A 57,671-nucleotide genomic window follows, 5' to 3' on the forward strand; every position below is an offset into this window, starting at 1 on the left:
GTTACATTCCGAACCCGGAAGCTAAGCCTTTCAGCGCCGATGGTACTGCAGGGGGGACCCTGTGGGAGAGTAGGACACCGCCGAACAATCTTTATCAATGCCTTGGCCCCCGAGCTTCGACTCGGGGGCCAAGGCATTTTTGTTTTCCGTTACCCTCTGTTCACGTCGCTCCGAGACTCTGGGCCTCCCGATAGGCGGAGGTGTGGAGACGTGCAGCAGATGACGACTGCCGGACGACGGCACAGGATCGCTTCGGACGCGACGGCCGCCGCGCTGCGCACGTCGCTCGAGGAGCTGGGTATCGGGACAGGGGACGAGGTCATCGTCCCGTCGTTCGGTCCGGGCGCGCCGGCCGACGCCGTCCGACTCGCGGGCGCCACACCGGTGTTCGCGGACATCGACCCCCGGACGTTCTGCCTGGCCCCCGAGGCCGTCGCCGCGGGCGTCACGGCGCGGACGGCCGCGATCGTACCCGTCCACGTATTCGGGCACCCCGCGCCGATGGCGCGGCTCGACGACCTGGCGTCGCGCCGTGGTCTGGCGCTCGTGGAGCAGGGCACCGAGGGCGGTGTCGAGGAGGACGCGGGAGTGGTCGCCCGGCGGCGGGCGCACGCGCGGTTCCTGGACTCGGCGCTCAAGGGCGTGGTCGTGCCGTACACCGAGCCGGGGGCGCACCACCTCTACCGGCAGTACGCGGTACGGATTCCCGGCAACGGCCGGCCGGACCGGGACGCCTTCGCCGCGGCCCTGGCGGCACGGGGCGTGCGGGCGACCGTGAGCGTGCCCGTACCGGTGCACCGGATGCCCGCGCACCGGTCGGGGGCCGTGTTGCCGCAGACCGAACTGGTGGCCGCGGACAGCCTGTCGCTGCCGGTCCACCCCGGCATCACCCAGCGGGAGTTGACGCACATCGCGGACGCCTGCAACGCGCTCGGCGGACTGCTGTGAACCGCCGCTGAACGTCCCTTGAGCGTGCTCCGAGCACCCGCGTTCATGGGATAGGATCTTCCCATCGACGCGCCCCAATAGCTCAGTCGGTAGAGCGTCTCCATGGTAAGGAGAAGGTCTACGGTTCGATTCCGTATTGGGGCTCGGCACAGAAGGCCCTCACCGTCAGGTGGGGGCCTTCTTCATGCCGTCGCGCACCAGGACCCGCGCCAAGAACCTCGCGCCGAGGACCGCGCGAAGAATCCCCGCGCGAAGAATCCCCGTGCGAAGAACCCGCGCTACTCGGACTTCTTCGGGACCCGCATCGACAGGATCGCCATGTCGTCGGACGGCGCGTCAGAGGCGAAGCGCTCAACGGCCCGTTGGATACGGGCGGCCACGGCACCCGCGGTCAGGCCCGTACAGGTGGACAGGACGTCGGCGAGGCCGTCGTCGCCGAGCATGCGGGTGCCCTCGCGGCGCTCGGTGACGCCGTCGGTGACGCAGAGCAGGACATCGCCGGGGTCGAGGGAGACGGTCTGCTCGTACAGTTCGAGGTCGTCCATCACGCCGAGCAGCGGCTGCGGTTCGGCGGCGGGTTCGACGGTGCCGTCGGGGCGCAGGCGCAGCGGGAGCGGGTGGCCGGCGCAGACCATGCGCAGGACGGCGCTGCCGTCGTGCTGGGGCCACAACTCGCCGTACAGGAGCGTGAGGAAGCGGCTGCGGGCGCCCTCGTCGAGGATGGCGGCGTTGAGGCGTTCGAGGACGGCGGGGCCGCCGAAGCCCTCGCGGGCCAGCAGGCGCAGCGCGTGCCGGGCGAGGCCGGTGACGGCGGCGGCCTCCGGTCCCGTACCGCAGACGTCGCCGATGGCGAAGCCCCAGCAGCCGTCGCGGATCGGGAAGAGGTCGTAGAAGTCGCCGCCGACCTCGTTGCCCTCGCCCGCGGCGCGGTAGACGACCTCGACCTCGACGCCGGGGATGTGCGGCAGCTCCGGCGGCAGGAGGCTGCGCTGGAGGGCCTGGCTGATCGCGGTGCGCTCGCTGTAGAGGCGGGCGTTGTCCAGAGCGAGGGCCGCTCGGCGGGAGAGGTCTTCGGCGAGTTCGAGGATCTCCTGGCGGAAGCGTTCGTCGGCGGGCTTGCCGAGGGTGAGCATGCCGATGACCCGGTTGCGGGCGACCAGCGGCAGGACGACCGTTTCGCCGCCGACGGCCGCCGCGGTGGCGAGCGCGACACCGGGGGCGCTCGGCGCGCGCCCGCCCTTGCCCGAGGTGGGCGTGGCGGCGTTCGGCGCGGACGAGGAGGGCGCGGAGCGCGCGCCGACCCCGAGGCTGCGCAGAGAGGCCCGCAGGGCGCTGGAGTGGGCCGCGTCGGAGGGCGCGGTCCACATGCGGGCGCCGGGTGTCGGGTCGGGCTCCGGAGGCCGTACCTGGGACAGCAGCGCCTTGATGCCGTCGATGCGGTCCTCGTCCTCGTGCAGGACGAAGGCCAGCTCCGGTTCCGACTGCTCGGCGATCGTGTAGACCGCGCACCAGCTCGCCAGCGTCGGAACCGTCATCTGGGCCATGAGGGCCAGCGTCTGGTCGCGTTCCAGCGTGCCCGCGAGCAGGTCGGACGCCTCGACGAGGAAGGACAGCGAGCCGCGGCGCAGCCGTTCCAGCTCGGTGAGCCGGGCGCTCTCCACGGCGAGCGCGATCCGGTCGGCGGCGAATTGGAGCCGCAGCGCTTCCTGGTTGTTGTAGCGGCCGGGGGCCTCGGCGGCGACGCCCAGCGAGCCGGTCAGGCGGCCCTCGACCTTGAGCGGCACGGTGACCACCGAGCGCATGCCGGTGCCCGACAGCAGCGGTACGGCGCCGGGGACCGCGGTGAGGTCCTCGTGGACGGCCGGCATACGGGCGCTGCCGTAGCGTCCGGTGCCCGCTTCGACGGGGACGCGGGCGAAGCGCTGGCGGGCGGACGGCAGGCCGGTGGAGGCGCGTACTTCCAGCTCGGTCTCGTCGTCGGTGGCGAGCAGCAGGTAGGCGGCGTCGCCGTCGAGCATGTCGCGGGCGCGTTCGACGGTGCGCTGGAGGAGGCTGTCGAGGTCGTCGGGGGCGGGGGAGCCGATGAAGACCTCGAAGGCGTCCGTGGTCTTGCCGCGCTGGCCGAGGCCGGATTCCGCGCTGCCGGAGCCGCGGGACGGCGTCTGGAGCACGGCCCGCTCCTCGGCGCGCACCAGCAGGATGACGGTGGAGGGCTCGCCCTCGCTGTCGCGGACGCGCAGGTGGGAGCCGTACACGGGCAGGACGCGGCCGTCGGCGTCGCGCAGGCCGTAGGTGCCTTCCCAGCGGGAGTGCAGCAGCGCCTCGGCGAGGCCGATGCCGGTGCCGGGGGTCTGCGGCCAGGCGGTGAGGTCGGCGAGCGGTTTGCCGACGACGTCGGCGGCGGGGTGGCCGAAGAGCTCGGCCGCGTCGTCGTTCCAGCGCGTGATCGAGCCCATGCGGTCGACCTGGACGACGGCGACGCGCACGCTCTCGTCGGTGAGCGGGAGGTCGGCGGCGGGCAGGACGGGTCCCGCGGAGCGGGTGCCCGCGGGGCGCTCGGGCAGGTCGAGCTGGAACCAGACGTGCTTGCCCGCGCCGGTGTACTCCACGCCCCAGCGGCTGGCCAGGGCGGCGCACAGCAGCAGGCCGCGCCCGCCCTCGTTGTCGGGGTCACGGAACTGGCGGCCTCTGCCCTGGATGGGGATCTCGCGGTCGGGGTAGTGGTCGGCGACCTCGACGCGTACGGCCGTCTCGTACCGCAGACACTGCACGTCGGCGGCGGTGCCCGCGTGCACGACGGCGTTGGTCACCAGTTCGCTGGTGAGCACCACCGCGTCGTCCACGACGTCGGCGAAGCCCCAGCCGTGCAGGGTGTCGCGTACGAAGGCACGCGCGACGGCGACCGACCGCCCCACCGGTTCGAAGCTGGCCGCAGCGCGCGCCGTGATCACCGGTCTCCTCGTTGCTCGTCCGTGGGCGGGTCCGCTGACCGGTCCCGCCGCCCGTGCCGCCGCCGTCCTGCCCGGTCCTCGTCGGCGGCCCCCTGAGGTGTACGCCTGGCAAGGTGCGGCGCCGCCGACACAAGAGCCAGGTTACTTACCCACGCGGACACCGCGTGCGCCGGTTGCGGGTGTTTCCACCCCGAACGTGCCACGGGTTATAAGCGTTGCCGCCGAACTGTTATGGCCGGGTGGGGCCATGGTGAAACACTGGGCATGCTCTCAAGGCAGCAATCTTGCACTTTTGCAGGTCGGTCGACCCTCCAGGAGGGACACGGTGGAGTCTGGCGCATCGGCGCGGGGCACGAGCACGCGCACGAAGAACGGGCGATCCCGCGCCAGTGGGACCGTAGAGGTCGATTCGGCCGCGCTGGTCAAGCTCCTCGGAGCGCTGGCCGCGATGCGGGACGGGAACTTCCGCAAGCGGCTGACGGTGTCGGGTGACGGCGTGATGGCGGAGATCTCCGCCGTCTTCAACGAGGTCGCGGACCGTAACCAGCACCTTACCGGTGAGCTGGCCCGGGTCCGGCGGGTCGTCGGCCGGGAGGGAAAACTCACAGAGCGGCTGGAGACCGGTGCCTGCGAGGGCGCCTGGGCCGCCGCGATCGAGGCGTCCAACGCGCTGGTGGACGATCTCGTACGGCCGGTGTCGGAGGTCGGGCGGGTGCTGTCGGCGGTGGCCGAGGGCGACCTGGAACAGCGGATGGACCTGCGGTCGCAGAACGCGGACGGGTCGGCGCACCCGCTGCGCGGCGAATTCCTCAAGGTCGGCCGGACGGTCAACGGGCTGGTGGACCAGCTCTCCGCGTTCACCGACGAGGTGACGCGGGTGGCCAGCGAGGTCGGTACCGAGGGCAAGCTGGGCGGCCAGGCGAAGGTCCGGGGCATGGCGGGGTCCTGGAAGGACCTCACGGACTCGGTCAACACCATGGCGTACCGGCTGACCGCCCAGGTGCGGGACATCGCGCTGGTGACGCAGGCGGTCCTGAAGGGCGATCTGTCCCGCAAGGTCACCGTGCACGTGGCCGGCGAGATGCTGGAGCTGAAGAACACCGTCAACACGATGGTGGACCAGCTCTCCTCGTTCTCCTCCGAGGTGACCCGGGTGGCCCGCGAGGTGGGCACCGAGGGCGAGCTGGGCGGCCAGGCCCAGGTGCCGGGCATGGCCGGTGTGTGGAAGGACCTCACGGACTCCGTGAACCTGATGGCCGGGAATCTGACGGCCCAGGTGCGGGACATCGCGCAGGTGACGACGGCGGTCGCCAACGGCGACCTGTCGCAGAAGATCACCATCGGCGCGCGCGGCGAGGTCGCGCAGCTCGCCGAGACGATCAACGCGATGACCGAGACGCTGCGGACGTTCGCCGACGAGGTGACGCGGGTCGCCGGTGAGGTCGGCGCCGAGGGTCTGCTGGGTGGTCAGGCGCAGGTGCCGGGCGCGGCGGGTACGTGGAAGGACCTCACTGACTCGGTGAACACCGCCTTCCGCAACCTGACCGGCCAGGTGCGCGACATCGCCCAGGTGACCACGGCGGTCGCCAACGGCGACCTGTCCCAGAAGGTCACGGTGGACGTCTCCGGCGAGATGCTGGAGCTGAAGAACACCGTCAATACGATGGTCGACCAGCTCTCCGCGTTCGGCGCGGAGGTGACGCGGGTGGCCCGCGAGGTCGGCGTCGAAGGTGTGCTGGGTGGTCAGGCGCAGGTGCCGGGCGCGGCGGGTACGTGGAAGGACCTCACGGACTCCGTGAACACGGCCTTCCGCAACCTGACGGGCCAGGTCCGTAACATCGCGCAGGTCACGACGGCGGTCGCCAATGGCGATCTGACGCAGAAGGTCACGGTGGACGTCTCCGGCGAGATGCTGGAGCTGAAGAACACCGTGAACCGGATGGTCGACCAGCTCGGTTCCTTCGCCGCCCAGGTGACGCGGATGGCGCGTGACGTGGGTACGGAGGGGCGGCTGGGCGGTCAGGCGCGGGTGGACGGTGTGGCCGGCACCTGGAAGGACCTGACGGACTCCGTCAACTTCATGGCCGGCAATCTGACGTCCCAGGTGCGGCAGATCGCGCAGGTCACGACGGCTGTGGCGCGTGGTGACCTGTCGCAGAAGATCGACGTGGACGCGCGCGGGGAGATCCTGGAGCTGAAGAACACCATCAACACGATGGTCGACCAGCTCTCGTCGTTCGCCGAGCAGGTGACCCGCGTGGCCCGTGACGTGGGCACGGAGGGGCGGCTCGGCGGCCAGGCGCAGGTGCCAGGCGTCGCCGGTGTGTGGCGTGACCTGACCGACTCCGTGAACGGCATGGCGGGGAATCTGACGGCCCAGGTCCGCAACATCGCCGAGGTCGCCACCGCTGTGGCGCGCGGTGACCTGTCGCAGAAGATCGACGTGGACGCCCGGGGCGAGATCCTGGAGCTGAAGAACACCCTGAACACGATGGTCGACCAGCTCTCCGCGTTCGGCGCGGAGGTGACCCGGGTGGCCCGCGAGGTGGGCACCGAGGGCATCCTGGGCGGGCAGGCCGAGGTGCAGGGCGTCAGCGGCACCTGGAAGGACCTGACGCAGTCCGTCAACTTCATGGCGAACAACCTGACCAGTCAGGTCCGCAACATCGCCGATGTCACCAACGCGGTGGCGCAGGGCGACCTGTCCCGGAAGATCACCGTCGACGCCAAGGGCGAGATCCTGGCGCTGGTGACGACGGTGAACCAGATGGTGGACACGCTGTCCGCGTTCGGTGACGAGGTCACGCGCGTGGCCCGCGAGGTCGGTACGGAGGGCCAGCTCGGCGGCCAGGCGCGGGTCCGTGACGCGTCGGGCATCTGGAAGGACCTCACCGACAACGTCAACCTGATGGCCAACAACCTGACCAGCCAGGTGCGTTCGATCTCGTCGGTCGCCACGGCCGTGGCCAACGGCGACCTGACGAAGAAGATCACCGTCGAGGCGCGCGGCGAGGTCGCGCAGCTCGCCGAGACCATCAACACGATGGTGGACACGCTGTCGGCCTTCGGTGACGAGGTCACGCGCGTGGCCCGCGAGGTGGGCACCGAGGGCATCCTCGGCGGCCAGGCGCGGGTGCCGGGCGTGGCGGGCACCTGGAAGGACCTCACCGAGTCGGTGAACGGCATGGCGTCCAACCTGACCGGTCAGGTGCGGCAGATCGCGCAGGTGACCACGGCGGTCGCCCGCGGTGATCTGTCCAAGAAGATCGACGTGGACGCGCGCGGCGAGATCCTGGAGCTGAAGACGACCATCAACACGATGGTCGGGCAGCTCTCCGCCTTCGGTGACGAGGTGACCCGCGTCGCTCGCGAGGTGGGCACGGAAGGACGTCTGGGCGGTCAGGCGCGGGTGCCCGACGTCTCGGGCATCTGGAAGGACCTCACCGAGTCCGTGAACCTGATGGCGAACAACCTGACCAGCCAGGTCCGCAACATCGCGCAGGTCGCGACCGCGGTGACCCGCGGCGATCTCAATCTGCGGATCGACGTGGACGCGGCGGGCGAGATCCTGGAACTCCAGGACTACATCAACACGATGATCGTCCGTCTGCGCGAGACCACGCTCGCCAACAAGGAGCAGGACTGGCTCAAGGGCAACCTGGCGCGGATCTCCGGCCTGATGCAGGGCCGCCGCGACCTCGGCGACGTGGCCGCGCTGATCATGAGCGAGCTGACCCCGGTCGTCTCCGCGCAGCACGGCGCCTTCTTCCTCGCCGAGGACACCCAGGAGGTCGGCGAGGAGTACGAGCTGCGGCTGATCGGCGCGTACGGCTTCTCCAAGCGGACGATGTCGTCGGTCTTCCTGCCGGGGGAGGGGCTGATCGGCCAGGCCGCGGTGGAGAAGCGCTCGATCCTGATCGAGAACGTGCCGCCGGGTTATCTGAAGATCACCTCGGGGCTCGGCGAGGCACCTCCGTCGCACGTCATCGTGTTGCCGGTGCTCTTCGAGGGCCGGGTGCTCGGCGTGATCGAACTGGCCGCCTTCCAGCCGTTCACCCAGATCCAGAAGGACTTCCTCAACCAGATCACCGACATCATCGCGATCAGCGTCAACACCATCTCGGTCAACACCAAGACCGAGGGACTGCTCAAGCAGTCCCAGGAGCTGACCGAACAGCTCCAGGAGCGCTCGGCGGAGCTGGAGAACCGGCAGGCCGCCCTGGAGATGTCCAACGGCGAGCTGGAGGAGAAGGCCGAACTGCTGGCCCGGCAGAACCGCGACATCGAGGTGAAGAACACCGAGATCGAAGAGGCCCGCCAGGTGCTGGAGGAGCGCGCGGAACAGCTCGCGGTCTCGATGCGCTACAAGTCGGAATTCCTCGCCAACATGTCGCACGAGCTGCGCACCCCGCTCAACTCGCTGCTCATCCTGGCGAAGCTGCTCGCCGACAACGCGGACGGCAACCTCTCGCCCAAGCAGGTCGAATTCGCCGAGACCATCCACGGCGCCGGTTCCGACCTGCTCCAGCTCATCAACGACATCCTGGACCTGTCCAAGGTCGAGGCCGGCAAGATGGACGTCTCGCCGACCCGTATCGCCCTGGTGCAGCTCGTGGACTACGTGGAGGCCACCTTCCGGCCGCTGACCGCGGAGAAGGGCCTGGACTTCTCCGTCCGGGTCTCGCCCGAACTGCCGGTCACCCTGCACACCGACGAGCAGCGGCTGCTCCAGGTGCTGCGCAATCTGCTGTCGAACGCGGTGAAGTTCACCGACAGCGGCTCGGTGGAGCTGGTGATCAGGCCCGCGGGCACCGAGGTGCCGCAGTCGATCAAGGAGCAGTTGCTGGAAGCGGGCACGATGCGCGAGCCCGACCAGCCGCTGATCGCCTTCTCCGTGACCGATACGGGCATCGGCATCGCGGCCAGCAAGATGCGGGTGATCTTCGAGGCGTTCAAGCAGGCCGACGGCACCACCAGCCGGAAGTACGGCGGTACGGGCCTCGGTCTGTCGATCAGCCGCGAGATCGCCCGGCTGCTCGGCGGCGAGATCCACGCCGACAGCCAGCCGGGACGCGGCTCGACCTTCACGCTGTATCTGCCGCTGTCCCTGGGCGACTTCCCGCAGGCGCTGCCGCAACTGCCCGCGGGCGGCCACGGCGGCGACTTCGAGCAGGGCTCGGCCGGCGACCGGGCGCGCCCGGGCAGCAGCCTGGCCCGGCTGCGCCGCCGTTCCGCGCAGCCCCCGCAACTGCCCGAGGGCGGCGGCCAGTCCAACGGCTCTGCGCCCTCGAACGGGTCGGGTCCGCGCGGCGGGTCCGCGAACGGCTCGGCCAACGGCTCCGCGCAGTCGCGGGGTCCGGGCGGAGCGGGCACCGAGGACACCTGGTCCGACGAGGGGCACCCCGACGCGTACACCGGCTTCTCCGGCGGCTTCAGCGGCGAGAAGGTGCTGATCGTGGACGACGACATCCGCAATGTCTTCGCCCTCACCAGCGTCCTCGAACAGCACGGCCTGACCGTGCTGTACGCCGAGAACGGCCGCGAGGGCATCGAGGTCCTGGAGCAGCACGACGACATCGCCGTGGTGCTGATGGACATCATGATGCCGGAGATGGACGGCTACGCGACGACCACGGCGATCCGCAAGATGCCGCAGTTCGCCGGGCTGCCGATCATCGCGCTCACCGCGAAGGCGATGAAGGGCGACCGGGAGAAGAGCATCGAGTCCGGGGCGTCGGACTACGTGACCAAGCCGGTCGACACCGACCATCTGCTCACCTTGATGGAGGAGTGGATGCACGCCCGGTGACGGCCGGGCGCGGGCCCGGCGACGCCATGGGCCCGCGCCCGGGATCGTGCGCCCGATGAGGTGTGAGGGCGCCGATTAAGGGGAACCTTCTGGTCTCCGCCTACGTTTGCGGTACGTGTTGAGTGACCTGGCGGTGACAGGGTGTGGCGAACGGCGGGGTGCGGCTACCATGACCGGCACAAGGACGGGCGGCACGACGGAGTCGTCCCCGGGGGCGGCGACCGGTGTAGTGCCGGGGCGAGGAGGGCGGGCCATGGTGCAGAAGGCCAAGATCCTCCTGGTCGATGACCGGCCGGAGAATCTGCTGGCGCTTGAGGCGATCCTCTCTGCGCTCGATCAGACGCTGGTACGGGCATCGTCCGGGGAGGAAGCGCTGAAAGCGCTGCTCACCGATGATTTCGCGGTGATCCTGCTCGATGTCCAGATGCCGGGCATGGACGGGTTCGAGACCGCGGCGCACATCAAACGGCGGGAGCGGACCCGGGACATCCCGATCATCTTCCTCACCGCCATCAACCACGGCCCGCACCACACCTTCCGGGGGTACGCGGCGGGCGCGGTCGACTACATCTCCAAGCCGTTCGACCCGTGGGTGCTGCGCGCCAAGGTGTCAGTCTTCGTCGACCTCTACACCAAGAACTGCCAGCTCCGGGAGCAGGCGGCACTGCTGCGGCTCCAGTTGGAACAGGGCGTGCCGTCCGCCGCGGGCACCAACGGCAGGGGACGCGGCGCGGGCGAACCCGCGGGGCTGCTCGCCGAACTGTCCGCGCGGCTGGCCGCCGTCGAGGAGCAGGCCGAGGCGCTCACCAAGCAGCTCGACGAGTCCGCGGACGCCGCGGCCGTCGCCACCGCCGCCCACCTGGAGCGCAAGCTGACCGGCCTGCGCCGCGCCCTGGACGCGCTCGAACCGGGCACCGGCAACGGCGTCGTCAAGCTGCCGAATCAGGAGTGAGCCGTACGGGGAAGGCCGCGCGCCGCTTTTGACGTCGCGTCAGTCCCCGGCCCCGGCCGGACGACACGAACGGGCGTACTCTCAGGCACGCGTGTCACCCGATCACAAGGGCGGTAACCTCGGCACCATGGCCTCACGTACGTCCGGCACCGCCAAAAAAGCCCCGGCGAAGCCTGCGGCCAAGAAGACCGCGGCGAAGAAGCCCGCCGCCGCGAAGAGCGCCGCGGGGAGACCGCCCGCCAAGAAGGCTGCGGCGGCCAGACCCGCGCCCCGGCCCGCACCGTCGCCGACCAGCGGGCTCTTCCGCATGGCGCGCGCCGTGTGGCTCGGCCTGGCGCACACCGTGGGCGCCGTCTTCCGCGGCATAGGGCGCGGCGCGCGCGGCCTGGACCCCGCGCACCGCAAGGACGGCCTGGCGCTGCTCCTGCTCGGCCTGACCCTGGTGGTCGCCGCGGGCACCTGGTCCAACCTCCAGGGCCCGGTCGGCAACCTCGTCGAGATCCTGATCACCGGCGCCTTCGGCCGCCTCGACCTGCTCGTGCCGTTCCTGCTCGGCGCGGTCGCCGTACGCCTGATGCGCCACCCGGAACAGCCGGAGGCCAACGGCCGGATCGTGATCGGCCTGTCCGCCCTCGTCATCGGCGCGCTCGGCCTGGTCCACCTGGCCTGCGGCGCCCCCGGCCGCGGCGAGGGCGCGACCGCGATGCGCGACGCGGGCGGCCTGCTCGGCTGGGCCGCCGCCTCCCCGCTCGTCTACACCGTCGGCTCGGTGCTCGCCGTCCCGTTGCTCCTGCTCTTCACCGGCTTCGGCCTGCTCGTGGTCACCGCCACCCCGGTGAACGCGATCCCGCAGCGGCTGCGCCAGGCCGCCACCCGCCTCGGCGTGTACGAGGCGCCCGCGGACCCCGAGGCGGTCCCGCTGGAGGACTTCTTCGAGGACGAGGACGACCCCCGCACCGCCGACACCACCGACGAGTCGCCCGTACGGCGGCTGCCGATCCGCTTCGGCAAATCGGCCGCGGAGCCCTACGACGTCGACAGCGACACCGACCCCGACGAGCGCTCCGCCGTCGCGTCCGCGGCCGGGGGCGACCCGGGCGCCGACGAGCCCAAGCCGCGCCGCCGCCCCAGGCGCCGCTCCGGGGCGCTGCCCGGCGACCGGGACGAGGACGGCAGGGACGCGGTGGACGTGGCCGCCGCTGCCGCCGCCGCGCTGGACGGCGCGGTGCTGCACGGTGTGCAGCCCTCCCCGCTGGTCGCCGACCTCACCAGCCGGATCAGGAAGCCGGTGCCGGCCGCGCGCGCCGAGGACACCCCGGAGGATGCGAGCGCTGCCCCCGCGGAGTCCGGCGGCGTCCCCGACCTCACCAAGAAGTCGCCCGAGACCACGGGACCGCCGCTGCCGCCCCGCGCGGAACAGCTCCAGCTCTCCGGCGACATCACCTACGCGCTGCCCTCCCTGGACCTGCTGGAGCGCGGCGGCCCCGGCCGTACCCGCAGCGCCGCCAACGACGCGGTGGTCGCGGCGCTCGGCCAGGTCTTCAAGGAGTTCAAGGTCGACGCGGTCGTCACCGGCTTCACCCGCGGCCCGACGGTCACCCGCTACGAGGTGGAGCTGGGCCCCGCGGTCAAGGTCGAGCGGATCACCGCGCTCGCCAAGAACATCGCCTACTCGGTCGCCAGCCCCGACATCCGGATCATCAGCCCGATCCCCGGCAAGTCCGCGGTCGGCATCGAGATCCCCAACAGCGACCGCGAGATGGTCAACCTCGGCGACGTGCTGCGCTCCGCGGAGGCCGCGGGCGAGGACCACCCGATGACCGTCGCGCTCGGCAAGGACGTCGAGGGCGGCTACGTGATGGCCAACCTCGCCAAGATGCCGCACGTCCTGGTCGCGGGCGCCACCGGCTCCGGCAAGTCCTCCTGCATCAACTGCCTGATCACCTCGGTGATGGCCCGCGCCACCCCCGACGAGGTCCGGATGGTGCTGGTCGACCCCAAGCGCGTCGAGCTGACCGCGTACGAGGGCATCCCGCACCTGATCACCCCGATCATCACCAACCCCAAGCGGGCCGCGGAAGCCCTCCAGTGGGTGGTGCGCGAGATGGACCTGCGCTACGACGACCTCGCCGCGTACGGCTTCCGGCACATCGACGACTTCAACGCCGCCGTGCGCTCGGGCAAGGCCAAGACGCCCGAGGGCAGCGAGCGCGAGCTGACGCCGTATCCGTATCTGCTGGTGATCGTGGACGAGCTGGCCGACCTCATGATGGTCGCGCCGCGTGACGTGGAGGACTCCATCGTCCGCATCACGCAGCTCGCGCGGGCCGCGGGCATCCACCTGGTGCTGGCCACCCAGCGGCCCAGCGTCGATGTCGTGACCGGTCTGATCAAGGCCAATGTGCCCTCCCGGCTCGCCTTCGCGACGTCCTCGCTCGCCGACAGCCGCGTCATCCTGGACCAGCCCGGCGCCGAGAAGCTGATCGGCAAGGGCGACGGGCTCTTCCTGCCGATGGGCGCGAACAAGCCGATTCGTATGCAGGGCGCCTTCGTCACCGAGGACGAGGTCGCCAAGGTCGTCGACCACTGCAAGGCGCAGCTCACGCCCAGCTACCGCTCCGACGTCACGGTCGGCAGCGGCCCGAAGAAGGAGATCGACGAGGAGATCGGCGACGACCTGGACCTGCTGTGCCAGGCCGCTGAGCTGGTGGTTTCCACCCAGTTCGGCTCCACGTCGATGCTCCAGCGCAAGCTGCGGGTCGGTTTCGCCAAGGCGGGCAGGCTGATGGACCTGATGGAGTCGCGCGGCATCGTCGGCCCCAGCGAGGGCTCCAAGGCGCGCGACGTGATGGTGAAGGCCGACGAGCTGGACGACGTCCTCGCCGAGATCCGCGGCGGAGGAGCGTAGGAGCGGCCGGTCCGGAGCCGGGCGTCGGCAGGTCGAGCGCGCGGGAACGGCCGGTCCTGTACGTACCGGGGGCCCGGACGGCCCACGGAAATGCGTAAGTCACGGGACTCGGGGAATGTGTTGGGGCAACCGTTTCTCCTGTTCGTACGTCAAGTTGATACAGGGGGGCTCGTATCGATGCACACGGGTGAACCTGTCGGCTTCCGACGACGATCCTGACCGCGATCCCGATGGCAACCCCGACCGCGATCCCGATGGCAATCCTGATGGCGGACAAAAAGTGATCGTCCGGTTGCCGCCGCGTTTCGTACCCCCCCTAGACTGAACTTCCAGCAGGTGGCTGCACCCTCGAAAGGCGCCCTCGTGTCCGTCGGCAACTCGCCCTCCGAAGACCGGCCTTCGGTCGGTCACGCCCTCGCCCAGGCCCGTATCGCGGCGGGGCTCTCCATCGACGAGGTCAGCACCAGCACGCGGGTGCGCGTCCCGATCGTGCAGTCGATCGAACAGGACGACTTCTCGCGGTGCGGCGGCGACGTCTACGCCCGCGGGCATATCCGGACCCTGGCGCGCGCCGTCGGCGTCGACCCCGAACCGCTGGTCGAGCAGTACGTCGCCGAGCACATCGGCGAGGAGGCGCCCGCTCCCGTCGCGCCGCTCTACGAGGCGCAGAAGATCCGTTCGGAGCCGCGCCGGGCGAACTGGACGGCGGCCATGGTCGCGGCGATCGTCGCCGTGGTGGGCTTCGTCGGCTTCACGGTCTTCACCGGCGGCAGCGGCGGCGACAAGACCGCGGCGAACTCCCCGAGCCCGTCCGCGACCACCAGCGCGCCCGCCGTCACCCAGTCGCCGCAGAGCAACGGCGCCGATCCGAAGACGGACCCGACCGACAGCGCCATCGCCGCCGCCCCGCCCGGCAAGGTCACCGTCAAGATCAGCGCCGAGAGCGGCACGAGCTGGGTCCAGGCCAGTGACGGCAACGGCAAGCAGCTCTTCCAGAAGTCGCTGAAGAAGGGCGAGTCCCAGACCTTCACCGACGACAAGAAGATCAAGCTCGTCGTCGGCAACGCGGGCGCCGTCAAGCTCTTCGTCAACGGCAAGGACCTCGGCGCCGCGGGCACCGACGGTCAGGTGGTGCGTCTCACCTACACGCCGGGTGACCCCACGCAGGGCTGAATTGTGCTTCCCCGCCGTCCCGGCACCACCGCGAGCACCGGTGGCGCGGGGGCGGCGGCGACATGGCCGGGTACGCTGAGCCTATGCCCGAACCCCGTACCGTCGCTCTTGTCACGCTCGGCTGCGCCCGCAATGAGGTGGACTCCGAGGAACTCGCCGGCCGGCTGGCGGCGGACGGATGGCAGTTGGTCGACGACGCCTCCGAGGCCGATGTGGCGGTCGTGAACACCTGCGGCTTCGTCGAGGCGGCCAAGAAGGACTCGGTGGACGCGCTGCTGGAGGCCAACGACCTCAAGGGGCAGGCGCGCACCCAGGCCGTCGTCGCGGTCGGCTGCATGGCCGAGCGGTACGGCAAGGAACTGGCCGAGGCGCTGCCCGAGGCGGACGGCGTACTCGGCTTCGACGACTACGCGGACATCTCCGACCGGCTGCGGACGATCCTGGCCGGCGGCGTCCACGCGTCGCACACCCCGCGCGACCGGCGCAAGCTGCTGCCGATCAGCCCGGCCGAGCGGCAGGCGGCGAGTGTGGCGCTGCCGGGGCACGCGCAGGGGCACGGGACGTCGGGCGAGGAGCCGGTCGAGGCCGCCGTGAGCGCTCTTGAGACTTCCGAGGATTTCGCGGCCCAGGCGCCCGCCGATCTGCCCGAGGGCGTCGCGCCCGCCTCCGGCCCGCGCGCGCCGCTGCGCCGCCGCCTGGACTCGGGACCCGTCGCCTCCGTGAAGCTCGCCTCCGGCTGCGACCGCCGCTGCACCTTCTGCGCGATCCCGTCCTTCCGCGGCTCCTTCATCTCCCGCCGCCCCTCCGACGTCCTCGGCGAGACCCGCTGGCTGGCCGGAGAGGGCGTCAAGGAGGTGATGCTGGTCAGCGAGAACAACACCTCGTACGGCAAGGACCTCGGCGACATCCGCCTGCTGGAGACGCTGCTGCCGGAGCTGGCGGCGGTCGACGGCATCGAGCGGGTCCGGGTCAGCTACCTCCAGCCCGCCGAGATGCGCCCCGGCCTGATCGACGCGCTCACCGGAACTCCGGGCGTCGTCCCGTACTTCGACCTGTCCTTCCAGCACTCCGCGCCCGCCGTGCTGCGCGCCATGCGCCGCTTCGGCGACACCGACCGCTTCCTCGAACTGCTGGACACCATCCGGGCCAAGGCCCCGGAGGCGGGTGTCCGCTCGAACTTCATCGTCGGCTTCCCCGGCGAGACGGAAGCCGATCTGGCCGAGCTGGAACGGTTCCTGGGCTCCGCGCGGCTGGACGCCATCGGCGTGTTCGGCTACTCGGACGAGGACGGTACGGAGGCGGCGACCTTCGGCGACAAGCTCGACGAGGACGTGGTCGCCGCCAGGCTCGCGCGGGTCTCGCGGCTGGCCGAGGAGCTGACCGCGCAGCGCGCGGAGGAGCGGCTGGGCGCGACCGTACGGGTGCTGGTCGAGGCGGTGGACGAGGAGACCGGCGAGGTGACCGGCCGGGCCGACCATCAGGCGCCGGAGACCGACGGGCAGGTCGTGCTGGCGGTGCCCGACGGCGCTCCCGCCCCGCTGCCGGGGACCTTCGTCATGGCGAAGGTGACGGCGACCGAGGGCGTGGACCTGATCGCGGAGCCGCTGGACGCCCCGGCGGTTCCGGCGAGCCGTGCGGTTCCCGAGATTCCGGCGGTTCCTGAGATTCCTGAGATTCCTGAGGATACGACCGGGACGGCGAGTGCCGCGGGGGGCGTGACCGACGCCCCGCGCGGCCTGCAGGAGGTGGGCAGATGACCGGAGCCCCCGCGCCCGCCGCCCCGGCCTCCTCGACCCCCGACCACCTCGGGGACCCGGTGCTGCCCAAGGCCGACCTGTGGAACATCGCGAACATGCTCACGATGGCCCGGCTGGTCCTGGTCCCCGGCTTCGTGCTGCTGCTCGTGCACGGCGACGGGCACGACCCGGCCTGGCGCTCCTTCGCCTGGGCCGCCTTCGCCGTCGCGATGATCACCGACCTCTTCGACGGCGAGCTGGCCCGCCGCTACGGCCTGGTCACCGACTTCGGCAAGATCGCCGACCCCATCGCCGACAAGGCGATCATGGGCGCGGCGCTCGTCGGCCTGTCCGCCCTCGGCGACCTGCCCTGGTGGGTCACCGTCGTCATCCTCTTCCGCGAGCTGGGCATCACCGCCATGCGGTTCTGGGTGATCAGGCACGGCGTGATCCCCGCCAGCCGGGGCGGCAAGCTCAAGACGCTCACACAGGGCATCGCCGTCGGCATGTACGTCCTGATCCTGACCGGCCCGCTGGCCACCGTACGGGCCTGGATGATGGGCGCCGCGGTCGTCCTGACCGTCGCCACCGGCTTCGACTACGTACGGCAGGCGGTCGTCCTGCGCCGCGCGGGACTGGCGGCGGAGCGCGCCGCGGTCGCGGCGGCCTCCGAGGCGGTCGCGGAAGCGGCCGCCGCTCCGGCCCAAGCTCCGGCGGGCGCCACCGCGGCGGATTCCGTGGCCGGCGTCGAGCTGGAGGCCGAGGCCGGGGCCGAGCGACCGCAGGGCGTATGACCGCCGCTGGGCGGGCGGACGCGGCGGAGGTACTGCGGCTGCTGGACGAGCGCGGCCGGACGCTGGCCGTCGCGGAGTCCCTGACCGGCGGTCTGGTGGCCGCGGAGCTGACCGGGGTGCCCGGCGCCTCCCGGACCTTCCGCGGCTCGGTGACGGCGTACGCGACCGCCCTCAAGCACGAGCTGCTCGGCGTGGACGCGGCCCTGCTGGCCGCGCGCGGCGCCGTGGACGCCCAGGTGGCCCGCGAGATGGCCGGGGGCGTACGGGACCGGCTCGGCGCCGACTGGGGCGCCGCGACGACCGGGGTGGCGGGACCGGACCCGCAGGACGGGCAGCCGGTGGGCACGGTGTTCGTGGCCGTCGCGGGTCCCGGCGGTGCGGTGGGCGCCGCGCTCAGGCTGTCGGGCGACCGTACGGAGATCCGGCGGGCGACCGTGGCCGCCGTATTCGAACTGCTGACCTCGGAGCTGAGGAAGACCCGCCCCGAGAAGAGTCCGGAGGTGAAGGATAGGGAAGAACACGGGGGGAAGGGATGTTTGCAGCCCTGAGTGAACACGACATCGCTCCCCGCACGGCCGGTGCCCGAGGCGGTACGGTGGGGCGAAGAGGATGCGGATTCGCGGTCCGAGGAGGGAGCCACCGATGATCCTGCTCCGTCGCCTGCTTGGTGACGTGCTGCGTCGGCAGCGCCAGCGCCAGGGCCGCACCCTGCGTGAGGTCTCTTCGTCCGCCCGGGTTTCCCTGGGCTATCTGTCAGAGGTCGAACGGGGGCAGAAGGAAGCGTCATCCGAGCTGCTCTCGGCGATCTGCGACGCCTTGGACGTTCCTATGTCCGAGGTGATGCGGGAGGTCAGTGACGATCTGTCGCTTGCCGAGCTGGCACAGTCGGCGGCGTCCGAGACCACTGCCGCGCCGATGCGGCCCCTGCTGGGTGCGGTCACTTCTGTCACGTCCATGACGTCCACACCGGACGAACGGATCACTATCAAGGCGCCCAAGAAGTCTGCCGAGGCTGTCGACGTGGTCGCCGCCTAGCCTTCTGACCTGCTTGTTCCGACGGCCCCGACCGGCTCGCTCCCGGTCGGGGCCGTCGGCGTGTGCCCGTACGTCCGCCGGGCTTCGGCCGTTCCGCCGCCCTTCTCCCGGCCTTCTCCCGCCGTGCTTCGGGCCGCGCTTCGCGCCGTGCTTTCGTCCGCGCTGTTGTTCGTGCTTTTGCCATGTGTGCGAGCCCGAGGCAGGGTAGGCGGGGAGGGTCAAGGGGGGCGAAACGGACCTCATGGTGTCGATCCGCTAGGAGAGAACCGCATGACTGTCGTCAAGAGCCCGCTGTCGGAGCCGGACCGGAAGACCGTCGGAGACGCGCTGCAAGGCGCCCTGGTGGACCTCCTGGACCTGTCGCTGCTCGCCAAGCAGGTGCACTGGAATGTCGTCGGCCCGCGCTTCCGCTCCGTCCATCTCCAGCTCGACGAGGTCGTCGACACCGCCCGGCTGCACTCCGACACGGTCGCCGAGCGGGCCTCCGCGATCGGCGTGACGCCCGACGGGCGGGCCCGCACGGTCGCCGAGACCAGCGGGATCGACACGGTGACCGACGGCTGGGTCAAGGACACCGAGGTCGTCGAGATCCTGGTCGCCGCGCTGGACGCCGTGATCGTGCGGATGCGCGAGCGGATCGAGACCACCGAGCAGCCCGATCCGGTCAGCCAGGACATCCTGATCGGGATCACCGCCGACATCGAGAAGTTCCACTGGATGTTCCAGGCCGAGAACGTCTGACGCCCGGCCGGAATGTCGCTTTGCGTGCATATGTCGCAGTTGGTCGTGGCCGTGCGGCGACCCTTTCGGGTGAACGTTGCCCGGGGCCTGCCGGCGCGCGGCTAGCGATCTTGGCGGCAGGGCATCGCACCTGAGTACGGGACCCGCCGCGGGCGGCCTCCCGCCGCAACCTCGGGGGTCCGAAGGAGGCGGCCATGCGCGCACTGCGAGTTTTCGTGCTCCAGGCCACGGACCGGGTGGGGGGCTGGTCAGGGGACGGGTCATGGGGTCGGTCACGGCGCCTAACATCGGTGCGGCCGCCGGGCCGGGAGACGCCGGACGGTTCTCCGGTCCGCGGTGGGGGATTCGCGGGCCGCGGTGCTGAATCCGGTGTCCGCCGTACGGGATCGGGCCGGGGCGTACGCTCCGCCGCCGTTGTGTTCGCGCTCGCCTGCGGGCTGCTGTGGTGGTGGGCGGTGCTGCGGCTGTGGATACGGCCGGAGGCCGTCGGGTCGTGGGAGGGCGCGATGGCCGCGGGCGGTTGGAGCCTCGGGCTCATACCGCTGCACGCGGTGCCGACGGTGAAGCGGCGGATGCGGGCGGCCGTGGCGGGTGACGCGGACGGGCCGTCCTTTCCGCGGGGGCCGATGGAACGGGTGCGGACCGGACGGCTGTCGCCCGACGCCGGATTCCGGGGATGCGTCCTACCAGGGCATGGCCACCCCGCCGTTGGGGCGGAGGATCTGGCCGGTGACGAAGGCGGAGGCGTCTGAGGCGAGGTAGAGCACGGCCGGGGCCACGTCCTCGGGCCTGCCGACCCGGCCCAGCGGGGACATGCGTGCCAGCGACTCCTCGGCGCGGGCCTGCGCCCTCTCGTCGAACACCCCGTCCGCGCCGGTGCCGTAGTGCGCGGTCATCGGGGTGCGGATGAAGCCGGGAGCCACGGTGTTGGCGCGGATGCCGAGCGGACCCAGCTCGGTGGCGAGGGTCTTGGTGAGCTGGACGACGGCCGCCTTGGACACGCTGTAGCAGAGCAGGCCGCGCGCGCCCGTGTCGATCGCACTGGACGACATCGTGATGATGCTGCCGCCGCCGCGGTCGGCCATCGCGCGGGCCGCCTCCTGGGCGCAGTGCAGCACCCCGCGGAAATTCACCGCCAGGACGCGGTCCAGGTCGTCGTCGCTGGTGTCGAGGACGCCGCTGCTGTGCATGATCCCGGCGACGGCCGCCAAGATGTCGAGGCCGCCGTGGTCCCGGACGATGCCGGCGACGGTCCGGGCGATAGCCGCTTTGTCGGTGACGTCGAGCGCCCGGGGCTCGGCCCGCCCGCCGGCCTCATCGATCAGCGCCGCCGTCTCGCGTACCCCCGGCTCGTCCCGGTCCGCGCACACCACGACCGCGCCCGCTGACGCGAGCGACCGCGCGCTGGCCCGGCCGATCCCGCTCGCCGCTCCGGTGACCAGGGCGACCCGCCCGCTGAGGTCGTACGCCGTGACCGTCATGCGTCCGACCGTACGACCGTATCTGACGGTGCGTCAATTGCCGTGCGGAGGCGGACCTTTCTGGCAGCTCGGGCACCAGTACGCGACCCGGCTCTGGTCCGCCCTGCCGTGCCGGTCGGTCCTGACCGTGGTGCCGCAGCGCAGACACGGCCGGTTCGCCCGGTCGTAGACCCAGTGCGTACGGCCGCGCCGCGTATCGCCCGTGGTGATGTGGCCGGAGCGCTCCTTGTTCGCCTCCAGCAGCCGCTTCGCCAGCGCGACCACCTTCTCCGGCGCCCTGACGTCGCCGACCGCCGTCCACGGTGTCACCCCGCGCAGAAAACACAGCTCGACCACGTACACATTGCCGAGCCCCGCCATATTGCGCTGGTCGAGCAGCGCCTCGGCGATCTCTCGCTCCGGCTCCGCGACCAGCCGCGCCAGCGCCCGCGCCGGGTCCCAGTCGGGCCCGAGCAGATCGGGGCCCAGGTGGCCGACGGCCTCGGACTCCCGCGCGGTCGGCAGCAGCGCCAGTACCGGCAGCCGGTAGCCGACGGCCGTCCTGTGCTCCGTCTCCAGCACCGCCCTGATCTGGTGGGCGGGACCGCCGCGCCAGCGCTCACCGGGCGCGTACAGGTGCCAGGAGCCCTCCATCCGCAGATGCGAGTGGAGCGTCGCGCCGCCGTCCAGCCGGGTGAGGAGGTGCTTGCCGCGGCTCACCACTTCGAGGACCCGGCGGCCGGTCAGATCGGCCGTGGCCAATTGCGGCACCCGCAGGTCGGCCCGCACGAGGGCGCGCCCCGCCAGCGCGTCATGCAGTCGGCGGGCCGTCAGCCAGACCGTGTCTCCCTCGGGCATCTGTCCATGATGACGCGGGGCGGGGGCGGGGGTCACGTCGGGGCGGCGGCGGTTTCGGCGCGCCCCTGGGGGCGGGGTGCTGGGGGTTCTGGTGCGGGATCAGCCGAGCAGGCGGCGTTCGGTCGCCGCGGCCACCGCGCCCGCGCGGGTGTCGACGCCGAGCTTGTCGTAGATCCGGCCGAGGTGGGTCTTGACGGTGGCCTCGCTGATGAACAGGGCGCGGGCGATGTCGCGGTTGCCGAGGCCGCGGGCGAGCTGGCCGAGGATGTCGCGCTCACGGGCGGTCAACTGCGGTCCCGGCGCGCGCATATGGGCCATCACGCGCCCCGCGACCGGCGGCGACAGCGCGGTGCGGCCCTGCGCGGCGGCGCGGATCGCGGAGAACAGCTCCTCCGGGCGCTCGGCCTTCAGCAGGTAGCCGGTCGCGCCCGCCTCGATGGCGCGGGTGATGTCGGCGTCGGTGTCGTACGTGGTGAGGACGAGGACGTACGGGCCGCCGTGCGCCGTGCCTGTCCCGGGCGCCGTGCCTGTCCCGGGCGCAGCGGCTGCTCCGGGCGTGGCGGCTGTTCCGGGCGTCTCCGGCCGAACGGATTCGGCCGGTGCGTGGGCCGCTGCGGCGGCGATCCGGCGGGTGGCCTCGACGCCGTCGATGCCCGGACCGAGCTGGAGGTCCATGAGGACCACGTCCGGCCGCGTCTTCGCGGCCATCGCGACGGCCTCCTCGCCGCTGCCCGCCTCGCCCACCACCTCGATGCCGTCCGCGCTGGCCAGCAGCGCCATCAGTCCGGCACGCACCACGGCGTGGTCGTCGCAGACCACGAGACGGACGGGTCGGATCTCGGTCACGGCGCGGCCTCCAGGGCTTCGAGGGGGACGGCGACGGACAGCACGGTGCCCTCGCCGGGGGCTGACTCGATGCTCAGGGTGCCGCCGAGCTGGCCCACCCGCGCGCGGATCGCGGGCAGCCCGTGGCCGCGTACCCCGGTGGCGGCGACGGCGGCCGGATCGAAGCCGCGCCCGTCGTCGGAGACGTCGAGCAGCACCTGGTCGTCGAGATACGTCAGCGTGAGCGTGGCGTGGGCGGCCCCGGCGTGCTCCGCGGTGTTGGCGAGCGCGCCCTGCGCGATCCGCAGCAGCGCCGACCGCTTACGGTCCGGGAGCGGCACGGGCGCGCCCTCCACGTGGCAGCGGACCGTGAGGGCCGACGGCCGGGAGCGCGGAGCGCGCTCGGAGTCGGCAGAGCCTTCGGAGTGGTCGGAGCCTTCGGAGCGGTCAGAGCTTTCGGAGCGGTCAGAGTCTTCGGAGTGCTGCGCGGCGAGCGCGCGCAGGGCGTCGTCCAGGTCCTGTCCGACGAGCGCGGCGGGCGCGAGGTCGTGCACGAAGCGGCGTGCTTCGGCGAGATTCTGCTCGGCCACGGCGGTGGCGGTACGGACGTGGCCGCGGGCGGCGTCCGGTGCCGTCTCCCAGATCCGGTCCGCGGCCTGGAGCAGCATCCGCTGGCTGGACAGGCCCTGCGCGAGGCTGTCGTGGATCTCCATCGACAGCCGCTGCCGTTCCGCGAGGGTGCCCTCGCGCCGTTCGGTGGCCGCCAGTTCGCGGCGGGTGCGCACCAGGTCGTCGATGAGGGCCTGCTGACGGCCGGTCTGCCGCCGCATGTGGACGAAGACGGCGGTGGCGAGGGTGGCGACGGCGGGTGGCAGCAGCACCAGATTGGGGTCCGTCCCGTCCGCCAGCCGCAACTCCGCGATGACGACGAGTACGGCGAGCGCGGCCACGAGCGCCACGGCCGCCCGGGTCGGCAGCGACCGCAGGCCCGTGTAGATGAGCGGGACGGCGCACCAGGCGAAGCTCGGCGCCAGCAGGACGACGACGGTCCAGCAGGCGACGAGGGCGGCGAGGCGTGCCAGCTCCCACTTGCGGGGGAGCGGTTCGCGTCGCCGTCCGGGCCGACGGCCCGCGAACTGGAGGACCGTGAGCGCCACGCTCAGCCCGATCACCCACGGCAGGCGACCGCTGCCGGGGTGCCGGTCGACGAAGCGGATGAGGGCGCCCGCGAGGAGGACGACGAAGGCGCCGTTCATGACCGCCGCCAGCCACCAGCCGTCCGGATCGGGGCTCGGCTCCGGGTCCCGCTCCGATGCCAGCTCCGGCCTCAGCTCCCATACCGCATCCGAATCCGGCTCCGGCTGCGGCCTCCGGTTCGGCTCCGGCGTCCGGTTCGGCTCCGGGGTCGGGACCGGGGGCGCGTCCCGGTCCTGGCCGGGCGGCGGCGAGCTGTGCATCGGGGCTCCTGGTCGAGGGCGAGGTCGGTGCGCTGCGAGCGGTACGGGAGGCGCCCCGGTGACCGGCCGCCATTCGCAGCGTGACCTGCCGGAACGGCCCGCGCATCGACCGATCGGATGACCCGCCTGTCCTCCATCATGCCCGTGCGGGCGAGCCGTATCGCGGACCGGCGCGGCCCCGGTCCGGCCCGAGGATCGAAGGCAGAGGCGGGAACGCGAAGGTGGTCCCGCAGACCCGAGGAGTTGGAACGTCCATGAAGAAGATGTCCTCCCGTACCCGCGTCCTGACCGGTGCCGTGGCCGTCGCAGCCGTCGGCGCGGCCACCTTCGGCGCCGTCTCTGCGACCGCCGCCGCCCCGGCCGCGTCCGGCAAGGCCGCCCCCGCCTCGGCGAGCGCCGCCGCGAACAGCAAGGACACCCGTCAGGTCGACCGGCTCACCACCGCCGCCGCGACGAAGGCCGCGCAGGCGGCCCTCGACGCCGCGAACCGCGCCGGCCAGCACGTCACCGTCGCCGTCGTCGACCGGGACGGCAACACCGTCGTCACCCTGCGCGGCGACGGCGCGGGACCGCAGTCGTACGAGTCCGCCGAGCGCAAGGCGTACACCGCCGTGTCCTGGAACGCCCCCACCTCCGAACTCTCCCAGCGCCTCCAGCAGACTCCGCAGCTCAAGGACATCCCCGGCACGCTCTTCCTCGCGGGCGCCGTTCCGGTCACGGCCACGAGCGGGCCCGTCGCGGCCGTCGGCGTCGCGGGCGCGCCCAGCGGGGACCAGGACGAGCAGTTCGCCCGGGCGGGAGCAGCAACGCTCCGCCATTGAAGGCCGACGGGCGGGGGGACAATCACCCCGGCGCCCGACAGACGTGAGACGTGCGGGAAGCCCGAAGCACCGGAGAAGCCGGAGAAGCGGGAAAACCCGGAGAAGCTTTCCGGAGAAGGAGGAGACACCGGCATGGCCGACCTGAACACCAGGCTGCTGGACGCCGCCCACTGCGGCGACGCGGAGCAGGTGACCGCCCTGCTCGACGCGGGCGCGGACATCGAGACCCGCGACGACCAACGGCGCACCCCGCTGCTGCTCGCCGCACTCGCCGACCACCCCGAGGCGGCCCGCAGGCTGGTCGCCGCCGGGGCCGATCCCAACGCGCGGGACTACCGCCAGGACACCCCCTGGCTGGTCACCGGCGTGACCGGCAGCGTCGAGATGATGCGCGCCCTGCTGCCCGCGCACCCCGACCTGACCCTCACCAACCGCTACGGCGGCGTCTCCGTCATCCCCGCCTCCGAACGCGGCCACGTCGCCTACGTCCGTGCCGTCCTCGCCGAGACCGACATCGACGTCAACCACGTCAACCGCCTTGGCTGGACCGCCCTCCTCGAAGCCGTCATCCTCGGCGACGGCGGTCCCGACCACCAGGAAATCGTCCGACTCCTCCTCGCCGCCCACGCTTCCCCCTCCCTCCCCGACACCGACGGCGTCACCCCTCTCCAGCACGCCGAACGCCGTGGCTTTGACGCCATCGCCCAACAACTCCGCGCCGCGACCTGACGCAGGCCCCGGCCCCAGCCCCCTCGCCGGTCCCCGCCCCGCCGGGGCGGGCGACCGGCTGCGGCGAGCCCGCGACCGGTCGCCCAGGGCGGGGCGAGACGCGCCCGGCGGCGGGTGCGTCCGGGCGGCCCGCAGACCGGGGCGACTCCCGGGGGGGCCAGGTCGAGGTCCCGGCCCGCCACGACTGCCCCACGCAGTGGCCCGCTGCTTCCGCCGCCCTGCGTCCGACCGGGCTCTATCCGCCGTCCCGCAGGCGCAGGCCCCGCGGAGTGGCGTGGAAGCCCGCGGCTTCCAGAGCACGGCCGAGCGGCGAGGTGAGGGCCGACTCACCATTGGTCCGCTCCACCGTGAGGCGGCCCAGCGCGCCCTCGCGGACGGCCAGCGCCAGCGCGTCCGCGGCGGCCTGGAGACGTATCTCGTCGTCGGGCCACGCCAGCAGCGTCTTGCCGCCACGCTCGACGTAGAGGGCGGGCTCTCCGTCGATGAGGACGACCAGGGCGCCGGCCTTGCGGCCCGGTTTGTGGGTGACGCCCGCGGGCTGCTCGGGCCAGGGGAGGGCCGCACCATAGGCGTTCGCGGGGTCGGCGGCGGCGAGCACCACCGTACGGGCGCGGGAGGCGTGCTCCTCCTCGCGGTCGCGCGCCGTGCTCAGGGCGCGCAGCCGGTCAACGGCGCCGTCCATGGCGAATTGGGCCGCCCCCAGTCCCTCCACCACGTAGCCGCGCCGGGCCTGCCCGGTCTCCTCGAAGGCCGCGAGCACCCGGTAGGCCGCGGAGAAGCCGCCCGCGACGCCCTCGGCGGCCACCGCGCCCCGGGTGACCACGCCGTGCCGGTCGAGCAGCGTGTGGGTGAGGGCGTGCGCCCGCAGCGTCGGGTCGGGCTCGGCGGACGGTACGAGGGACCAGCGGCCCGCGGTGGTCGGCGGACCGGAACGGGACGCCGTCGCACGCGGGGCGCGGGTCGCCAGCGAGCTGTACCGACCGCGCGGAACGGCCCGCGGTGCCCGGTGTGCGGTGGAACCCGCCGTGCGGCCCGAGCCGAGGAGCGCCCTGAGCGGCGACAGGGTGTCGTTGGTGAGCCGTCCCGACCAGGCCAGGTCCCAGACGGCGTCGGCCAGTTGGGGATCGGTGGTGTCCTGCCCCGCGGCCCGCACCTGCTCGGCGATCTGCCGGAAGAAGAGACCGTAGCCGCCGGACAGCGCGGCCAACACCGCCTCGTGCAGCGGGGACAGCTCCAACGGCTGCGGGGCGGGCAGCAGCAGGGGGGCGCTGTCGGCGAGGTAGAGCGACACCCAGCCGTCCTTGCCCGGCAGGGCGCCCGCCCCGGCCCACAGGATCTCGCCGGAGGCCGTCAACTCGTCCAGCATCGCCGGGTTGTAGCCCGTCACCCGGGACGGCAGCACCAGCTTCTCCAGCGCCGACGCGGGTACGGACGCGCCCTGCAACTGCTCCACGGCCCGCACCAGCCCGTCCGGACCGCGCAGGCTGTGCGTGCCCACGTGCTGCCACTGCGGGAGGAAGACGCCGAGCGTGGCGGGCGGCACGGGCTCCAACTCCTGCCGCAGCGCGGCCAGCGAGCGGCGCCGCAACCGCCGCAGCACCGTCGCGTCGCACCACTCCTGGCCCGCGCCGCCCGGCCGGAATTCGCCCTGCACCGTACGGCCCGCCGCCGTCAGCCGTTGCAGCGTCCCGTCCGCCACCGCTGCGCCCAGGCCGAATCTCCCGGCCGCCTCCTTGGTCGTGAACGGCCCGTGCGTGCGCGCGTACCGGGCGAGCAGATCCCCCAGCGGGTCCCTCACCGGCTCGGTGAACGCCACCGGCACGCCCACCGGCAGCGCCGTACCGAGCGCGTCCCGCAACCGCCCCGCGTCCTCGACCGCCGCCCAGTGCTCCGCCCCGGCGATCCGCACCCGGATCGCCCGCCTTGCCGTCTCCAGCTCCTCCGCCCACCCCGGCTCCGCGCCCCGCGCGGCCAACTCCGCGCCGGTCAGCGGTCCGAGCACCCGCAGCAGATCTGCGACCCCCTCGGCGCTCTTCACCCGCCGGTCCTCGGTCAGCCACTGCAATTCGGTGTCCAACTCGGCCAGGACATCGGCGTCCAGCAACTCGCGCAGCTCCGCCTGGCCCAGCAGCTCCGCCAGCAGCCGCGAGTCCAGCGACAGCGCCGCGGCCCGCCGCTCCGCCAGCGGCGAGTCGCCCTCGTAGAGGAACTGCGCCACATAGCCGAACAGCAGCGAGCGGGCGAAGGGCGAGGGCTCGGGTGTGGTCACCTCGACCAGCCGCACCCTGCGGGCCTCGATGTCGCCCATCAGCTCCACCAGACCCGGCACGTCGAAGACGTCCTGAAGACATTCGCGGACCGCCTCGAGGACGATCGGGAAGGAGCCGAACTCCGAGGCGACCTGGAGCAGTTGCGAGGCGCGCTGGCGCTGCTGCCACAGCGGGGTGCGCTTTCCGGGGTCGCGGCGCGGCAACAGCAGGGCGCGTGCGGCGCATTCGCGGAACCGGGAGGCGAACAGGGCCGAGCCGCCCACCTGATCGGTGACGAGCTGTTCGACCTCGCCCTTGTCGAACGCGACATCCGCCGCGCCCACCGGCGACTGCTCGGGGTCGAACTCCGCTCCGCGCAGCACCGGATCGGAGTCCAGCAGGTCCAGGCCCATCAAGTCGGCGTCCGGCAGCCGCAGCACGATCCCGTCGTCGGCGTGCATCGCCTGGGCGTCCAGGCCGTAGCGCTCCTGGAGCCGCGCGCCGAGCGCCAGCGCCCACGGCGCGTGCACCTGCGCGCCGAAGGGGGAGTGGATGACGACCCGCCAGTCGCCCAACTCGTCGCGGAACCGCTCGACCACGATCGTCCGGTCGTCCGGCACATGACCGCACGCCTGCCGCTGCTCGGCCAGATACGACAGCACATTGTCCGTCGCCCAGGTGTCGAGACCGGCCGCCGTCAGCCGCTCCCTGGCCCGCTCCGGTGCCAGCGCGCCCACCTCGCGCAGGAACGCGCCCAGCGCACGGCCGAGTTCGAGCGGGCGGCCGAGCTGGTCGCCCTTCCAGAACGGCAGCCGTCCCGGCACTCCCGGCGCGGGCGAGACCAGGACCCGGTCGCGAGTGATGTCCTCGATGCGCCACGAGGTGGTGCCCAGGGTGAAGACGTCCCCGACCCGGGACTCGTACACCATCTCCTCGTCCAGTTCCCCGACCCGGCCGCCGCCCTTTTTCGGGTCGGAGCCCGCCAGGAACACCCCGAACAGCCCGCGGTCGGGGATCGTGCCGCCGGAGGTGACGGCGAGCCGCTGGGTGCCGGGGCGTCCGGTCACCGTGTTCGCCACCCGGTCCCACACCAGGCGCGGGCGCAGTTCGGCGAAGGCGTCCGAGGGGTAGCGCCCGGCCAGCATGTCGAGGACCGCGATGTAGGCGGAGTGGGGCAGCGCCGAGAACGGCGCCGCACGCCGCACCAGGGCCAGCAGGTCGTCCACGTCCCAGGTGTCGAGCGCGGTCATCGCCACGATCTGCTGGGCCAGCACGTCCAGCGGATTCGCGGGCACCCGTAGCGACTCGATCGCGCCCTGCCGCATCCGCTCGGTCACCACGGCGGACTGCACCAGGTCACCGCGGTACTTGGGGAAGACCACCCCGGTGGAGACCGCTCCCACCTGGTGCCCCGCGCGCCCGACCCGTTGCAGACCGGAGGCGACCGAGGGCGGCGACTCCACCTGCACCACCAGATCGACCGCGCCCATGTCGATCCCCAGCTCAAGGCTGGAGGTCGCGACGACCGCGGGCAGCCGCCCCGCCTTCAGGTCCTCTTCCACCAGGGCCCGCTGCTCCTTGGACACCGAGCCGTGGTGTGCCCTGGCCAGCACCGGCGGCGTGCCCTTGGCGGCACCGGACTGGGCCATGATCTCGGCGGGGGAGTGCGCCTCGGGCAGCGCCTCGCCCTCGGCCCGCTCGTAGGCGATCTCATTGAGCCGGTTGCACAGCCGCTCCGCCAGACGGCGCGAATTGGCGAAGACGATCGTGGAGCGGTGCGCCTGCACCAGGTCGGCGATCCGCTCCTCCACATGCGGCCAGATCGAGGCCCGCTCGGCGGGACCCGCCGCCGGCCCGGTGTGCTCGGCCACCGGGGAGCCGCCCAGCTCGCCCAGATCCTCCACCGGCACGACCACCGACAGGTCGAACCGCTTCTGCGACGGCGGCTGGACGATCGTCACCTTGCGGCGCGGCGACAGATAGCGGGCGATCTCGTCCACCGGCCGCACGGTCGCCGACAGCCCGATCCGGCGGGCGGGCCGGTCAAGGAACTCGTCCAGCCGCTCCAGGGAGAGCGCCAGATGCGCCCCGCGCTTGGTGCCCGCGACCGCGTGCACCTCGTCCAGGATCACCGTCTCGACCCCGCTCAGCGCCTCCCGCGCGGCGGAGGTGAGCATCAGGAACAGCGATTCGGGGGTGGTGATCAAAATGTCCGGCGGCCTGGTCACCAGCGCCCGCCGCTCCGCCGGAGGCGTGTCGCCCGAGCGGATGCCGACCCGGACCTCGGGCTCCGGCAGTCCCAGCCGTACCGACTCCTGCCGCAGCCCGGCGAGCGGGCTGCGCAGATTTCGCTCGACGTCCACCGCGAGCGCCTTCAGCGGCGACACGTACAGCACCCGGCACCGGCGGCGGGCCTCGGCGGGCGGCGGGGTGCTGGCCAGCCGGTCCAGGGCGGCGAGGAAGGCCGCCAGCGTCTTGCCGGAGCCGGTCGGCGCGACGACCAGCACGTCGGAGCCCTCGGCGATGGCCGACCACGCCCCGGCCTGGGCGTCGGTGGGCTCGCTGAACGCCCCCGTGAACCACGCGCGGGTGGCCGGGGAGAACGCGTCGAGACTGCTGCGACTGGACATGGCATCCATCCTGCCTCGCCGCACCGACACCGCGCGGCAGCCGACCCCTCAGCCTGTGGATAACTCGCTGGACGCCCCGGCCCGCCACCGGTCCACAATGGCCGTGTGACGGTGCGAGAGCAGGCCAGGTACTGGGAACACCCCGGACTGCCCGGAGTCGACCTGCTGCGTGCCCGCTATGTCCGGCACACCTTCACCCGGCACGCCCACGACAGCTACGTGATCGCGGCGGTCACCGGAGGCGTCGAGGGCATCGGGCTGCCCGGCGGAGCCGAACGGGCGGGCGCGGGCGGAGTCGTCCTGATCAACCCCGAGACCCCGCACACCGCCTACGCGGGCGTCGAGGAGGGCTGGAGCTACCGGGTCCTCTACCCCTCGCCCGCCGTGGTCGCCGCCGTCGCCGCGGAGACCACGGCGCTGCGCGGCACCCCCTCCTTCAACGCCTCGGTGCTCGACGACCCCGTGACCGCCCGCATGATCGCCGACGTCCACCGCGCCGCCGAAGGGGACAACGCGCTCGCCGCCGACACGCAGCTGCGCCTCGTCGTCGCCCGGATGCTCGCCCGCCACGCGAACTCCGCGGCCCTCGGACCCGCGCCCGTCGCGGGCGCGGGCGTCGCGGCCCGCGCCCGCGACCTGCTGGCCACCCGCCTGGCGGCCCCGCCGAGCCTGGAGGAACTGGCCCGTGAGGTCGGCACCGGCCCCTTCGCCCTGCTGCGCGCCTTCAAGGCCGCCTACGGGCTGCCGCCGCACGCCTGGCTGACCAGCGAGCGGGTCAGGGCCGCCCGCCGCCTGCTCGACACAGGCGTCAGCCCGGCCGACACGGCCGCCGCCGTCGGCTTCACCGACCAGCCCCACCTCAACCGGCACTTCGCCCGGATCGTCGGCGTCCCGCCCGGCGCCTACCAACGCGAGCGCAAGAACGTACAAGACCCGCCGTCCCGCCGTCCCTAGCCTCATGCGGGTGACGGGACATCCGATAGCCACAGAACCCGCGGAATCCGCCGACCGCAGAGAATCCACCGGGCCGGCGGACCGGCAGCCACGCTCCGCGCGCGCCCAGGTCGTCCGCGACGCCCTCGGGGTGGGCGTCGCCGTCGGGCTCTCCGGCTTCGCCTTCGGCGTGACCTCCGCCGGAGCCGGGCTCGCACTCGCCCAGACCTGCGCCCTGTCCCTGCTGGTGTTCACCGGAGCGTCGCAATTCGCCCTGGTCAGCGCCCTGGGGGCGGGCGGCAACCCCTTCGCGGCAGCCGCAGGAGCCTTCTTCCTCGGCACCCGCAACGCCTTCTACGGGCTCCGGCTCTCCCAACTCCTCCGCCTGCCCGCCGCGATACGGCCGCTGGCCGCGCAGTGGGTCATCGACGAGACCTCCGCGGTCGCGCTGGCGCAGACGGACCGCGCCTCCGCGCGGCTGGGCTTCACCGTCACTGGAGGCAGCCTCTACGCCCTGTGGAATCTGACCACCCTCATCGGCGCCCTGGGCGCCTCGGCGCTCGGCGACCCCGCTTCCTGGGGGCTGGACGCGGCAGGCCCCGCCGTCTTCCTCGCGCTCCTCGCCCCCATGGTCAAGGGGCGCGCCGAACGGGCGGTCGCCGCGGTCGCCGTCCTCCTCGGCCTTGTCTGCCTGCCACTCCTGCCCGCCGGAGTCCCGGTCCTGGTCGCCGCCCTGGCAGCGCCCCTCGTCCTGGCCGTCACCCGCGCGAAGCGCACCGGAGAGGACGCGTCAGGAACCGTACGGAAGCCGGAACGGGCACCAGCACAGGCACCAGCAAAGGCACCAGCACGGGCATCGGCATCGGCACCGGCACGCGAAGAGGGAGAGACAGCGGAATGAGCACAGGAGCGAGTACCTGGATCGCCGTCATCGTGACGGCCCTCGGCTGCTACGCGGTCAAACTGCTGGGCCTGTCCGTACCGGCGGGATTGCTGGAACGCCCCGTGGTCAAGCGCCTCGCCGCGCTCGTGCCCATCGCGCTCCTCGCCGCGCTCACCGCCCTCCAGACCTTCGGCACCAGCGGACTGCGGCTGGCCGTGGACGCGCGCTCGGCCGGGCTCGCGGCAGCGGCCGTCGCCCTCCTGCTGCGGGCGCCCTTCCTCGTGGTGGTGGCCGCGGCCGTCGTCGTGACCGCGGCCGTACGGGCCGTTTCCGGCATGTGAGCCACGGGCCGGTCCTCCGCGACATCCGGTGCCCGGTCACCGGCGTAAGGACCGGGCACCTGGATCAGCGCCCCTTACCCGCGCGGCCTCGCCGTCAGCCCAGACGGCCGTACGCGCGCAGCGTCCGCAGCGCCTCGATCGTCACCATGGGCCGCCCTTCGAGGGCGGAGCCCGGCGCCCACTCGCGCCAGGTGATCGGCCAGCCGCCGTCGTCGCCCTGCTGCCCCGCGAGATGGTCCAGCGACCGTTCCATCTCGGTGTCGGTGAACCACGACCGGGCGGCCGAGTCGGGGGAGGGCGCGAAGTCGTGGGCGAAGTGGTGTTCGCCCGGCGCGTATCCGGTCGGCGGCGCGACCCGCCCGGCGCGCTCGGGCTCCAGCAGCGCCAGACCCTGCTCTCGCACCAGTCGTCCCAGCCGCTCCACCGCGCCCTGCGCACGCGGCCGGTCCTGCGCCGAGGCCAGGAACGCCAGCGAGGCCAGCACCTCGTAGGGATGCGTCCGGTCCAGGGCGTCGATCGCCGCCCAGCAGAAGTCCGTCGACCTGAACAGCCACGCGTGCCACACCTCGTTGCGGCGCAGCAGCCCCACCACGGGCCCGGTGGCGAGCAGGTCACCGGGCGGGTCGTCGGAGATCCGCATCCAGGGCGCGTACGGATAGCCGCGCAAGGACGCGTCGACCGCGGGCAGCGCGCCCTCCGCCGTCGAGCACGCCGTCAGATAGCGGCAGATGCGCTCGGCCCTGCCGCCCCTGCACCGGTCGATCTCGTCCAGCACCCGCAGCGCGTACGCCACGTGCAGCGGCTGGCTCACCGGGCCGCGCAGGTCGGGCTCCAGCGCGTGGCCGTATCCGGCGTCGTCATTGCGGTACGCGTCGAGCGCGGTCTCGACCGCGTCGCCGTCGCCGTCGAGGAAGTGGAAGGCGAACCTGCGCTGCTCGAGCACACGGGCGGTGAGCCACACGAACTGCTCGGCGCGACCTAGCGGGGTTGCTGGCATGCGCGCACCCTAGGGCGTGCGCGGCGGCCTGAACACGGCTGAGCCGAGGAGCCACCCGGCTGTGTGACGGTACGCGTGCGGGCGCGGGATACTGGCAGTCATGCGGTTGACGATTTTCTGGGAGCGGATGCGCGCGCACTTCGGCGACGCGTACGCCGATTCCTTCGCGCGGGACCATGTGATGGCCGAATTGGGCGGCCGTACGGTGCATCAGGCGCTGGACGACGGCTGGGAGGCCAAGGACGTCTGGCGCGCGGTGTGCGCCTCGATGGACGTGCCCGCCGCCAAGCGCTGACGCGGCGTCGCGAGCGGAGCGACGGATTCAGGAGTGGCCCGACACCCCCGGCGGGTCGCTTGACATCAAATTCGAACATCCATTCTTATGGCTTGTGCCGGGTGGATTTCCGTGGTGACGAAGCGTGTTTCCGCCGGAGTTATCCACAGCACGGGGCGACGGCCGGGCGCGTTGTCAGTGCCAGGCGCTAGCGTCGTGGACGTGAAGCGATCGAACCAGACATCCCGGGTGGAGCCCATGGCAGGAAACGACCGCGAGAAGGCGCTCGACGCCGCGCTCGCGCAGATTGAACGGCAGTTCGGCAAGGGCGCGGTCATGCGCCTGGGCGACCGGCCGAACGAACCCATCGAAGTCATCCCCACCGGATCGACCGCTCTTGACGTGGCACTCGGCGTCGGTGGCCTGCCGCGCGGCCGAGTGGTGGAGGTCTACGGCCCGGAGTCCTCCGGTAAGACGACCCTCACCCTGCACGCGGTGGCCAACGCCCAGCGGGCGGGCGGCACGGTGGCGTTCGTGGACGCCGAGCACGCGCTGGACCCCGACTACGCCAAGGCGCTCGGCGTCGACACGGACAATCTGATCCTGTCCCAGCCGGACACCGGCGAGCAGGCGCTGGAGATCGTGGACATGCTGGTCCGCTCCGGCGCTCTCGACCTCATCGTGGTCGACTCCGTGGCAGCCCTCGTGCCACGGGCCGAGATCGAGGGCGAGATGGGCGACTCGCACGTGGGTCTCCAGGCCCGTCTGATGAGCCAGGCCCTCCGCAAGATCACCAGCGCGCTCAACCAGACCAAGACCACCTGCATTTTCATCAACCAGCTCCGCGAGAAGATCGGTGTGATGTTCGGCTCGCCGGAGACCACCACCGGTGGCCGCGCGCTGAAGTTCTACGCCTCCGTCCGGCTCGACATCCGCCGGATCGAGACCCTCAAGGACGGCACCGAGGCGGTCGGCAACCGTACCCGCGTCAAGGTCGTCAAGAACAAGGTCGCGCCGCCCTTCAAGCAGGCCGAGTTCGACATCCTCTACGGCCACGGCATCAGCCGTGAGGGCGGCCTGATCGACATGGGCGTCGAGCACGGCTTCGTCCGCAAGTCCGGCGCCTGGTACACGTACGAGGGCGACCAGCTCGGTCAGGGCAAGGAAAATGCGCGCAATTTCCTGAAGGACAACCCCGACCTGTCGGACGAGATCGAGAAGAAGATCAAGGAGAAGCTCGGCGTCGGCGTGCCGAAGGTCGAGGCGCCGGGCGCACAGCCCGGGGCGGACGCGGCAGGACCCGCGGCCGTGGCCAAGACCGACGCGCCCAAGGCCGAGGTCCCCGCGCCCAAGGGCGCGAAGGCGACCAAGGCGACCGCCGCCAAGGCCTGACGCCGTGGCGCGCAGGTCCCCTGAGCGCGGCGGCTCTTCCGAGTCGAGGGCCTCGCGAGAGCCGCCGCTCGATCCCGAGGAGCAGGCGCGGGCGCTGTGTCTGCGCCTGCTCACCGGGACGCCCCGCACCCGCAGGCAGCTCGCCGACGCCCTGCGCAAGCGCGAGATCCCGGACGAGGTCGCCGAGCACGTCCTGGAACGCTTCCAGGACGTGGGGCTGATCGACGACCAGGCGTTCGCCAACTCCTGGGTGGAGTCCCGGCACCGCGGCCGGGGTCTCGCCCGCCGTGCCCTCGCGCAGGAGCTCCGCCACCGCGGAGTGGACGCGGAGCTGGTGAACGAAGCGGTCGGACTGCTCGACCACGACCAGGAGGAGCAGACCGCCCGCGAGCTGGTACGCCGCAGGCTGCCGGGCACCCGCGGGCTGGACCGCGACAAGCGGATCCGCCGCGTCGCGGGCATGCTCGCCCGCAAGGGCTACTCCGAGGGCCTGGCCCTCCGGGTGGTCCGGGAAGCGCTCGCCGCCGAGGGCGTCGAGGAGGAGCTCGAAGAGGAGCCGTGGGAGTGACGGCGGCGAGGACGGCGGAATCCTGGAAGGCGAGGGAGTACGAAGGCCCCGCCACCGGACGTCGCCCTGCCGCCAGGGCCTCCCAAAACCGCCCCGCCGTCCGGCACCGGGACCATCCACCAAGGGAGGCGGTGCCGGTGACCGGCAGCCCGGCGGGCTGACGGTGACCGTCCGGCAGGGCGTGCCCGGCCCGGCTGCTACCGGGTGTGCCCGCTGACCCGCGTGCCCGCCGCGCCGCCGGGCCCGCCGCCTTCACCGTCACCGTCACCGTCACCGTCGTCGGAGTCCGGCTCCGTACCTTCACTGCCCGCCGGCACCGGCGGACCGCCGCGGGCCAGGTCGGCGTACGAGTACAGCTCCGCGGGGCGGCAGCCCACCATCGCCGTGACCAGGCGTCCGTCCGGCCGGATCAGCAGCACACTGTGCGCGGTCGCCCCCGGATACGTCTCGGCGACGACCAACTCCGCGCGGGTCGGCAGCGCGGCGACCGCGGAGGCGAGCCGGGGCATGAGCCCGGCGGTCAGCCAGTGACGGCTGTCCCACACCCCCGTACCGGGCGCGATCAGCACCACGATCAACCCCCGGCCGAGCCGGTCCCGCAGCCGTCCGACGGTGCCGTCGAGCGCGGTCACCGACACATCGGTCACCGCACCGCCCGGCGGCGTGTCGCACCCGGCGACCAGCGGCGACGGCCCGGACTTGCCGCCTCCGGAGCGCGGCGCGGGCAGCGCGAGCGGCGAGCGCCCGTAGACCGAGGACGCGGCGGCGGACCCCCGGCCGAGATGGCTGTCGGTCAGCAGCTCCGCCTGGCCGCGCGCCGAGCCCGACAGCACCGCGTGCCGTACCGTCTGCCACGCGCCACTGGCCCGCAGCAGCGGAAGCGCCTGGTCGGTGGCGCGCAACCGGGCGCCGACCGCCCCGCGCCGCTCCGCCTCGTAGCTGTTCAGCAGTATCTTCGACGCGCCGTCGTGCCAGGCCAGCGAGAGCTTCCAGGACAGATTCTCCGCGTCCCGCAGCCCCTCCTCGACGCTCTGCGCGCCGAGCGCGCCCATCAGGTGTGCGGCGTCCCCCGCGAGGAAGACCCGCCCCCTGCGCCAGCGCCTGGCCAGCCGCTGGTGCACCGGATAGTCGGCCGAGCCGACGAGTTCGTACGGGACGACGCTGCCGCACCAGGCGGTAAGCGTGGACCGCAGCCGTTCCACCAGCGCGTCGGACGTGAGCAGCCGTCCCTGCGGGGGCAGCAGCCAGTCCAGCCGCCACAGGCCGTCCGGCAACGGACGGGCCGTCACCTCCTGGCCCGCGGGCGCCCCCGGCGGGTCGCGGTGCAGCAACGCCACACCCGGTTCGGGGAGTTCCGCGCGGATCACCGCCACCGCGTGCCGGTCGACGGCGGTGCGGCCGGGGAAACGTACGCCCGTCAGCTTGCGGACCGTCGAACGGGGACCGTCGCAGCCGACCAGGAAACTGCCGCGCCACCAGGTGTCGTGCGACCCGCGGGTGTGCACGGTGATCCCGAGACCGTCCTGCTCGAATGCGTCCACCCGGCAGCCCGGCACGATCCGCACCGACCCGCAGGCGAGCAGCGCGTCGCGCAGGCCGCGCTCCAATTGGTGCTGCGCGATGTGCGTGGGGGAGTCCTGCGGTCCGAATTCGACGCGCAGCACTTCTGTACGACGGCGCAATGTGCGCCAGGCCGACCAGGAGGCTCCGTCGCCGCGGACACCGGCGTAGCCGAGCCGTTCGACGAACGCGACCGTGTCGGGGCCGAGGACCGCGGTGCGTGGGCGCCGTAACCCGTCGGCATCGGTCAGCGCCTCCGCCTCGTCGAGGACGATGACGGGGACGTCGCGGCGGGCCAGAGCGAGGGCGAGGGCCAGGCCCACGGGACCCGCCCCCGCGACGATCACCGGGTCCATGGAGAGGCCCCCGGAAGAAGTGCGGTCACAAAGCGTATGCAACCCACTGCGCCTTCCCACGTCAAGCGACGGTCCCGCCTCGGCGCGGTGCGCCGCTCCACGCGCCCTCCGTGCCCCATGCGCGCCCTCGAGCACCTCCGGTGCGTACCGGGTCGGTAACGGTCCACCGCGCGAGCCGGTAGGGCCTTGACGCACCCCGTGCCGATCGGCGTGGATTCGGTCCACAGGTACCGCTACCGCACACGAACAACACGATCAGCCGAAATGATCATAAGACCGGATGAACAGGGAGGTTGACGATGCGACTGCTCCTCGTGGAGGACGACGACAGGGTCGCCTCCGCCCTCTCCGCGGTCCTCGGCAAGCACGGCTTCGACGTGCGGCACGCCCGCAGCGGCGAGGAGGCGATCCAGGCGCTGCTGCCCGGCGACGGCCCCGCGTACGACTGTGTCCTGCTCGACCTGGGGCTGCCCGACCAGGACGGTTTCGAGGTGTGCAGCCGGATACGCCGCCGTACCGCGACCCCGGTGATCATGGTGACCGCGCGGGCCGACGTACGCTCCCGGATCCACGGCCTCAACCTGGGCGCGGACGACTACGTGGTGAAGCCGTACGACACGGGCGAGCTGCTGGCGCGGATCCACGCCGTGAGCCGCCGCCCGCCGCTGAACGCGCAAGGCGCCGCCGGGCCGACGGCCACCGGCGCGACCGTCGCGGGCACCGGAGTGCTGGCCGCCGCGCGGACCGGCGAGACCGGCCCGCAGGAGAGCGCCAAACTGCTGCTCGGCACGGTCACCATCGAACTGTCCACCCGCCGCGTCACCGTGGAGGGCGATCTGATCGCCCTCACCCGCAAGGAGTTCGATCTGCTGTCGCTGCTCGCCAAGCGGCCGGGTGTCGTCTTCCGCAGGGAGCAGATCATCAGCGAGGTGTGGCGCACCGCGTGGGAGGGTACGGGTCGCACCCTTGAGGTCCATGTGGCGTCCCTGCGCTCCAAGCTGCGGACCCCGGCGATGATCGAGACGGTGCGCGGGGTCGGATACCGGCTCGTCGTCCCCGTCGGCTGACCCGTCGAGGCCACCACCTTGCGCTCCCGCCTGCTCCCGCTGCTCATCGTGCTGATGGCCGGTGTCCTGCTGGCCCTCGGCTTCCCGCTGGCCGCCAGCCAGGCCGCGTCCCAGCAGCAGCGCGTCGTGGTCGACCGCATCGACGACACCACGCGCTTCGCGGCGCTCGCGCAGTACGTCACCGCGCGGGAGGAACAGACCGCCGTGGACAGCGCCGACGACGAGCGGCTGCACACCCTGCGCACCGAACTCACCCGCTACAAAGAGCTGTACGGCATCGACGCCGGAGTCTTCTACCGCGACCGCACCGCGATGGCCGCCGCGCCCGGCGACTGGAAGGTGCCGGACGAGGGCGAGCTGTTCGACGCCTACAACTCGGCGCTGCTCGGCCGCCGCACCCACGACCCCCGCCAGGTGTGGCCGTGGCAGACCCGCAAACTCGCCATCGCCTCGCCGATCGTCCGGGACGGGGACGTCGTCGCCGTCGTCGTGACCGATTCGCCGACCGGCGCGCTGCGCTCCCGCATCCTGCACGGCTGGCTGCTGCTGGCGGCCGGGGAACTGGCGGCGATGGCCATCGCCGTGCTCTTCGCCGTCCGCCTGACCGCCTGGGTGCTGCTTCCGGTCGCCACCTTGGACCGCGTCACCCACGACATCGCGACCGGCCGGATGAAGTCGCGTGTCGGAACGGCGGGCGGCCCGCCGGAACTCCGCCGCCTGGTCCGTTCGTTCAACGAGATGGCCGACAACGTCGAGGAAGTCCTCGACCAGCAGCGGGCCTTCGTGGCGGACGCGTCGCATCAGTTGCGCAATCCGCTCGCCGCACTGCTGCTGCGGATCGAATTGCTCGGCCTGGAGCTGCCCGACGGCCACGACGAGGCCGAGGCGGTGAAGGAGGAGGGGCACCGGCTCGCCCAGGTGCTCGACGACCTGCTGGGCCTGGCGCTCGCCGAACGCTCCGGCAGTCATCTGGCCGTCACCGATCTCGCCGCGCTCGCCCGTACCCGCTCGGCGGCCTGGCGACCCGTCGCCGACCAGGCGGGAATCTCCGTGGAGTTCACGGTGGAGGGGGAGGACTCGGAGGACCGGGGAGGTGAGAGCGCGGGGGAGCGGGCGGGCGAGAGCGCGGGGGAGCGGGCGGCGCTCAAGGTGACCGGGTGGGCCGACGCGGTCGCGCTGTCCAGCGCCTTGGACGCGGTGATCGACAACGCGATCAAATTCACCCCGCGCGGCGAGGCCGTCCATGTGCGCGTGGCGGCGGACGACCAGCGCACCGCGATCTCCGTCGCCGACAGCGGCCCCGGTCTGACGGACGAGGAACTCGCCAGGATCGGCGATCGTTTCTGGCGCAGCGCCCGGCACCAGAATGTGCACGGCTCCGGCCTCGGCCTGTCCATCGCCCGCGCTCTGCTGAGCCAGGGCGGCGGCGCCATCAGTTACGGGCGGCGCGATCCGCACGGCCTGGAGGTCATCCTGACGGTGCCGAGGACGGCGCCGGTCGGGGTGTGACCGTCCGGTTGTCGGATCGTACGACCGTCTGATCATGACCACGGAGTGCGCGGCGGGGTGAGCGCGCGGCGCGGCCGAGGTCGCGGCGGAGCACCCGCTACGGCTTCACCGACCGGTAGTACCGCTCCGCGCCGACATGCAGCGGCAGCGGATCGGTGAACACCGCGGTCCGCAGGTCCACCAATTGCGCGGCGTGCACCTCCTTGCCGATCGCGTCCCGGCTGTCGATCACCGCACGGGTGAGCCGTTCGACCAGGCCGGTGTTCGCGCGGTCCGTGGTGACCAGCAGATTGGCGACGGCGATGGTGGCGATCGCCTGCCCCTTCTGCGCCTGCGGATACGCGTCGGCGGGCATCACGGCCTGCCGGTAGTACGCCATCTGCGGTCCCATGGAATGCAGCTTCGCCACCAGGTCGCCGAGTTGGACGAGCTTGATGCCCGGCGAGGAGTGCGCCATCTCGGCCACGGCGGCGGTCGGCAGCCCGCCCGACCAGAAGAACGCGTCCAGTTGCTTGTCGCGCAGCATCGCGGGCGCCTGGTCGATGCCGACCGGTATCGCGTCCACATCCTTGGTGATGTCCAGGCCCGCCGCCGCGAACAGCCGCCTGGTGATCAGATTGACCCCGGAGTCCGCCTGGCCGACCCCGACCCGCAGCCCGCGCAGATCGCGCGCGGACCGCACCGTCGAATTGCTCGGTACGACAAGCTGCATGTAGTCGTCGTAGAGCCGGGCGCAGGCGCGCAACTGGTCCTTGCCTGGACCGTTGTAATCGGCGACGGCGTCGGCCGCGGCGATGGTGAAGTCCGCCCGTCCTGACGCCACCCGCTTGATGTTGTCGACCGAGCCCTCGGTGTGCACGAGATTGACCCGCACTCCCGGCAGCGCGGTGTGCAGATCGCCCTTGAGGAGCAGCCCGTACTTCTCGTACACCCCGCTGGCGACCCCGGTGGCCAGCGACATCGGCGCCCGCGGATACGAAGGCCCCGCGTTCGGCAGCAGCCACCACAGCAGGAGGGCGAGCACGGAGACCCCGGCCAGCAGCGCCTGGAGCACGCGCCGCCGCCTGCCCAGCGCGGCATCGCGCAGGCGTACGACGGGGCGGGGGAGGTCCATGCATGGGGATCCTGCCAGCCGGGCGGGAATCGGGGAAGGGCGGTCGGCGGCGGCCGGTCCCGGGAAGGCGGGGGCGCCGGGCCCCGGCGACCACGTACTCTGGGTGATTGTTATGAGCGCGCGTACTTACGAGGTCCGCACCTACGGGTGCCAGATGAACGTCCACGACTCCGAGCGGCTGTCCGGCCTTCTGGAGGACGCGGGGTATGTCCGCGCGCCTTCCGACGCCGACGGCGCGGATGTCGTCGTCTTCAACACCTGCGCGGTGCGGGAGAACGCCGACAACCGGCTGTACGGCAACCTCGGCCAGCTCGTACCGAAGAAGGCCGCCAGGCCCGGCATGCAGATCGCCGTCGGCGGCTGCCTGGCGCAGAAGGACCGCGACACCATCGTGAAGCGGGCCCCCTGGGTCGACGTCGTCTTCGGCACCCACAACATCGGGCAGCTCCCGGTGCTGTTGGAGCGGGCCAGGATCGCCGAAGAGGCCCAGGTCGAGATCGTCGAGTCGCTGGAGACCTTCCCCTCGACGCTGCCCTCGCGCCGCGAGTCCGCGTACGCTGCCTGGGTCGCGGTCTCCGTCGGCTGCAACAACACCTGCACCTTCTGCATCGTCCCCGCCCTGCGCGGCAAGGAGAAGGACCGCAGGCCCGGCGACGTGCTCGCCGAGGTCGAGGCCCTGGTCTCCGAGGGCGTCGTCGAGGTCACCCTGCTCGGCCAGAACGTGAACGCGTACGGCTCCGACATCGGCGACCGGGAGGCGTTCGGCAAGCTGCTGCGCGCCGCGGGCACCATCGACGGCCTGGAGCGGATCCGCTTCACCTCGCCGCACCCGCGCGACTTCACCGACGACGTCATCGCCGCCATGGCCGAGACGCCCAATGTGATGCACCAGCTCCACATGCCGCTCCAGTCCGGCTCCGACACGGTGCTGAAGGCGATGCGCCGGTCGTACCGGCAGGATCGTTACCTCGGGATCATCGAGAAGGTGCGCGCCGCGATGCCGGACGCCGCCATCACCACCGACATCATCGTGGGCTTCCCCGGCGAGACCGAGGAGGACTTCGAGCAGACCCTGCACGTGGTGCGCGAGGCGCGCTTCGCGCAGGCCTTCACCTTCCAGTACTCCAAGCGGCCCGGCACCCCCGCCGCCGAGATGGACGGCCAGATCCCTAAGGCCGTCGTCCAGCAGCGGTACGAGCGGCTGGTCGCGCTCCAGGAGGAGATCTCCTGGGAGGAGAACAAGAAGCAGGTCGGCCGCACCATCGAGGTGCTGGTCGCCGAGGGCGAGGGCCGCAAGGACGACGCCACCCGGCGGCTGTCCGGCCGCGCGCCCGACAACCGCCTCGTGCACTTCGAGCGCCCGGACGAGCCGGTCAGGCCCGGAGACATGGTGACCGTCGAGATCACCTACGCCGCGCCGCACCATCTGCTCGCGGAGAAGCCCGCCGCCGCCGTACGCCGTACGCGGGCGGGCGACGCGTGGGAGCGGCGCAACGCGGCCCCGGCCGCAACCGGCACGGGCGTGATGCTGGGCCTGCCGACGATCGGCGCGCCCGCCGTGACGGAGCCGGTGTCGCTGGGCGGATGCAGCGTCCAGTGACGCGCGCGGTCCCGGACACCGGTGCGCGGCCGAACGTGCCGACGCCGTTGTCCGGCGACGGCCGTCTATCCGCGAGGCCGCGCCGGTAAGGTTTCGATCATGCTGGTCGCCGCTGCCGTCTGTCCCTGCCCGCCGCTGCTGGTCCCGGAGGTGGCGGCAGGCGCCGCACCCGAACTCGACGCTCTGCGGGCCTCCTGCGCCGACGCCATCGGCGTCCTGGCCGCTTCCCGGCCCGACCGGCTGGTCGTGATCGGTCCGGCGGACCGGCCGCACCGCGGTGCTTTCGCCGAGGGCTCCACGGGCTCTTTCCGGCCGTTCGGTGTCGCGCTGGACGTCCGCCTCGGATCGGAACGCGGCGCGGACGCCGACGTCACGGCCGAGCCCGCTGCTGAGCCCGCACGCACATTGCCGCCCTCGCTCGCCGTGGCCGCCTGGTTGCTGCGCGGCTGGCACGCCGCACCAGTCGAGGGGCTGGGGGTCGGCGAGCAACTGGAACAGCCGCACTGCGCCGCCGCGGGCCGCGCTGTCGCCGAGGCCGCGGGACGCGTCGCCCTGCTCGTGATGGGGGACGGCAGCGCCTGCCGTACGGTCAAGGCGCCCGGCTACCTGGACGAGCGCGCCGAGCCCTTCGACGTGGCCGTGACCGCGGCCCTGGCGGCGGCCGACACCGACGCGCTCACCGCGCTGGACGCGGAGTTGGCCGATGCGCTGAAGGTGTCCGGCCGGGCGCCGTGGCAGGTGCTCGCGGGCGCGGCACAGGGCGCGGGCCTGGCGGGGGAGCTGCTGTACGAGGCGGCGCCGTACGGCGTGGGCTACGCCGTGGCGACCTGGACCTGAGCCGGAGGGCTACGCGGACACCTGACCCGGAGCCCCCGCCCGGACGCGCGACTCGGACGTCCTACGGCAGGGCGCTCAGGCTGTCGCGTCGCCGTCCTTGCCACTCTTGTCCTTGAGATTGCCCAAGGCGCCCTTGGCCTTGTCCACCCCGGTGCCGATCTTGTCGCTGTACTTGCCGCAGGTCTTGGAGTCGACGGTGTGCGCCGCCTTCTCCAGCCCCGACTCGATCTTGCCGCCGTGCTGCTGCGCCAAGTCGCCGGCCTTGCTCTTCGCCAAACCCAGCTTGTCCTTGAACGTGTCCTTGAGGCCCATGCGGCACCTTCCCAAACATCGTGAATCCCCCGCCCTGTTCCCGACCATACCTGTGCCCGCCCTGGCCTGCTTCACGCCAATCGATCGAGGTCAGCGGCCAATGTTTGCGAGACTGGCCACGTGAAGAACCGTGTGATCGCCGTCGTCGGCCCGACCGCAGCCGGGAAGTCCGATCTGGGCGTGGCCCTGGCCCGGATCCTGGACGGCGAGGTGATCAACGCCGACTCCATGCAGCTCTACCGCGGTATGGACATCGGCACCGCCAAGCTCAGCCCGGACGAACGCCAGGGCGTGCCGCACCACCTGCTGGACATCTGGGACGTGACACAGGCCGCCAACGTCGCCGACTACCAGCGCCTCGCCCGCGTCGAGATCGACCGGCTGCACGCCGAGGGCCGCGTCCCGGTGCTGGTCGGCGGCTCCGGCCTGTACGTACGCGCCGCGATCGACGCCCTGGAGTTCCCCGGCACGGACGCGGCCGTCCGGGCCCGCCTGGAGGCCGAACTCGACATGCGCGGCTCCGGCGCCCTGCACGCCCGGCTGGCCGCGGTCGACCCCGAGGCCGCCCGCGCCATCCTGCCCAGCAACGGCCGCCGGATCGTCCGCGCCCTCGAAGTCGTGGAGATCACCGGCCGCCCCTTCGCCGCCAACCTCCCCGGCCCCGAGGGCGTCTACGACACCGTCCAGATCGGCGTCGACGTCCCCCGGCCCGAACTCGACGAACGCATCGCCCTGCGCGTCGATCGCATGTGGGAGGCCGGTCTGGTCGACGAGGTCCGCGCCCTGGAGGCCGCGGGGCTGCGCGAAGGACGTACGGCCTCCCGCGCGCTCGGCTACCAACAGGTGCTCGCCGCACTGGCCGGTGAGTGCACCGAGGACGAGGCCCGCGCCACGACCGTACGCGCCACCAAGCGCTTCGCACGCCGTCAGGACTCGTGGTTCCGCCGCGACCCGCGTGTGCACTGGCTCACGGCCCGCGGCACGGAACTCGCGCACCAGGCGCTGACGTTGCTCCAAGAAGCGGTTACAGCCTGATCACGTGATGGCATCGGGACGCTCCGGCGTCCCGGACCTGCCGGTCGACCGTGCCATCATCGAGCATCTAGCTACGGTGTCGGAGAATCGGGAGGGCGCGTGGCGATGGAAGCCGGCCCACGCGACACCCCAGCCGGGCGCGACCCCGCGGCGGAAGCCCAGATTCCCCCGGAGTTTCCGCGCAATGGCGCGATCCCCGAGTCGAGGAACACCCTGGAGCCCTTCGAGCCCCTGGACTCCCTCGGCTCCCTGGAAGCGATCGAGCCCCTTCCGCCGATGGAGGAGGGCCAGTCCTTCCGCGAGCTGCGCCCCCAGCGCCGACTGCGGATCTGGCAACTCGCCCCGATCATCGCCCTCGCGGTGAGCGGATCGCTGATGTTCGCCTTCCCCCTCGCCTTCGAATCCGGCGACGCGGGACCTGTCGTCGCCATGCTCGGCCTTCTGCTGTGCTGCTGCTCCGCCGGGTGGGGCCTGATGGCCGCCCGCCGGGTCGGCTACACCTGGCCCGGCCTGCCCGCCCGCGGCTCCGGCGCCCGTGTCGACTGGCGCTACGTGGCCGGGTACACCGCGCTGATCGCCCTGCTGGCGGTGCTCGCCGTATGGCGCGTCGCCCGGCTGCGCTGACGGCCCCGCCCACCAGCCCGTCCTCCTCCGTCGCCCGCGTACGATCGATGACGTGACTGACGCGCGCCACGACACCGCACCGCTCGCCTTCCTCAAGGGCCACGGCACCGAGAACGACTTCGTGATCGTCCCCGACCCGGACGGTCTGCTCGACCTGTCCCCGGCCGACGTCACCCGCCTGTGCGACCGGCGCGCCGGAATCGGCGGCGACGGCCTGCTGCGCGTGGTCCGCTCCGCCTGCCACCCCGAGGCCGCGGCACTCTCCGACCGGGCCGAGTGGTTCATGGACTACCGCAACAGCGACGGCAGCATCGCCGAGATGTGCGGCAACGGCGTCCGCGTCTTCGCCCGCTACCTCCAGCGCACCGGCCTCACCGACGCGGGCGACCTGTCCGTCGCCACCCGCGCCGGCGTCCGCGACGTCCACATCGCCAAGGACGCCGACGACGGCACTCCCGGCGACATCACGGTCCGCATGGGCCGCGCCACGCTTCCCGAGGGCGCCGTCACCGTCACCGTGGGCGACCGCAGTTGGCCCGCGCTCCACGTCGACATGGGCAACCCGCACGCCGTCGCCTTCGTCGACACCCTCGACCACGCCGGTGACCTCCTCCGTGCCCCCGCGGTCGCCCCCGCCGACGCCTACCCGGCGGGCACCAACGTCGAATTCGTCGTCGACCGCGGGCCGCGCCACGTGGCTCTGCGCGTCCACGAGCGCGGTTCCGGCGAGACCCGCTCCTGCGGCACGGGCGCCTGCGCCGTGATGGTCGCCGCGGCCCGCCGCGACGGCGCCGACCCGGCCGTCACCGGCCGCCCGGTCACGTACACCGTCGATGTTCCCGGCGGCCGACTGGTGATCACCGAGACCGCCGACGGACAGATCGAGATGACCGGACCCGCGGTGATCGTCGCCGAGGGCGTCATCGACCCGGCCTGGCGCGGCGGTCCCTCCGCCGACCCCGGTGCCTGAACCACCACCTTTCCGGCGGTATCCGACCGGGATTCCCGCACACGTTCCCTCGAACGGGTGATGGGGATCACTCTCGGCGAGAGCGTGACTGCCGCACGTGGTGGGCTCGGTAGCATCAATCACCGGCGCGGCCCCACGGGGCGTGGAGAGCGTCCGCAGCCGGTTCAGGCTGCTGGAGGTGCCCGATGAGCGCAGACAACGCGGTGGACGCCGACCGCAGTGCCGGGGCCCCGCGCCGTGGACTGCGCCGGATCGACCTGCTCAGGCTCGGCCGCGCGGCGCTGCTCGGCCCCAGCGGCCGGGACCGCGTGCCCGACGCCATCGAGCACCTCACCAAGGTGCACCGCGCGCGCCACCCCGAAGCGGGCCCCGAAGCGATCGAGACGCTGCGGCGGGCGTATGTGCTCGCGGAGTCCTCGCACCGCGGTCAGATGCGCAAGAGCGGCGAGCCGTACATCACCCACCCGCTGGCGGTCACGCTGATCCTCGCCGAACTGGGCGCGGAGACCACCACCCTGACCGCCTCCCTCCTCCACGACACCGTCGAGGACACCGATGTGACGCTCGATCAGGTACGGGAGGAGTTCGGCCAGGAGGTCAGCTATCTCGTCGACGGCGTCACCAAGCTGGAGAAGGTCGACTACGGCGCCGCCGCGGAGCCTGAGACCTTCCGCAAGATGCTCGTCGCCACCGGCAACGACGTACGCGTGATGTCGATCAAGCTCGCCGACCGGCTGCACAACATGCGGACCCTCGGGGTGATGCGCCCCGAGAAGCAGGTGCGGATCGCCAAGGTCACCCGCGATGTGCTGATCCCGCTCGCCGAACGCCTCGGTGTGCAGGCACTGAAGACCGAGCTCGAAGACCTGGTCTTCGCGATCCTCCACCCCGAGGAGCACGCCAGGACCCGCGCCATGATCGCCGCGAACGCCGCCGGACCCGACCTCCTCGCGGCTGTCGCCGAGGACCTGCGCAAGGTGCTGCGCGAGGCGGACATCGCCGCCGAGGTCGCCATCCGCCCGCGGCACGCGGTCTCCGTCCACCGCGTCCTGCTCAAGCGCGGCGGCGCGGAACTCGGCAGTTGCGACTTCGGCCGCCTGCTCGTCGTGGTCGCCGAGGACGCCGACTGCTATGCCGTGCTCGGTGAGCTGCACACCTGTTTCACCCCGGTGATCGCGGAGTTCAAGGACTTCATCGCCGCCCCCAAGTTCAACCTGTACCAGTCGCTGCACACCGCCGTCGCCGACGAGCGCGGCCGGATCGCCGAAGTCCTGGTCCGCACCCGGCGGATGCACCGGGTCGCGGAAGCCGGGGTGATCGCGCTCGGCGACCCGCACGCCGTGGAGGAGACTCCGCAGGCCGCCGAGGCCGAGCAGGGGGCGAGCGCGGCGGAGACCTGGGGGAGGGTGGACCCGACCCAACCCGGCTGGCTCGCCCGGCTGTTGGAGTGGCAGCGCGACGCCCCCGACCCCGACACCTTCTGGTCCGCTCTGCGGGACGACCTCGCCCAGGACCGCGAGATCACCGTCTTCGCCACCGAGTCCGGCGAGTCCATCGGCACGATGCGGCTGGCCGCCGGGGCGAGCTGCGTGGACGCCGCCTACGCGGTGCACGGCGAGGCCGGTCACCAGTGCGTCGGCGCCCGCGTCAACGGGCGGCTGGCGCCGCTGGGGACCCGGCTGCGCGACGGCGACACCCTCCAGCTCCTGATGGACGACTCCGCCACCTCCGGCCCCGACGCCGACTGGCTGGAGCACGCCATCACCCCGGCCGCCCGGATCGCCATCACCAGGTGGCTGACCCAGAACCCGGCGACGGCAGACGAGGACAAGCCGGCGTCGGCCCCTGCGGTACGCCCGACCCACGCCGCGGGCCAGGCGCGCGCCGCTGAACCGGTTGCGGTCACCGACCTGCCGCACGCGACCGTGCGGCTGGCCCGCTGTTGCACGCCGGTGCCTCCGGACGGCCTCACCGGATTCGTCATCCGCGGCGGTACCGTCGCCGTCCACCGCGTCGAGTGTCCGAGCACCGCCCGTATGGTCACGGCGGGCCGGGCGCCCGTACCCGTCCGCTGGCGCGACGACGGCCCCGCCAACGGCTTCCGGGCCACGATCCTCGCCGAGGCGCTGAGCCGCCCGCGCCTGCTCGCCGACCTCACCGAGGCCATCGCGGCCCAGGGCGTCGGGATCGTCTCGGCCGCGGTGGAGCCCCCGCAGGAGCACCGGGTGCGGCACACGTACACGGTGGAGCTGCCCGACCCCCAGGCGCTGGCGGTCCTGATGCGGGCGATGCGGTCGGTGCCGGGTGTCTATGACGTCTACCGCGCGCGACTGGCCGTCACGGCGGCGCAGCCCTGAGACCAGGGCGTACACACGCTTGGACGCGTGCGAGGACTCTCGTGAGGACGCGGGCGCGGAAGCCCGGGTGCGCACCTGCGGGGACTTCGGGAAGTGGGTCATCACTGTCTCCCTCGATCGTTACTCCCGGTGAACGTCTGGTGGCAGATCGTAGGTTCCGGGGTGATCGTCACCCACACGAGTGATTCCGGCGACGGCCGCCGGAGATCCGGTCCTGTCGGCCGGCGGACAGCCCTCGCGGGTATCCGCGGCGAAACTCGCGTGACCGCGAGTGTCCGGCGTGCGACCATCGTAGTAACGGCAGAAACACCGCCGACCCGTTGACCGCTCGACCAAAGGATCCAATGACCTCCTCTTCTTCTTCCTCTTCGAACAACCGCCAGCGCCTCCCCGAGAGCCTTCGGGCCGACGCCCTGATGGAAGAGGACGTCGCCTGGAGTCATGAGATCGACGAGGACCGGGACGGCGACCAATTCGACCGCTCCGAGCGTGCGTCGCTCCGCCGGGTCGCCGGACTCTCCACCGAACTCGAGGACGTCACCGAGGTCGAGTACCGGCAGCTCCGACTGGAGCGCGTGGTGCTCGTGGGCGTCTGGACCACGGGGACCGTCGACGACGCCGAGAATTCGCTGGCCGAGCTGGCGGCGCTCGCCGAGACCGCCGGAGCACTCGTCCTCGACGGTGTCATCCAGCGCCGCGACAAGCCGGACCCGGCCACGTACATCGGATCCGGCAAGGCACTGGAGCTGCGCGACATCGTCGTGGAGACCGGCGCCGACACCGTCGTCTGCGACGGTGAGCTGAGCCCCGGCCAGCTCATCCATCTGGAAGACGTCGTCAAGGTCAAGGTGGTCGACAGGACCGCGCTGATCCTCGACATCTTCGCTCAGCACGCCAAGTCCCGTGAGGGCAAGGCGCAGGTCTCGCTGGCACAGATGCAGTACATGCTGCCGAGGCTGCGCGGCTGGGGTCAGTCGCTGTCCCGGCAGATGGGTGGCGGTGGCGCCGGTTCGTCCGGCGGCGGCATGGCGACGCGTGGTCCCGGTGAGACCAAGATCGAGACCGACCGTCGGCGTATCCGCGAGAAGATGGCCAAGATGCGCCGGGAGATCGCGGAGATGAAGACCAGCCGCGACCTCAAGCGTCAGGAGCGCAAGCGGCACAAGGTGCCGTCGGTCGCCATCGCCGGATACACCAACGCGGGCAAGTCCTCGCTGCTCAACCGGCTCACCGGCGCGGGCGTCCTGGTGGAGAACGCGCTGTTCGCCACCCTGGACCCGACCGTGCGCCGCGCGGAGACCCCCAGCGGACGGCTCTACACCCTGGTGGACACCGTCGGGTTCGTGCGGCACCTGCCGCACCACCTGGTCGAGGCCTTCCGGTCCACGATGGAGGAGGTCGGCGACGCCGACCTGATCCTGCACGTGGTGGACGGCTCGCACCCGGTGCCCGAGGAGCAGCTCGCGGCAGTACGCGAGGTGTTCCGCGATGTCGGCGCGCTGGACGTGCCCGAGATCGTGATCGTCAACAAGGCGGACGCCGCGGACCCGCTGGTCCTCCAGCGTCTGCTGCGCAACGAGAAGCACGCCATCGCGGTCTCCGCCCGCAGCGGCATGGGCATCGACGAGTTGCTGGAGATCATCGACCAGGAACTGCCGCGGCCCGATGTGGAAGTCGAGGCGCTGGTGCCGTACACGCACGGCGGTCTCGTCTCCCGGGTGCACGCCGCGGGTGAGGTCCTCTCCGAGGAGCACACCGGCGACGGCACGCTGCTCAAGGTGCGGGTGCACGAGGAACTGGCCGCGGAACTGGCCCCGTTCACGCTCGTCGCCAGGACCTGACAGGGCTGAGGCGCCACGGCAGTTCGACGCCAGGGCGACGCGCACACTGACATGAGTAAGGGGCCGCCTCCAGGAGGCGGCCCCTTACTCATGCGTCGTTCCCTAGTTGAACTTCTGGCTCACCCCGTCGAAGACCTTCTTCGCCTCGGAACCCAAGTGCGGCCCCGCCAGCCAGGTGTTCGTCACCGGCCCGATCGACGTATTGCTGACCAGTGCCGTCGTCCCGTCCGGCCGCTTGGCGAACCAGCCGCCGCCCGACGAACCACCCGTCATCGTGCAGCCGATCCGGTACTCCGTCGGCGCCTGGGCGTTCAGCGACAGCCGGCCCGGCTTGCCCACGCAGTCGTACATCTGCTGCCCGTTGAAGGGGGGCGCCGCGGGATAGCCCCAGGCGCCCATCGTCCCGATCCGCGTCGCGGACGGCGCGTCGAACCACACCGGCATCGCCGTACCGACCGTCTCCTCCAGCGACTTGCCGCCCGCGCCCTCCTCCGGCTTCACATGCAGCACGGCGAAGTCGTACGGCGAACCGCTGCCGCCGGACTCGGCGCCCGTGCTGATCCACTGGTCGGAGGTGCTGGCCCAGTCGGCCCAGAACACGCCGTACGGCGCCAGCACGTCACGCGAGGCACCCTCCAGGGCCGCGGCGCTCTTGCCCGTGTCGTTGTAGGCGGGGACGAAGGCGATGTTGCGGTACCAGCCGCCGGAGGCACCCGCGTGCACGCAGTGGCCCGCCGTCCACACCAGATTCGACTTTCCCGGATGCGCCGGATCCCGGACCACCGTCGCCGAGCAGACCATCGAGCCCTTGGGCCCGTCGAAGAAGAGTTTTCCGACACCAGGTGCGGCCTCGTGGTAGGGCGCCGTGACCCGGCTCGCTTGCACCGGATCCGGCGCAGGGTCGCTCTCGCCCTGGTCGGCCGACACATTGGTGGGCACCTTCTTGTCGCTCTGGTCCGCGCCCTTCATGCGGTCGTCGCTCCACAGCCCGTTGATCACCGGGTTGACGAAATCCGCCGCCTTGCGCAGCCACTTCGCCTTGTCCCAGTTCTTCCAGCCGCCCTTCTTGTACGCCTGCTCCCACTTCTTCAGGTCGTCGAGGCTGGTCGGGAAGGACGTCGGCAGACCGAGGTTGTTGCCCGCCGTCACCGACGAACTGGGCTTGGCGTCCGCGGAGTCACCGGACGACCCGCACGCGGTGGCGGTGCCCGCGAGGAGAACGGCTGCCGCCGCCGCGGCCACCAAGGGCCTTCGTATGGATGACATGGACTGCTCCCCCTGAGATGTCTTCGGCTGTACGGCAGTTGCCGCCCCCGATGCGCGGTGGCCACCACTATGCCGCTGGTGTGAGGGACGGCCGGGGGTGTTTGCCGGTTCCGCGCCGAAAGTCTCCGGGCCGCCCGTGATCGAGCCGTCACCCAGTCGTTAGTACGGACGGGGGACGACTGCCTGGACGCCGACCCGGAGGAGTGAGCACGTGGCCGCCATTTCGAGCGCGCCGGGACAACGACTGGCGGCATCGGCCGAGGTGTCCGCCGAGGGACCGGCCGACGAATCCATGACGGGGGAGGCGATTCTCCGCAGGCAGGCGCAGCGCGAATCGGCCGCGCGCACCTATGCGCGGTCCCTGCCGGTGGTACCCGTCCGCGCCCGCGGGATGACCGTGGAGGGCGCCGACGGCCGCCGGTATCTCGACTGCCTGTCCGGTGCGGGAACCCTCGCTCTCGGCCACAATCACCCCGTCGTCCTGGAGGCCATCAGGGGCGTCCTGGACTCGGGCGCTCCTTTGCACGTCCTGGACCTCGCGACCCCGGTCAAGGACGCCTTCACCACCGCGCTGTTCGAGACGCTGCCGCCTCAGCTCGCCGAGCACGGCCGCATCCAGTTCTGCGGGCCCGCCGGGACCGACGCGGTGGAGGCGGCCATCAAGCTCGCCCGTATCGCCACCGGGCGCGGCGGACTCCTCGCCTTTTCCGGCGCCTACCACGGCATGACGGCCGGCGCGCTCGCCGCTACGGGTGACACGGCGGTCCGCGGCGCCGGCGGCGAAGCGGACGCGCGGATCACCCGTCTGCCGTACCCGTACGACTACCGCTGCCCGTTCGGCATCGGCGGCGACCGGGGGGCCGAGCTCTCGGCGCGCTGGACCGCGCATCTCCTCGACGACCCCAAGGGCGGGGTGCAGCCGCCCGCCGCGATGCTCCTCGAACCGGTGCAGGGCGAAGGCGGCGTCATCCCGGCGCCCGACACCTGGCTGCGCAGGATGCGTGAGATCACGGCAGCGCGCGGTATCCCGCTGGTGGTCGACGAGGTGCAGACGGGCGTCGGCCGTACCGGCACCTTCTGGGCCGTCGAGCGCAGCGGAATCGTGCCCGACGTCATGGTGCTGTCCAAGGCCATCGGCGGCAGCCTCCCGCTGGCCGTGATCGTCTACCGCGAAGAGCTCGACGCCTGGCAGCCGGGCGCCCACGCGGGCACCTTCCGCGGCAATCAACTCGCCATGGCCGCCGGTACGGCCACGCTCCGCTTCGTACGGCAGCACGCGCTGCACGAGCGCGCGGAGACCGTCGGCGCGCGCATGCTCAGCCGCCTGCGCGGACTCGCCGCGCACCACGACTGCATCGGCGACGTCCGAGGACGCGGTCTGATGATCGGCGTCGAACTCGTCGACACCGAAGCCGAGCCCGACGACTACGGAGCGCTTCCCGCCGCGCCCCGGCTCGCCGCCCGCGTCCAGCAGGAGGCCCTGCGCTGCGGACTCATCGTCGAACTGGGCGGACGGCACGGCGCCGTGATCCGGCTGCTGCCGCCGCTGACCATCACCGACGAACAGGCCGAAGCCGTGCTCGACCGGCTGGCCGCCGCCATCGACGCCGCGCGGACCGCGACGCGAGGCGGCCCGGCATGACCCCGGCGGACCGACCGCGAGAAGCCGTGCCGCCGCGCGGTACCGACGAGTGGAGCCCTGGCATGACCGCACCCGTGGACCCCGGCACCCCCATGCCGCCCGGCGCGGCGGTGCCGCTGGCCGCCGCCGTACCGGTGCAGCGACCGCGCGCCGCCGCGGCCGACCAGGATCCGGACCCGTTGGAGCACCCGGACCCGTACCGCGTCGCCGACGCGGCGGGCGCCGAGAATCTGCTGCGCTGCTGGGTCCGCGAGACGGTCCTCACGGAGCCCGCCGACAGCCTGCTGCGGATCTCTCTGCCCGCCAGCGGCACGCAGGCCCAGGCGGCTGTCCTGCACTGGTCGGCCACCGGCCACCACCGCTTCGGACCGGTCCGCCTCACAACCGCCCCGAGCCGCCCGCTGACCGCGGTCGCGCTCGCCGCGCTGCTGGCCCGTGAAGGCGGCGGCGCGGCGGCCGAGGGCGACGACCTGGTGGCGAGGGTGGCCGATTCGGTACGCAGGACCGCCGTGTTCGTCAGCGAGCGGCGTGCGCGGCCCGGCAGGCCCGAGCCGGAACTGCCCTTCCTGGAGTCGGAACAGGCCCTGCTCCTCGGTCACCCGACGCATCCCGCGCCCAAGGCCCGCGAAGGGCTCAGCGAGAGCGAGAGCGCCGCGTACTCGCCCGAGACGCGCGGCTCCTTCGCGCTGCACTGGCTCGCCGTGGACGCCGCCGTCCTCGCCACCGACTCCGCGTGGACCGACCGCGGCCGACCCGTACCGGCCGCCGATTTGCTGACCGCGATGGCCGGGCCAGAACTCGCGTGCCCCGCAGGCACCGCGCCGCTCCCGCTGCACCCCTGGCAGGCGCGCGACATCCTGCACCGGCCCGCCGTCCAGCGGCTGTTGGACGCCGGGCTGCTGCGTGACCTGGGCCCGGTCGGCGACCCGTGGTACGCCACCTCTTCCGTGCGGACCGTCTACCGTCCCGACGCGCCCGCGATGCTCAAGCTCTCCCTGGCGCTGCGCATCACCAACTCCCGCAGGGAGAATCTCCGCAAGGAGCTGAGGCGCGGCACCGAGGTGCACCGGCTGCTGCGCAGCGGGCTCGTCGCGCGCTGGCACGCCGCCCACCCGGGCTTCGACATCGTCCGCGACCCGGCCTGGCTGGGCGTGGACACGCCGGACGGCACACCGGTGCCCGGCCTGGACGTCGTGCTCAGGCACAGCCCGTTCGGCCCCGGCGACCAGGCGCACTGCGTGGCGGGACTCACCTCGCCGCGCCCGTGGCCCGGCGTTCCCGCGCCCGCGCTGCGCTCCCGGCTGGCCATGCTCGTGACCCGCCTCGCGGAGCGCACCGGAAGGCCCGCGACGGCGGTCGCCACCGAGTGGTTCCTGCGCTACCTCGACGCGGTCGTACGGCCGGTGCTGTGGCTCGACGGCGAGGCGGGCATCGCCCTGGAAGCGCATCAGCAGAACACTCTCGTCCTGCTCGACGGCTCCGGCTGGCCCTGCGGCGGGCGCTACCGCGACAACCAGGGGTACTACTTCCGCGAGTCGCACCGCGCGGAGCTGGAACGTCAGCAGCCGGGCATCGGGGCCGACAGCGACACCTTCGTCGCCGACGAGATCGCGGACGAGCGGATCGCCTACTACCTCGGCGTCAACAACGTCCTCGGCCTCATCGGCGCCTTCGGCTCCCAGCGGCTCGCGGACGAGCAGGTGCTGCTCGCCGCGTTCCGCCGCTTCCTGGCCGCCGCCGCGGGAGGCCGCAGCAGCCTTCCCGCCCGGCTGCTGGACGCCCCGGAACTGCGCAGCAAGGCCAATCTGCTGACCAGGCTGCACGGAATGGACGAACTCGTCGGACCGGTCGACACCCAGTCGGTCTACATCACCATGCCCAACCCGCTGACCGTCTGAGCGGACCGTCCGGCCGCGCGTCCGTCCCCGGTCCTCGCCCCCGGACCCGCACCGGATCCCCGCCGGGAACCGGCCCGGACCCCCGACGAGGACCGGACCCCGCTCAGGAGAGGAAGGAGCTTCCGTGACACCCGCCGACTCCAGTACCGAGGACACCCTCGACCTGAAGCTGCCGCCCGAATTTCTGGCCCTCTTCGCCGCGACGGCGTTCGACGCCGCCGAACCGGACACCGAGTACCCGGCGGGCGCCGCGAGGCCAGGACTCCTCGGCGCGGCCGCCTCCTGGCCGGCCGTCGAGACCCCCGCAGGCTCCTTCCGGCTGGTGCCGGTCCGCGTCGACCGCGACCTGCCGCTGCTCACCCGCTGGATGAACGACCCGGCCGTCGCCGAATTCTGGGAACTGGCCGGTGACGAGCGCGTCACCGAGCGGCACCTGCGCGGCCAGACCGAGGGTGACGGACGCAGCGTGCCCTGCCTCGGCGTGCTGGACGGCACGCCGATGAGCTACTGGGAGATCTACCGCGCCGATCTGGACCCGGTCGCCCGTTTCTATCCGGCCCGGCCGCACGACATCGGCGTCCACCTGCTCATCGGCGGCGTCGCCGACCGGGCACGCGGCCTCGGCGGCACACTGCTGCGCGCCGTGTGCGACATCGTCCTCGACCACCGCCCCGGCTGCCCACGAGTGATCGCGGAACCCGACCTGCGCAACACTCCCTCCGTCGCCGCCTTCCTCACCGCGGGCTTCCGCCTGTCCGCGGAACTCGAACTGCCCGGCAAGCGGGCGGCCCTCATGATCCGCGACCGTTCGCTGCGCCACCGGCTCTGAGCCCGGCCGGCAACGCCTGCGCCCCGACACCGCGTCCTTCGGGCGCTGCCTCGACGGCGGTTCCCCGAACCCTCCTCACCCCTGCCTTCCAGGTCACCAGGTCCCCACCGCAGGAGCTCCACTGTGCTCACCCCCTCCGTGTCCGACTCCGCCGCCTGGCAGCACGCGGCCAGGCGCCTGCTGGCCAAGATGCTCGCCGAGTTCGCGTACGAGGAGGTGATCGTCCCCGAACCGGAGCCCGCCGAGGGCCCGACCGCGTACCGGCTACGGCTCAGCCCGGACGTGACCTACCGCTTCCGTGCCCGGCGCGGCGCGTACGGCAGTTGGTACGTGGACGCGGACAGCGTCACGCCGACCGGTGACCCGCTGCACTTCCTGCTGCACGGCCACGAGAGCGTGCTCGGCCTGAGCGGCGACACCACAGGGCACCTGATCCAGGAACTCCTCGCGACGCTCCGCGCCGACGTGCGGCTCGACAGCACCGCGCTGACGGCGGCCGAGCTCGCCGACCTGGACTACGCCGACCTCGAAGGCCACCAGACCGGCCACCCCTGGCTGGTCGCCAACAAGGGACGTATCGGCTTCTCCGCCGCCGACGCCGCCCGCTGGGCACCCGAGGCGCGCAAGCCGGAGCGCCTGCCCTGGATCGCCGTACACCGCGACCTCGCCCAATACCGCGGTATCCCCACGCTCGCCACCCCCGATCTCCTCTACGCCGAAGAACTCACCCCCGGCACCCTCGACACCTTCCGGCACACCATCGCCGACCGGAACCGCGACCCCGCCGACTACCTGCTGCTGCCCGTCCACCCCTGGCAGTGGGACCAGGTGATCGCGCCGCTCTTCGCTCCCGCGATCAGCGACGGATCCATCCTCCACCTCACCACTGACAACGACCTGCGGCTGCCCCAGCAGTCGATCCGCACCTTCCTCAACACCAGCCGCCCGCACCGGCGCACCGTCAAGCTCCCGCTGTCCGTCCTCAACACCCTGGTCTGGCGCGGCCTGCCGACCGAACGCACGCTGGCCGCCCCGGCCGTCACCGCCTGGGTGCGGGGACTGCGGGACGCCGACCCCTTCCTGCGGGACGAGACGCGGGTGATCCTGCTCGGTGAGGTCGCCTCCGTCACCGTCGAACACCCGCAGTACGACCGGCTGCCCACCGTCCCGTACCAGTACCGCGAACTGCTCGGCTGCATCTGGCGCGAGCCGCTGGCCGCCCATCTGGAACCGGGAGAGCACGCCCGTACCCTCGCCGCGCTGCTGCACACCGACCCGAACGGGCGATCTTTCACCGCCGAACTCGTCGACCGGTCCGGTCTCGCGCCCCGCGTATGGCTGCGCCACCTCTTCGCGGCGCTGCTGCCGCCCCTCCTGCGTTTTCTCTACC

General features: G+C 72.3%; 40 protein-coding genes, 1 tRNA gene, 1 rRNA gene and 2 pseudogenes (1 of these 44 running past the window's edge). 33 read left to right on the forward strand and 11 right to left on the reverse strand.

The features are described 5' to 3' along the window. From rrf to ACIP4Z_RS25525, 3 genes are all read left to right on the forward strand, one after another. A 5S ribosomal RNA gene (gene rrf / locus ACIP4Z_RS25515) occupies positions 1-86 on the forward strand; the annotation flags it as partial. Positions 87-219: 133 nt separating this feature from the next. Beyond that, positions 220-948 carry a DegT/DnrJ/EryC1/StrS family aminotransferase gene (locus ACIP4Z_RS25520; protein ID WP_355338780.1) on the forward strand — a complete coding sequence of 243 codons (729 nt, stop codon included), beginning with the start codon at positions 220-222 and terminating at the stop codon, positions 946-948. A gap of 71 nt (positions 949-1,019) precedes the next feature. Further along, a tRNA-Thr gene (locus tag ACIP4Z_RS25525) sits at positions 1,020-1,092 on the forward strand. A gap of 134 nt (positions 1,093-1,226) precedes the next feature. Here ACIP4Z_RS25525 and ACIP4Z_RS25530 read toward each other — a convergent pair. Next, on the reverse strand, positions 1,227-3,899 hold the full coding sequence (locus tag ACIP4Z_RS25530; protein WP_355338115.1) for a SpoIIE family protein phosphatase: 2,673 nt from the start codon (positions 3,897-3,899) through the stop codon (positions 1,227-1,229). Between the two features lie 325 nt (positions 3,900-4,224). On the opposite strand from ACIP4Z_RS25530, the gene ACIP4Z_RS25535 reads away from it, so the two are divergent. The 9 genes and pseudogenes from ACIP4Z_RS25535 (at position 4,225) to ACIP4Z_RS25575 (ending at position 19,047) form a co-directional block, all read left to right on the forward strand. Next, complete coding sequence (locus ACIP4Z_RS25535) at positions 4,225-9,708, forward strand: HAMP domain-containing protein (RefSeq protein ID WP_355338118.1); 5,484 nt, start codon at positions 4,225-4,227, stop codon at positions 9,706-9,708. 253 nt (positions 9,709-9,961) lie between these two features. Then, positions 9,962-10,660, forward strand: a complete 699-nt coding sequence (locus ACIP4Z_RS25540) for a response regulator (RefSeq protein WP_355338120.1) — start codon at positions 9,962-9,964, stop codon at positions 10,658-10,660. Between the two features lie 127 nt (positions 10,661-10,787). Then, entirely contained in the window at positions 10,788-13,568 is a 2,781-nt protein-coding gene (locus ACIP4Z_RS25545) for a DNA translocase FtsK (RefSeq protein WP_401311811.1), read from the forward strand. A gap of 363 nt (positions 13,569-13,931) precedes the next feature. Then, positions 13,932-14,741: a RodZ domain-containing protein gene (locus tag ACIP4Z_RS25550; protein WP_188286150.1), complete on the forward strand. Its 810-nt coding sequence runs from the start codon at positions 13,932-13,934 to the stop codon at positions 14,739-14,741. A gap of 83 nt (positions 14,742-14,824) precedes the next feature. After that, positions 14,825-16,348: pseudogene (gene rimO / locus ACIP4Z_RS25555) on the forward strand (30S ribosomal protein S12 methylthiotransferase RimO); the annotation flags it as partial. A gap of 146 nt (positions 16,349-16,494) precedes the next feature. Beyond that, complete coding sequence (gene pgsA / locus ACIP4Z_RS25560) at positions 16,495-17,271, forward strand: CDP-diacylglycerol--glycerol-3-phosphate 3-phosphatidyltransferase (protein WP_401311814.1); 777 nt, start codon at positions 16,495-16,497, stop codon at positions 17,269-17,271. After that, complete coding sequence (locus tag ACIP4Z_RS25565; protein WP_401311817.1) at positions 17,268-17,819, forward strand: CinA family protein; 552 nt, start codon at positions 17,268-17,270, stop codon at positions 17,817-17,819. The genes pgsA and ACIP4Z_RS25565 overlap by 4 nt, the downstream gene beginning before the upstream one ends. 94 nt (positions 17,820-17,913) lie before the next feature. Beyond that, complete coding sequence (locus ACIP4Z_RS25570) at positions 17,914-18,306, forward strand: helix-turn-helix transcriptional regulator (protein ID WP_355338132.1); 393 nt, start codon at positions 17,914-17,916, stop codon at positions 18,304-18,306. A gap of 270 nt (positions 18,307-18,576) precedes the next feature. Beyond that, on the forward strand, positions 18,577-19,047 hold the full coding sequence (locus ACIP4Z_RS25575; protein WP_355338135.1) for a DNA starvation/stationary phase protection protein: 471 nt from the start codon (positions 18,577-18,579) through the stop codon (positions 19,045-19,047). A gap of 683 nt (positions 19,048-19,730) precedes the next feature. Here the strand turns inward: ACIP4Z_RS25575 and ACIP4Z_RS25580 are convergent. The 4 genes from ACIP4Z_RS25580 to ACIP4Z_RS25595 all read right to left on the reverse strand — a co-directional run bounded on the left by ACIP4Z_RS25580 (position 19,731) and on the right by ACIP4Z_RS25595 (position 23,647). After that, a complete protein-coding gene (locus ACIP4Z_RS25580) occupies positions 19,731-20,528 on the reverse strand; it encodes a glucose 1-dehydrogenase (protein ID WP_391052274.1) in 798 nt (265 codons plus the stop codon). A 33-nt stretch (positions 20,529-20,561) separates the two neighbouring features. After that, a complete protein-coding gene (locus tag ACIP4Z_RS25585; protein WP_401311822.1) occupies positions 20,562-21,365 on the reverse strand; it encodes an Fpg/Nei family DNA glycosylase in 804 nt (267 codons plus the stop codon). A 99-nt stretch (positions 21,366-21,464) separates the two neighbouring features. Beyond that, positions 21,465-22,145, reverse strand: a complete 681-nt coding sequence (locus ACIP4Z_RS25590) for a LuxR C-terminal-related transcriptional regulator (protein WP_401312236.1) — start codon at positions 22,143-22,145, stop codon at positions 21,465-21,467. Positions 22,146-22,207: 62 nt separating this feature from the next. After that, entirely contained in the window at positions 22,208-23,647 is a 1,440-nt protein-coding gene (locus ACIP4Z_RS25595) for a histidine kinase (RefSeq protein ID WP_401311825.1), read from the reverse strand. A gap of 254 nt (positions 23,648-23,901) precedes the next feature. Between ACIP4Z_RS25595 and ACIP4Z_RS25600 the strand changes: the two genes are divergently transcribed. Then, positions 23,902-24,468, forward strand: coding sequence for a heme-binding protein (locus ACIP4Z_RS25600; RefSeq protein ID WP_401311828.1), 567 nt, complete (start codon positions 23,902-23,904; stop codon positions 24,466-24,468). A 132-nt stretch (positions 24,469-24,600) separates the two neighbouring features. After that, positions 24,601-25,197 carry an ankyrin repeat domain-containing protein gene (locus ACIP4Z_RS25605; RefSeq protein WP_401311831.1) on the forward strand — a complete coding sequence of 199 codons (597 nt, stop codon included), beginning with the start codon at positions 24,601-24,603 and terminating at the stop codon, positions 25,195-25,197. Between the two features lie 235 nt (positions 25,198-25,432). Here the strand turns inward: ACIP4Z_RS25605 and ACIP4Z_RS25610 are convergent, their stop codons facing one another. Continuing rightward, on the reverse strand, positions 25,433-30,076 hold the full coding sequence (locus tag ACIP4Z_RS25610) for an ATP-dependent helicase (RefSeq protein WP_401311834.1): 4,644 nt from the start codon (positions 30,074-30,076) through the stop codon (positions 25,433-25,435). 105 nt (positions 30,077-30,181) lie between these two features. On the opposite strand from ACIP4Z_RS25610, the gene ACIP4Z_RS25615 reads away from it, so the two are divergent. From ACIP4Z_RS25615 to ACIP4Z_RS25625, 3 genes are read left to right on the forward strand one after another with little or no spacing between them, the layout of a single operon-like run. Then, the gene (locus ACIP4Z_RS25615; protein ID WP_355338155.1) at positions 30,182-31,030 is read left to right on the forward strand and encodes an AraC family transcriptional regulator; all 849 of its coding nucleotides are present in this window, start codon (positions 30,182-30,184) and stop codon (positions 31,028-31,030) included. A gap of 4 nt (positions 31,031-31,034) precedes the next feature. Next, the gene (locus ACIP4Z_RS25620) at positions 31,035-31,910 is read left to right on the forward strand and encodes an AzlC family ABC transporter permease (protein WP_401311838.1); all 876 of its coding nucleotides are present in this window, start codon (positions 31,035-31,037) and stop codon (positions 31,908-31,910) included. Beyond that, the gene (locus ACIP4Z_RS25625; protein ID WP_355338161.1) at positions 31,907-32,233 is read left to right on the forward strand and encodes an AzlD domain-containing protein; all 327 of its coding nucleotides are present in this window, start codon (positions 31,907-31,909) and stop codon (positions 32,231-32,233) included. The genes ACIP4Z_RS25620 and ACIP4Z_RS25625 overlap by 4 nt, the downstream gene beginning before the upstream one ends. Before the next feature lie 94 nt (positions 32,234-32,327). Here the strand turns inward: ACIP4Z_RS25625 and ACIP4Z_RS25630 are convergent, their stop codons facing one another. Next, positions 32,328-33,230 carry a hypothetical protein gene (locus tag ACIP4Z_RS25630; RefSeq protein ID WP_391163794.1) on the reverse strand — a complete coding sequence of 301 codons (903 nt, stop codon included), beginning with the start codon at positions 33,228-33,230 and terminating at the stop codon, positions 32,328-32,330. A 100-nt stretch (positions 33,231-33,330) separates the two neighbouring features. Here ACIP4Z_RS25630 and ACIP4Z_RS25635 point away from each other — a divergent pair, with 100 nt between their 5' ends. From ACIP4Z_RS25635 to recX, 3 genes and pseudogenes are all read left to right on the forward strand, one after another. After that, positions 33,331-33,525 (forward strand): DUF3046 domain-containing protein, encoded by a 195-nt coding sequence (locus tag ACIP4Z_RS25635; protein WP_188286122.1) that lies wholly within the window; start codon positions 33,331-33,333, stop codon positions 33,523-33,525. 237 nt (positions 33,526-33,762) lie between these two features. Next, positions 33,763-34,896 (forward strand): recombinase RecA, encoded by a 1,134-nt coding sequence (recA, locus tag ACIP4Z_RS25640; protein WP_355338167.1) that lies wholly within the window; start codon positions 33,763-33,765, stop codon positions 34,894-34,896. Continuing rightward, positions 34,850-35,464: pseudogene (recX, locus tag ACIP4Z_RS25645) on the forward strand (recombination regulator RecX); the annotation flags it as partial. The gene recA and the pseudogene recX, both read left to right, overlap by 47 nt. Positions 35,465-35,661: 197 nt before the next feature. On the opposite strand, the gene ACIP4Z_RS25650 reads toward recX, so the two are convergent. Beyond that, positions 35,662-37,380 (reverse strand): FAD-dependent monooxygenase, encoded by a 1,719-nt coding sequence (locus ACIP4Z_RS25650; protein ID WP_391052253.1) that lies wholly within the window; start codon positions 37,378-37,380, stop codon positions 35,662-35,664. Between the two features lie 299 nt (positions 37,381-37,679). On the opposite strand from ACIP4Z_RS25650, the gene ACIP4Z_RS25655 reads away from it, so the two are divergent. Both ACIP4Z_RS25655 and ACIP4Z_RS25660 read left to right on the forward strand, forming a co-directional pair. Then, on the forward strand, positions 37,680-38,447 hold the full coding sequence (locus ACIP4Z_RS25655) for a response regulator transcription factor (RefSeq protein WP_355338173.1): 768 nt from the start codon (positions 37,680-37,682) through the stop codon (positions 38,445-38,447). An 18-nt stretch (positions 38,448-38,465) separates the two neighbouring features. Continuing rightward, entirely contained in the window at positions 38,466-39,956 is a 1,491-nt protein-coding gene (locus ACIP4Z_RS25660; protein ID WP_401311845.1) for an ATP-binding protein, read from the forward strand. Positions 39,957-40,053: 97 nt separating this feature from the next. Here the strand turns inward: ACIP4Z_RS25660 and ACIP4Z_RS25665 are convergent, their stop codons facing one another. Continuing rightward, positions 40,054-41,070 carry a TAXI family TRAP transporter solute-binding subunit gene (locus ACIP4Z_RS25665; RefSeq protein WP_401311848.1) on the reverse strand — a complete coding sequence of 339 codons (1,017 nt, stop codon included), beginning with the start codon at positions 41,068-41,070 and terminating at the stop codon, positions 40,054-40,056. A 112-nt stretch (positions 41,071-41,182) separates the two neighbouring features. Here ACIP4Z_RS25665 and miaB point away from each other — a divergent pair, with 112 nt between their 5' ends. Further along, entirely contained in the window at positions 41,183-42,670 is a 1,488-nt protein-coding gene (gene miaB, locus ACIP4Z_RS25670; protein ID WP_391163799.1) for a tRNA (N6-isopentenyl adenosine(37)-C2)-methylthiotransferase MiaB, read from the forward strand. 99 nt (positions 42,671-42,769) lie between these two features. After that, positions 42,770-43,507, forward strand: a complete 738-nt coding sequence (locus ACIP4Z_RS25675) for a hypothetical protein (protein ID WP_401311852.1) — start codon at positions 42,770-42,772, stop codon at positions 43,505-43,507. 75 nt (positions 43,508-43,582) lie between these two features. Here the strand turns inward: ACIP4Z_RS25675 and ACIP4Z_RS25680 are convergent, their stop codons facing one another. Next, positions 43,583-43,819, reverse strand: coding sequence for an antitoxin (locus tag ACIP4Z_RS25680; protein ID WP_401311855.1), 237 nt, complete (start codon positions 43,817-43,819; stop codon positions 43,583-43,585). Between the two features lie 120 nt (positions 43,820-43,939). On the opposite strand from ACIP4Z_RS25680, the gene miaA reads away from it, so the two are divergent. The 5 genes from miaA to hflX all read left to right on the forward strand — a co-directional run bounded on the left by miaA (position 43,940) and on the right by hflX (position 50,646). After that, positions 43,940-44,854, forward strand: a complete 915-nt coding sequence (gene miaA / locus ACIP4Z_RS25685; protein WP_355338191.1) for a tRNA (adenosine(37)-N6)-dimethylallyltransferase MiaA — start codon at positions 43,940-43,942, stop codon at positions 44,852-44,854. 105 nt (positions 44,855-44,959) lie between these two features. Next, positions 44,960-45,478: a hypothetical protein gene (locus ACIP4Z_RS25690; RefSeq protein WP_355338786.1), complete on the forward strand. Its 519-nt coding sequence runs from the start codon at positions 44,960-44,962 to the stop codon at positions 45,476-45,478. 52 nt (positions 45,479-45,530) lie between these two features. Next, entirely contained in the window at positions 45,531-46,448 is a 918-nt protein-coding gene (dapF, locus tag ACIP4Z_RS25695; RefSeq protein ID WP_401311859.1) for a diaminopimelate epimerase, read from the forward strand. Positions 46,449-46,633: 185 nt separating this feature from the next. Beyond that, positions 46,634-48,805, forward strand: a complete 2,172-nt coding sequence (locus tag ACIP4Z_RS25700) for an HD domain-containing protein (RefSeq protein ID WP_355338197.1) — start codon at positions 46,634-46,636, stop codon at positions 48,803-48,805. 344 nt (positions 48,806-49,149) lie between these two features. Next, the gene (gene hflX, locus ACIP4Z_RS25705; RefSeq protein WP_391130308.1) at positions 49,150-50,646 is read left to right on the forward strand and encodes a GTPase HflX; all 1,497 of its coding nucleotides are present in this window, start codon (positions 49,150-49,152) and stop codon (positions 50,644-50,646) included. Between the two features lie 102 nt (positions 50,647-50,748). Here the strand turns inward: hflX and ACIP4Z_RS25710 are convergent, their stop codons facing one another. Further along, on the reverse strand, positions 50,749-51,912 hold the full coding sequence (locus tag ACIP4Z_RS25710; protein ID WP_391052229.1) for a trypsin-like serine peptidase: 1,164 nt from the start codon (positions 51,910-51,912) through the stop codon (positions 50,749-50,751). A gap of 292 nt (positions 51,913-52,204) precedes the next feature. Between ACIP4Z_RS25710 and ACIP4Z_RS25715 the strand changes: the two genes are divergently transcribed. The 4 genes from ACIP4Z_RS25715 to ACIP4Z_RS25730 form a co-directional block, all read left to right on the forward strand. Next, entirely contained in the window at positions 52,205-53,554 is a 1,350-nt protein-coding gene (locus ACIP4Z_RS25715) for a diaminobutyrate--2-oxoglutarate transaminase family protein (protein WP_401312239.1), read from the forward strand. A gap of 62 nt (positions 53,555-53,616) precedes the next feature. Then, entirely contained in the window at positions 53,617-55,452 is a 1,836-nt protein-coding gene (locus ACIP4Z_RS25720) for an IucA/IucC family protein (protein WP_401311864.1), read from the forward strand. A 55-nt stretch (positions 55,453-55,507) separates the two neighbouring features. Next, positions 55,508-56,281: a GNAT family N-acetyltransferase gene (locus tag ACIP4Z_RS25725; RefSeq protein ID WP_401312242.1), complete on the forward strand. Its 774-nt coding sequence runs from the start codon at positions 55,508-55,510 to the stop codon at positions 56,279-56,281. Positions 56,282-56,404: 123 nt separating this feature from the next. After that, a protein-coding gene (locus ACIP4Z_RS25730; protein WP_401311866.1) for an IucA/IucC family protein crosses the window boundary here: on the forward strand, positions 56,405-57,671 show its 5' portion. 500 nt of this gene lie beyond the right edge of the window; the window shows 1,267 of its 1,767 coding nt (coding positions 1-1,267); the start codon lies at positions 56,405-56,407; its stop codon lies beyond the right edge, outside the window.

Origin of the sequence: Streptomyces sp. NPDC088910, assembly GCF_044749865.1 — a bacterium.
Lineage (GTDB): Bacteria > Actinomycetota > Actinomycetes > Streptomycetales > Streptomycetaceae > Actinacidiphila.

Bases quoted from the DNA above. Each gene is read 5' to 3' on its own strand.
- ACIP4Z_RS25600 (WP_401311828.1), top strand. From the start codon at position 23,902: ATGAAGAAGATGTCCTCCCGTACCCGCGTCCTGACCGGTGCCGTGGCC.
- ACIP4Z_RS25700 (WP_355338197.1), top strand. From the start codon at position 46,634: ATGAGCGCAGACAACGCGGTGGACGCCGACCGCAGTGCCGGGGCCCCG.
- ACIP4Z_RS25720 (WP_401311864.1), top strand. From the start codon at position 53,617: ATGACCGCACCCGTGGACCCCGGCACCCCCATGCCGCCCGGCGCGGCG.
- recA (WP_355338167.1), top strand. From the start codon at position 33,763: ATGGCAGGAAACGACCGCGAGAAGGCGCTCGACGCCGCGCTCGCGCAG.
- ACIP4Z_RS25610 (WP_401311834.1), bottom strand. From the start codon at position 30,076: ATGTCCAGTCGCAGCAGTCTCGACGCGTTCTCCCCGGCCACCCGCGCG.
- hflX (WP_391130308.1), top strand. From the start codon at position 49,150: ATGACCTCCTCTTCTTCTTCCTCTTCGAACAACCGCCAGCGCCTCCCC.
- ACIP4Z_RS25715 (WP_401312239.1), top strand. From the start codon at position 52,205: ATGACGGGGGAGGCGATTCTCCGCAGGCAGGCGCAGCGCGAATCGGCC.
- ACIP4Z_RS25595 (WP_401311825.1), bottom strand. From the start codon at position 23,647: ATGCACAGCTCGCCGCCGCCCGGCCAGGACCGGGACGCGCCCCCGGTC.
- ACIP4Z_RS25540 (WP_355338120.1), top strand. From the start codon at position 9,962: ATGGTGCAGAAGGCCAAGATCCTCCTGGTCGATGACCGGCCGGAGAAT.
- ACIP4Z_RS25680 (WP_401311855.1), bottom strand. From the start codon at position 43,819: ATGGGCCTCAAGGACACGTTCAAGGACAAGCTGGGTTTGGCGAAGAGC.
- ACIP4Z_RS25625 (WP_355338161.1), top strand. From the start codon at position 31,907: ATGAGCACAGGAGCGAGTACCTGGATCGCCGTCATCGTGACGGCCCTC.
- ACIP4Z_RS25520 (WP_355338780.1), top strand. From the start codon at position 220: ATGACGACTGCCGGACGACGGCACAGGATCGCTTCGGACGCGACGGCC.
- ACIP4Z_RS25580 (WP_391052274.1), bottom strand. From the start codon at position 20,528: ATGACGGTCACGGCGTACGACCTCAGCGGGCGGGTCGCCCTGGTCACC.
- ACIP4Z_RS25575 (WP_355338135.1), top strand. From the start codon at position 18,577: ATGACTGTCGTCAAGAGCCCGCTGTCGGAGCCGGACCGGAAGACCGTC.
- ACIP4Z_RS25675 (WP_401311852.1), top strand. From the start codon at position 42,770: ATGCTGGTCGCCGCTGCCGTCTGTCCCTGCCCGCCGCTGCTGGTCCCG.
- ACIP4Z_RS25565 (WP_401311817.1), top strand. From the start codon at position 17,268: ATGACCGCCGCTGGGCGGGCGGACGCGGCGGAGGTACTGCGGCTGCTG.
- ACIP4Z_RS25570 (WP_355338132.1), top strand. From the start codon at position 17,914: ATGATCCTGCTCCGTCGCCTGCTTGGTGACGTGCTGCGTCGGCAGCGC.
- pgsA (WP_401311814.1), top strand. From the start codon at position 16,495: ATGACCGGAGCCCCCGCGCCCGCCGCCCCGGCCTCCTCGACCCCCGAC.
- ACIP4Z_RS25710 (WP_391052229.1), bottom strand. From the start codon at position 51,912: ATGTCATCCATACGAAGGCCCTTGGTGGCCGCGGCGGCGGCAGCCGTT.
- ACIP4Z_RS25650 (WP_391052253.1), bottom strand. From the start codon at position 37,380: ATGGACCCGGTGATCGTCGCGGGGGCGGGTCCCGTGGGCCTGGCCCTC.
- ACIP4Z_RS25630 (WP_391163794.1), bottom strand. From the start codon at position 33,230: ATGCCAGCAACCCCGCTAGGTCGCGCCGAGCAGTTCGTGTGGCTCACC.
- ACIP4Z_RS25585 (WP_401311822.1), bottom strand. From the start codon at position 21,365: ATGCCCGAGGGAGACACGGTCTGGCTGACGGCCCGCCGACTGCATGAC.
- ACIP4Z_RS25605 (WP_401311831.1), top strand. From the start codon at position 24,601: ATGGCCGACCTGAACACCAGGCTGCTGGACGCCGCCCACTGCGGCGAC.
- ACIP4Z_RS25690 (WP_355338786.1), top strand. From the start codon at position 44,960: ATGGAAGCCGGCCCACGCGACACCCCAGCCGGGCGCGACCCCGCGGCG.
- ACIP4Z_RS25665 (WP_401311848.1), bottom strand. From the start codon at position 41,070: ATGGACCTCCCCCGCCCCGTCGTACGCCTGCGCGATGCCGCGCTGGGC.
- miaB (WP_391163799.1), top strand. From the start codon at position 41,183: ATGAGCGCGCGTACTTACGAGGTCCGCACCTACGGGTGCCAGATGAAC.
- ACIP4Z_RS25655 (WP_355338173.1), top strand. From the start codon at position 37,680: ATGCGACTGCTCCTCGTGGAGGACGACGACAGGGTCGCCTCCGCCCTC.
- ACIP4Z_RS25590 (WP_401312236.1), bottom strand. From the start codon at position 22,145: ATGGCGCTGCTGGCCAGCGCGGACGGCATCGAGGTGGTGGGCGAGGCG.
- ACIP4Z_RS25635 (WP_188286122.1), top strand. From the start codon at position 33,331: ATGCGGTTGACGATTTTCTGGGAGCGGATGCGCGCGCACTTCGGCGAC.
- ACIP4Z_RS25620 (WP_401311838.1), top strand. From the start codon at position 31,035: ATGCGGGTGACGGGACATCCGATAGCCACAGAACCCGCGGAATCCGCC.
- ACIP4Z_RS25545 (WP_401311811.1), top strand. From the start codon at position 10,788: ATGGCCTCACGTACGTCCGGCACCGCCAAAAAAGCCCCGGCGAAGCCT.